This is a genomic window from Vibrio sp. D173a (assembly GCF_030248475.1).
The window spans coordinates 1-45,043 of record NZ_JAHGAH010000022.1 but is presented as its reverse complement, the minus strand read 5'-3'; the positions used below and the strand labels follow the sequence as shown (position 1 = coordinate 45,043).

The 45,043-nt window shown below is 44.3% G+C and carries 40 protein-coding genes, 1 pseudogene and 1 riboswitch; of the genes and pseudogenes, 18 read left to right on the top strand and 23 right to left on the bottom strand.

Annotation, left to right across the window (positions count from 1 at the left end):
• Positions 1-271 precede the first annotated feature (271 nt).
• The 3 genes from KIV40_RS03660 to KIV40_RS03650 all read right to left on the bottom strand — a co-directional run bounded on the left by KIV40_RS03660 (position 272) and on the right by KIV40_RS03650 (position 4,390).
• Positions 272-661: a hypothetical protein gene (locus tag KIV40_RS03660; protein WP_134977655.1), complete on the bottom strand. Its 390-nt coding sequence runs from the start codon at positions 659-661 to the stop codon at positions 272-274.
• A gap of 507 nt (positions 662-1,168) precedes the next feature.
• Entirely contained in the window at positions 1,169-2,617 is a 1,449-nt protein-coding gene (locus tag KIV40_RS03655) for a serine protease (RefSeq protein ID WP_012128092.1), read from the bottom strand.
• Between the two features lie 180 nt (positions 2,618-2,797).
• Complete coding sequence (locus KIV40_RS03650; RefSeq protein ID WP_285347972.1) at positions 2,798-4,390, bottom strand: S8 family peptidase; 1,593 nt, start codon at positions 4,388-4,390, stop codon at positions 2,798-2,800.
• Between the two features lie 634 nt (positions 4,391-5,024).
• Here KIV40_RS03650 and KIV40_RS03645 point away from each other — a divergent pair.
• The gene (locus KIV40_RS03645; protein ID WP_228173907.1) at positions 5,025-6,011 is read left to right on the top strand and encodes a cytochrome-c peroxidase; all 987 of its coding nucleotides are present in this window, start codon (positions 5,025-5,027) and stop codon (positions 6,009-6,011) included.
• 651 nt (positions 6,012-6,662) lie between these two features.
• Here KIV40_RS03645 and KIV40_RS03640 read toward each other — a convergent pair.
• The 7 genes from KIV40_RS03640 to KIV40_RS03610 all read right to left on the bottom strand — a co-directional run bounded on the left by KIV40_RS03640 (position 6,663) and on the right by KIV40_RS03610 (position 15,278).
• Entirely contained in the window at positions 6,663-8,087 is a 1,425-nt protein-coding gene (locus tag KIV40_RS03640) for an aspartate kinase (protein ID WP_285347971.1), read from the bottom strand.
• 87 nt (positions 8,088-8,174) lie between these two features.
• On the bottom strand, positions 8,175-8,561 hold the full coding sequence (locus KIV40_RS03635; protein ID WP_012128096.1) for an ectoine synthase: 387 nt from the start codon (positions 8,559-8,561) through the stop codon (positions 8,175-8,177).
• A 13-nt stretch (positions 8,562-8,574) separates the two neighbouring features.
• A complete protein-coding gene (gene ectB / locus KIV40_RS03630; RefSeq protein ID WP_285347970.1) occupies positions 8,575-9,840 on the bottom strand; it encodes a diaminobutyrate--2-oxoglutarate transaminase in 1,266 nt (421 codons plus the stop codon).
• 33 nt (positions 9,841-9,873) lie between these two features.
• Positions 9,874-10,407 carry a diaminobutyrate acetyltransferase gene (ectA, locus tag KIV40_RS03625; RefSeq protein ID WP_041853181.1) on the bottom strand — a complete coding sequence of 178 codons (534 nt, stop codon included), beginning with the start codon at positions 10,405-10,407 and terminating at the stop codon, positions 9,874-9,876.
• 343 nt (positions 10,408-10,750) lie between these two features.
• On the bottom strand, positions 10,751-12,415 hold the full coding sequence (locus KIV40_RS03620) for a BCCT family transporter (protein ID WP_005433884.1): 1,665 nt from the start codon (positions 12,413-12,415) through the stop codon (positions 10,751-10,753).
• Between the two features lie 236 nt (positions 12,416-12,651).
• Entirely contained in the window at positions 12,652-13,401 is a 750-nt protein-coding gene (locus KIV40_RS03615) for a 3'-5' exonuclease (RefSeq protein ID WP_285347969.1), read from the bottom strand.
• Positions 13,398-15,278, bottom strand: coding sequence for a DUF294 nucleotidyltransferase-like domain-containing protein (locus tag KIV40_RS03610; RefSeq protein ID WP_285347968.1), 1,881 nt, complete (start codon positions 15,276-15,278; stop codon positions 13,398-13,400). The genes KIV40_RS03615 and KIV40_RS03610 overlap by 4 nt, the downstream gene beginning before the upstream one ends.
• Before the next feature lie 372 nt (positions 15,279-15,650).
• On the opposite strand from KIV40_RS03610, the gene KIV40_RS03605 reads away from it, so the two are divergent.
• On the top strand, positions 15,651-17,060 hold the full coding sequence (locus KIV40_RS03605; RefSeq protein WP_228173902.1) for an MATE family efflux transporter: 1,410 nt from the start codon (positions 15,651-15,653) through the stop codon (positions 17,058-17,060).
• A gap of 70 nt (positions 17,061-17,130) precedes the next feature.
• Here KIV40_RS03605 and cysS read toward each other — a convergent pair whose 3' ends face one another.
• On the bottom strand, positions 17,131-18,504 hold the full coding sequence (gene cysS / locus KIV40_RS03600) for a cysteine--tRNA ligase (protein ID WP_285347967.1): 1,374 nt from the start codon (positions 18,502-18,504) through the stop codon (positions 17,131-17,133).
• A gap of 394 nt (positions 18,505-18,898) precedes the next feature.
• Between cysS and KIV40_RS03595 the strand changes: the two genes are divergently transcribed.
• From KIV40_RS03595 to KIV40_RS03585, 3 genes are all read left to right on the top strand, one after another.
• Positions 18,899-20,836, top strand: a complete 1,938-nt coding sequence (locus KIV40_RS03595) for an LTA synthase family protein (protein ID WP_285347966.1) — start codon at positions 18,899-18,901, stop codon at positions 20,834-20,836.
• A gap of 112 nt (positions 20,837-20,948) precedes the next feature.
• Entirely contained in the window at positions 20,949-21,311 is a 363-nt protein-coding gene (locus KIV40_RS03590; RefSeq protein WP_285347965.1) for a VOC family protein, read from the top strand.
• A gap of 125 nt (positions 21,312-21,436) precedes the next feature.
• Positions 21,437-21,820 (top strand): hypothetical protein, encoded by a 384-nt coding sequence (locus tag KIV40_RS03585; RefSeq protein ID WP_005433654.1) that lies wholly within the window; start codon positions 21,437-21,439, stop codon positions 21,818-21,820.
• A 111-nt stretch (positions 21,821-21,931) separates the two neighbouring features.
• On the opposite strand, the gene KIV40_RS03580 is transcribed toward KIV40_RS03585, so the two are convergent.
• A complete protein-coding gene (locus tag KIV40_RS03580) occupies positions 21,932-22,666 on the bottom strand; it encodes a chromosome partitioning protein ParA (RefSeq protein WP_285347964.1) in 735 nt (244 codons plus the stop codon).
• A gap of 31 nt (positions 22,667-22,697) precedes the next feature.
• Complete coding sequence (locus KIV40_RS03575) at positions 22,698-22,856, bottom strand: hypothetical protein (RefSeq protein WP_005434065.1); 159 nt, start codon at positions 22,854-22,856, stop codon at positions 22,698-22,700.
• Positions 22,857-23,385: 529 nt separating this feature from the next.
• A riboswitch (glycine riboswitch) is annotated at positions 23,386-23,487 on the top strand.
• A gap of 116 nt (positions 23,488-23,603) precedes the next feature.
• Here KIV40_RS03575 and KIV40_RS03570 point away from each other — a divergent pair.
• From KIV40_RS03570 to KIV40_RS03545, 6 genes are all read left to right on the top strand, one after another.
• A complete protein-coding gene (locus KIV40_RS03570) occupies positions 23,604-24,980 on the top strand; it encodes a sodium:alanine symporter family protein (protein WP_285347963.1) in 1,377 nt (458 codons plus the stop codon).
• Positions 24,981-25,422: 442 nt separating this feature from the next.
• Positions 25,423-26,175 (top strand): winged helix-turn-helix domain-containing protein, encoded by a 753-nt coding sequence (locus KIV40_RS03565; protein ID WP_228173899.1) that lies wholly within the window; start codon positions 25,423-25,425, stop codon positions 26,173-26,175.
• Positions 26,172-26,633 carry a hypothetical protein gene (locus tag KIV40_RS03560; RefSeq protein WP_285347962.1) on the top strand — a complete coding sequence of 154 codons (462 nt, stop codon included), beginning with the start codon at positions 26,172-26,174 and terminating at the stop codon, positions 26,631-26,633. Before KIV40_RS03565 ends, KIV40_RS03560 begins: the two co-directional genes overlap by 4 nt.
• Before the next feature lie 503 nt (positions 26,634-27,136).
• Positions 27,137-28,609 carry an aerolysin family beta-barrel pore-forming toxin gene (locus tag KIV40_RS03555; protein WP_285347961.1) on the top strand — a complete coding sequence of 491 codons (1,473 nt, stop codon included), beginning with the start codon at positions 27,137-27,139 and terminating at the stop codon, positions 28,607-28,609.
• A 183-nt stretch (positions 28,610-28,792) separates the two neighbouring features.
• Positions 28,793-29,461, top strand: a complete 669-nt coding sequence (locus KIV40_RS03550) for a ParA family protein (protein ID WP_285347960.1) — start codon at positions 28,793-28,795, stop codon at positions 29,459-29,461.
• A gap of 284 nt (positions 29,462-29,745) precedes the next feature.
• Complete coding sequence (locus KIV40_RS03545; RefSeq protein ID WP_285347959.1) at positions 29,746-31,215, top strand: aerolysin family beta-barrel pore-forming toxin; 1,470 nt, start codon at positions 29,746-29,748, stop codon at positions 31,213-31,215.
• 82 nt (positions 31,216-31,297) lie between these two features.
• Here KIV40_RS03545 and KIV40_RS03540 read toward each other — a convergent pair whose 3' ends face one another.
• Entirely contained in the window at positions 31,298-31,864 is a 567-nt protein-coding gene (locus KIV40_RS03540; protein ID WP_012128115.1) for a hypothetical protein, read from the bottom strand.
• On the bottom strand, positions 31,864-32,499 hold the full coding sequence (locus KIV40_RS03535; RefSeq protein ID WP_012128116.1) for a LysE family translocator: 636 nt from the start codon (positions 32,497-32,499) through the stop codon (positions 31,864-31,866). The genes KIV40_RS03540 and KIV40_RS03535 overlap by 1 nt, the downstream gene beginning before the upstream one ends.
• A gap of 416 nt (positions 32,500-32,915) precedes the next feature.
• On the opposite strand from KIV40_RS03535, the gene KIV40_RS03530 reads away from it, so the two are divergent.
• Complete coding sequence (locus tag KIV40_RS03530; RefSeq protein ID WP_285347958.1) at positions 32,916-34,388, top strand: carboxypeptidase M32; 1,473 nt, start codon at positions 32,916-32,918, stop codon at positions 34,386-34,388.
• 49 nt (positions 34,389-34,437) lie between these two features.
• Here KIV40_RS03530 and KIV40_RS03525 read toward each other — a convergent pair whose 3' ends face one another.
• The 4 genes from KIV40_RS03525 to KIV40_RS03510 form a co-directional block, all read right to left on the bottom strand.
• Positions 34,438-35,010 carry a hypothetical protein gene (locus KIV40_RS03525; RefSeq protein ID WP_285347957.1) on the bottom strand — a complete coding sequence of 191 codons (573 nt, stop codon included), beginning with the start codon at positions 35,008-35,010 and terminating at the stop codon, positions 34,438-34,440.
• Between the two features lie 57 nt (positions 35,011-35,067).
• Positions 35,068-35,589 carry an RNA 2',3'-cyclic phosphodiesterase gene (gene thpR / locus KIV40_RS03520; protein WP_258471426.1) on the bottom strand — a complete coding sequence of 174 codons (522 nt, stop codon included), beginning with the start codon at positions 35,587-35,589 and terminating at the stop codon, positions 35,068-35,070.
• A 10-nt stretch (positions 35,590-35,599) separates the two neighbouring features.
• Positions 35,600-35,998, bottom strand: coding sequence for a fosfomycin resistance glutathione transferase (gene fos / locus KIV40_RS03515; protein WP_285347956.1), 399 nt, complete (start codon positions 35,996-35,998; stop codon positions 35,600-35,602).
• Positions 35,999-36,099: 101 nt separating this feature from the next.
• The gene (locus KIV40_RS03510; protein WP_285347955.1) at positions 36,100-37,047 is read right to left on the bottom strand and encodes an LpxL/LpxP family Kdo(2)-lipid IV(A) lauroyl/palmitoleoyl acyltransferase; all 948 of its coding nucleotides are present in this window, start codon (positions 37,045-37,047) and stop codon (positions 36,100-36,102) included.
• Between the two features lie 430 nt (positions 37,048-37,477).
• Here KIV40_RS03510 and KIV40_RS03505 point away from each other — a divergent pair, with 430 nt between their 5' ends.
• Complete coding sequence (locus KIV40_RS03505) at positions 37,478-38,107, top strand: LysE family translocator (RefSeq protein WP_045401778.1); 630 nt, start codon at positions 37,478-37,480, stop codon at positions 38,105-38,107.
• A gap of 57 nt (positions 38,108-38,164) precedes the next feature.
• On the opposite strand, the gene KIV40_RS03500 is transcribed toward KIV40_RS03505, so the two are convergent.
• Positions 38,165-38,302, bottom strand: coding sequence for a hypothetical protein (locus KIV40_RS03500; protein WP_012128123.1), 138 nt, complete (start codon positions 38,300-38,302; stop codon positions 38,165-38,167).
• A gap of 329 nt (positions 38,303-38,631) precedes the next feature.
• On the opposite strand from KIV40_RS03500, the gene KIV40_RS03495 reads away from it, so the two are divergent.
• A complete protein-coding gene (locus KIV40_RS03495) occupies positions 38,632-40,059 on the top strand; it encodes an APC family permease (RefSeq protein WP_012128124.1) in 1,428 nt (475 codons plus the stop codon).
• Positions 40,060-40,129: 70 nt separating this feature from the next.
• Here the strand turns inward: KIV40_RS03495 and KIV40_RS03490 are convergent, their stop codons facing one another.
• On the bottom strand, positions 40,130-40,462 hold the full coding sequence (locus tag KIV40_RS03490; protein WP_005534982.1) for a multidrug efflux SMR transporter: 333 nt from the start codon (positions 40,460-40,462) through the stop codon (positions 40,130-40,132).
• Between the two features lie 206 nt (positions 40,463-40,668).
• On the opposite strand from KIV40_RS03490, the gene KIV40_RS35580 reads away from it, so the two are divergent.
• Positions 40,669-40,818 carry a hypothetical protein gene (locus tag KIV40_RS35580; protein ID WP_375164809.1) on the top strand — a complete coding sequence of 50 codons (150 nt, stop codon included), beginning with the start codon at positions 40,669-40,671 and terminating at the stop codon, positions 40,816-40,818.
• Positions 40,819-41,464: 646 nt separating this feature from the next.
• Here KIV40_RS35580 and KIV40_RS03480 read toward each other — a convergent pair.
• Positions 41,465-41,962 (bottom strand): GNAT family N-acetyltransferase, encoded by a 498-nt coding sequence (locus KIV40_RS03480; protein WP_228173887.1) that lies wholly within the window; start codon positions 41,960-41,962, stop codon positions 41,465-41,467.
• Positions 41,962-42,363, bottom strand: a complete 402-nt coding sequence (locus KIV40_RS03475) for a hypothetical protein (protein WP_021017700.1) — start codon at positions 42,361-42,363, stop codon at positions 41,962-41,964. Before KIV40_RS03475 ends, KIV40_RS03480 begins: the two co-directional genes overlap by 1 nt.
• A gap of 1,166 nt (positions 42,364-43,529) precedes the next feature.
• Here KIV40_RS03475 and metA point away from each other — a divergent pair.
• The 3 genes and pseudogenes from metA to KIV40_RS03460 form a co-directional block, all read left to right on the top strand.
• Entirely contained in the window at positions 43,530-44,471 is a 942-nt protein-coding gene (gene metA, locus KIV40_RS03470; RefSeq protein ID WP_005433939.1) for a homoserine O-succinyltransferase, read from the top strand.
• A gap of 149 nt (positions 44,472-44,620) precedes the next feature.
• A pseudogene (locus KIV40_RS03465) lies at positions 44,621-44,857 on the top strand (type IV pilus biogenesis/stability protein PilW); the annotation flags it as partial.
• A gap of 78 nt (positions 44,858-44,935) precedes the next feature.
• Positions 44,936-45,043 (top strand): transposase (locus tag KIV40_RS03460; protein ID WP_285347973.1); only part of this gene is annotated, 108 nt, incomplete at its 3' end.

Genomic DNA, 45,043 nt, shown 5'->3' with positions numbered 1-45,043 from the left:
GATCAAGAGACAGACCGCGTGGTGGGCTTTGATTTATTTACTTGAATAAATTTTCGAATTTTAATAATAGAAAATCTATCAATCCGTTGTATTTAAAATCTAACCCTTAATCTTACACATCTCATGCGAAGGCGTAACTTTGCATTTACTACTAAAATACCCTTCAGAAGACCTACTCATGGAACCAGCATACGAAATACAAGTAGCACATAGCGATAAAAATATAATTGTTTTCATTATATATCCTAGGACTTAATTTCATTTCTCATTTTTAATTGATGATACGAGTCACTTCATAATTTCCATCTCGGTAAATTACGGCAAAGTTACTGAAAGATGTCCCAGTGGAAGTGTAAGGTTTAGCGGTTACGTTTCCATCAGCCGTAGCAACCGTTGCCGTCACTTTAGTAACTAAACAAAGGCCTCTTTCATCATCGGTCCATTGTTGGCCAGCGTTTGCAACATAGGAGCTTTGTAAACAAACAGCAAACTCAACTCGTCCCGACACATGAAACTGAGTGGAATTAGCAACGGTTACAAATGGGTACCCCCAACTGTCCGTGTTCTCATCGTAAGATAGGTTCCCTTCTTCAGCAGACATGGCATTTGCAGACATAAGCAATGAAAACACTGATAATAGAGACAACATTTTTCTATTCATAATAAACTTCTTCACGTGTGTAAATTAAAATTAATTCATTAATAAATTTCGCCGACTTCCTCTGGCGTAATCTTATTTACATTATACTTCTATTAATTAAAACACTGGTAAAATTGAAACCGATATATCTTCAAACACCTCCAATGGAATAAATAAAAATACGGAAAATTTAACTTTTCCGTAGTTGCCAATCTTACGAAGTTTTTATCATGAACATAACTACTGACCTAATAGTCACTCGTTAATTAAAAAAATTTAAAAAGTAAATATAATGAAACTCATGATTTCTTGTGGTTTTAATGACAGATGTAATTTGATGAGTAACTGAGGGGAAAATCAACACAGATAAATTTAAAGGTAGCGGTTTCTATCCGCAATCTAGACTTATAGCTCTAAAATATGTAGTGCGTTTTGTCGTTATTTTTGAGTGATGCTTGGAACAAAGCTGCTGAGGTTTGAGGTCTAGGGGACTCAGGGAGCCCCCTACGTGATTGCTACAAGTAATAATCACTTCACATCCACGCTCAATGTGACGCCGGAAAACGCCGAATACGCGCTGATAAGAATGTAGAGGTCTTGCGATTCCATTCGCGCTTCACAACTCTCGTTGCTGTTGGCACGATAAGGTCGACAATCGTACGTTGATTTATCCGGTCGGCCCCCAGAAAGCGTATACAAATCCGCATCCCCCGCCCCACCAGACATTGACACAACGACGTCTTGTGTTCTTTCAGAAGCGGGTAAAACAAAGATCAATTGGCCATTTTTAGGCTGCTGTAAATCACCGATCACGTCACCAACGGAGATTGTTGGGTATTCCGATGTTGGAGGCTGCTTACCCATTTTACCTTGAGGCAATTGCCCTCCAAAAACTGGCGCAATTTCTGGCCAAATTCGTTCCATCTTAACCCCTTGGTTTTCACAACCTCCATAGTGGTGAAGTGCGACAACCTGATGGCTATCCGATAGAAGAACCGGGGAGCCAGAAGACCCACCAATCGTGTCACAAAAATAACCAGTATCCGTCCCGGTGCCACGGCCGTTTGCACTCGCGACATCTATCTGACAAAGCCCTGAACCATTCTTGTCACTCTCTATCGCAATCTCTTTTGGATTACCTGCACCATGTTGTGGGATGTAAATACCTGAACCGTAGACAGGAGGTGTATCCGTTAGTCCTAGATAACCAAACTGGGCAATGGTGTCGAAGTTGGTCACATTAAACAGAGAGTAATCAAGCGTGTAGTCAGTCTTAATCAACTCATTACCCATGACTTTCACCACGTCATCTAAACTGCCATTACACGTCATACGTTGGTAGTTGAACCACACTTCTGTATTACGCAACTTGCCTGACGTCGAAACGCAGTGGTTATTTGTCATCAGATGGTTTTCTGGCCCCACTCGCCAAGCTGTACAAAGACTTCGCCCGTCGATGAGCAATCGCGCGACGGCATGACTCCAACCAAACTCTGTCGGATGGCTTTCTTCCCAACAAGCAGCATCGCGTCGCTCATTAACACCGCAGGTAGAAAGCGTACCTACTTGTTGCAACTTGTCTTCACTGTAGCCTGCAGTGTAGTAATCAACGGTGAGACTGCCAGACTCAGAAGCACGACGCCATTCAATAGTGACAGCGTCACCAGAAATGGAACGTGCGAAAAAGGGCTCATTACTACCTTCGTGATAAGTCACCTTCTCTGCTGAGTTATCAGAGCTCAATGTAACGGAATCACCAACGCCAAGATTGAATTGGGAGAAATGGACTTTGATAAAGCTCGCACCTGAATGATGGAGCTGATATTTGACGGTGTCGTGGTTCTCTTCTGTATTGGTAAATGTATAGGCATGTTCAATTTTGTCCGCCACTTGAATCAATTTTTCCTGAGAAGTCGCCAGCGAAGAAAAGAGCAACGTCGCTAAGAACAAACCAACCTGTATCCTCGGTATTTTCATGATATTTGTCTCTTTAAGAAGTGCGAATCTGAGCCGCTCAAGTGACTTCAGTTGAAGGCATTCACTGAAAGTACAAGCATTCGTCTAGGGAAACGATGGAAGTTCGTCGGGAACCAGCAACTCAGAATTATTTGGGATTGAGAGATAAAGCCCACCCGAAAGTGGGCTTAGTGATGAGCGTTAGTAGTTCGCCTGAATCGTCATACCGCTGTAGCTAGAGTATGCATGAATCATGATGTGGTAACGTCCACTTTGAGGCGCCGTCACAGTACATGTTTCGTTGTTGCCGTATTTATATGGTCGGCAATCCCAGCTGCTGCGTGTTGGTTTCGAACCAAAGCGAACGTAGAGGTCAGCATCACCACTACCACCAATGGTTTGAACAGTTAGACGTTGGCCTGCCTCTAGGTCAGCATAGAAATAGTCCATCGCACCTGTTGCGCCGCTCAAGCCATTCACTGGAACACCAGAGGTTAGCTTGCCTTCTGGATCTGGCGTTGGATTTGGACCACCACAATCTTGACCACAGTCAGAATCCGCCAAGCTATAGAGCAACTTGTTTACGCTTCCGCGAGTGTCTGTGACTTTTCCATTGGATGCTCGTTCAGCAATCAGTGCCTCTAGCTGGCTTGGTGATAATGCACTGTTTTCTTGAAGATATAGCGCTGCGACACCGGCGACATGTGGCGTTGCCATTGAGGTGCCACTGATGGTTTTGTAGCCACCATCATACCAAGCAGATTTGATTTGCGAGCCCGGTGCAAACACATCGACACAGCTACCCCAGTTTGAAAAATTCGAACGTGAATCTGAGCTCGTTGTGGAGCCAACGGTCACGCCAGAAGGAACGCGAGCTGGTGAATAGTTACAAGCATCCGCATTAGAGTTGCCAGCTGCGAGCAGGAAGCTCACCCCTGATTGAATCGCACTTTGCACTGCGCTATCCAACGCTGTGGATTGTCCGCCTCCCAAACTCATGTTGGCAATAGAAGGTCCGGAAGCGTTAGCAGCCACCCAGTCCACCCCGGCAATAACACCGGATGTCGAACCAGAACCAGAACAGCTAAGTACTCTTACACCAACAATATTGACGTTCTTTGCCACACCATACTGGCTGCCGCCAATGGTGCCGGCAACGTGCGTACCGTGTCCGTTACAGTCACTTGAGTCTGAATCATTATCGACAAAGTCGTAACCAGAAACCGAACGCCCACCAAACTCGACGTGTGAATTGTTCACACCGGTATCGATGACATAAGCCGTTACCCCTGTACCATCAAAGTTGGCGTTGTAGTTACTATCAAGAGGTAGGCTGCGCTGATCAATTCGATCAAGACCCCAAATCGCATTGCTTTGATTTGCTTCTACCGAGACTATCGGTTCAAGCGTTAGCATTTTATCTTGTTCGATGTAGTCTACTCGGGGGTCAGAGCGTAACTCATCGAGTTGGTTTGCATTCAATGTTGCCACAAAGCCACTGATGGATCGGTCAAATATGGACTCCGCCTGTATCGAATATAAACCGGACATACTGTCCACCGATTGTTGCGTGGACTGTTGAAAATCTGGAGAGTCGCTCGGCATCATTTGCGGCTGTTTGAAGACCACGATATAACGATCAGCGATGGCGACATCGTCCGGAGCGAGCATCAACGCTGCAGGGGCTTGTTGTAAATCAGAAGCACCTGGCAGATCCGTTGATTGAGAGTAAACGGAAGCAGAATGAAAACAGATTGCCGAGGTTATACAACAAGTAAGTAGTTTCTTTGACATAAAATGTTCCTTGAAATCATAGTGTTGTTGATTTTTACCTAGTACCAAACTGTCAACACGAAAACACAGACAATCAGCGTAATACGCTCAATACGTGCTGCAGTGACGTTACACAATTCAACCTAGAACAATGCGCAACCGGATGCGTAGCTGATAATAATTCGTATACTCAGAAACATGACCAATTCCAAACCTTTCTTGAAATTGAAATGTAATGATTAACTCAGAGTTAGAGCAAACTCCCTAAAATAGAATAATTCTAAACATCGGACTTGTTGGCTGTTATATGTCCTCTACCAACGTCCTATTCGCAAGATAAAACCTCCACTTTTTCTCCAATCTAGAGACTCCATCTCTCAAATTCATTTGATTGCATAATTGACCTAAATCAACGAACCATTCGTTTATATTCTTTGCACAGTTGTAAACAAAAAGTGATCAGAACCGTGGGAGGCAAGCAAAATCAAATCGTGCAAAGTTTGTTCGCTTTTAACATCGTTTTTTGCCATAAAAACCATCGATTTTTTGCGTTTTATCGAAAAAAACGATTGCTATACCGTGGCTTCCAGAGCGTACCAACACGAAGTACGCCGCCCTAGTGAGAGTGAAAAAATCACTTAAAAAGGAAGTTATTATGAAAACTCTTATAGCAGTGAGCGTCTTGTCAGCGCTGTCTTTCGGTGCCTATGCAGAGCGCCAATCCTCAGAGCCCATTAAGGTGATTGAGCCTGTAGCAGGGCTTGATGCGAAAAAAGTACAACTAGGTAAAACGCTTTGGTTCGAGCCTCGTTTATCTGCCTCTAACACTATCTCTTGTAACTCTTGCCATAACATCGCAAAAGGCGGCGTCGATAACCTACCAAGCTCCATAGGTCATAAATGGGCGATTGGCCCTATCAACTCACCAACGGTGTTTAACTCGGATTTGAACTTTGTTCAGTTCTGGAATGGACGAGCCAAAGATTTGCAAGAACAGGCAGCAGGTCCAATCGAGAACCCACTCGAAATGGCCTTTAGCCACCAGCTTGCGATCGACACACTTAAGTCAATCCCCCAATACCGCGAGTGGTTTAAACAAGCCTATGGCAGTGAGACGATCACCATTGATAACGTGACTGACGCGATTGCAACATTTGAGCAGACTTTGCGCACGCCAAACGCACCATTCGATCTTTGGTTGAAAGGCGACAACAACGCGCTAACCACAGCGCAAGTCGAGGGTTATAACCTATTTAAAGCAAAAGGTTGTACTGCGTGTCACAGTGGCCCATTAGCTGGTGGTCAAATGTACCAAAAGATGGGCTTAGTAAAGCCGTTTGCAACAGACAACCCAGATGTGGGACGTAAGGCGATCACCGGTAATGATTTCGATAAATTTGTGTTTAAAGTACCAACACTGCGTAATGTCGAACTCACCTACCCGTACTTCCACGATGGCTCGGTTTGGGATTTAGAAGAAGCCGTAGCAATGATGGCTGACCTTCAACTTGGCCAGAAGCTAACGAAAGAGGAATCTGGAAAAATCACTGAGTTCTTACGTTCATTAACTGGTGACCAACCAGAGGTAACATTGCCTCATCTACCACCATCAACTAACGAGACGGCACGTCCAAATATCTAACTCGGTCGTTCATGAATAACAAAGGAGCCATGGTTGGCTCCTTTGCTGCTTATCAAGCCGCTTTAACACAGCTTCATCTATTGAATATATGACTTTTTCAGTCTCAGCCTCTTGCTGTTATTCCGAGCAATGGCATACCACTCCATATGCACTAACCCAGCTTTTATTAAGAAATACAATGTAATTGAATTTTTTGGACGAGCTTACAGTAAGATATTGATTAGTAGAGTTAAGTGAGAGATCTAAGGATAGATCAAGATGGGATTCAAAACCGTTCAAACACAATCAAATTATATCGATGGCATACTCGTAACAGCAGAATACCACCGCCTGTCGACAAGATTTACCTTGCGAATTGGAGAAGAGATCCTCTATTCAAAACGGCTTTTTATTATCGCGTTTAGAAACGCTCCAATTACCGTTAACAATCGGAGTTATCGAGTAAGGATCATTTGGTGCTTAATTTGGCGATCAAGGTTAACGAAAGACGATACAGTGGTGATAGAAGAACTGATTGATAAACTACGCTCAAAGTCATTATTTACTCTTGTATTCTCTACTATCATGCGAAGTTTAAAGTATGTATTCAGTTAAGCAGTTTCAAATAGCGATTAGCCGCATTTGAAACTGCATTGTGATCAGGCAAGTCGATTAAGCAACATTCACCGACTTATTTGCATTGTTGTCTTGTTCAAAGAACTCTTCATGTAGCGCACAAATCGCTTCTTTATACTCGTCGTCACTCACAACAAACTGTACGTTAACGTTTCTCATTGATGAATGGAGAGCAATGGGTGTCACATCGCGATTCATCAGTGCAAAAACGCCTTTGGCTAACGTTTTGTTGGTATCGATTTGGGAACCGATTGCAGAGATAAGAGCCACCATACGCCCTGTAATCGAGGCTTGCGGATAACGCTTTTCTACTTTGTAGCGCACTTTGTTTAGGCTATCGACACTGCCGCCTAGATAATACGTTATTGAATTCGCATTCATCTCTTTACCGATAAGATTGACGCGCGCATCGGCAATGATTTCCATCAGTTCGTAACTGACATTGTCCACTTTTCCAACCATGGTTTGATCAAACAAGTGAAGCGCAAACACCTTCTGTTTTCCTGCGATAATTTCAATCCGGTCACTCTCAGGACGGTAATCGGCCGAGATCAGCGTCCCTTTATGCTCAGGTTCAAAGGTATTTTTGATCTGCAATTCAATACCACTTTCTCGTAAACCCGCCGCAGCATTGGGGTGAATCGCTTCCATGCCAAGATTAGCCAATTGGTCGGCAACATCGTAATTGGTAAATCCGATCGGATTAACACTGTCGACTCCCACCACTCTTGGGTCGGCAGAGCTTAAGTGGTATTCCTTATGAATAATCGCTAAATCCGCTTTGGTTGTTGCGGCAATTCGGCTGAAAGTCATCTCACTGTAGCCACGATCATAGGTATGCATTAACCCTTCTTTGCAATACGCATAGCCAGTAACAATCGGTAACTCTTGGGTGACGTCAATATCTTCAAAGGCATCAGAGATGTATTCATCCAACGTTTTGGGCTGTTGGTTATCCCAACCAGAGAGGTCGACAAATTTAGCGTTGATTCCCATATTTTTGAGCTTCAACGCGGTGTTATAAGCGCTATGTGCTTCACCAATTGAAGAGAGAAACTCGCGGATCTGCGGCAAATAGTGACGCAGAGAAAACTGCCCATATTGACAAGTTTCTAGGATGTTGGTGACACATGTTTTTGCTTCCGCAATTCGGGAACGAATGAACTTATCCGCTCTCATTCTATTCATCGGATCTGCAAAAATGTGTTCATTAGTGAGTAGCATGCGGCTTTCTACGTAGGCTAAAGTGTCTTGCCACGCTTCATCTCGCTTAGCGATAAGCTGATAGACACCGGGTTTACTGGTCTTTTTGCATTCCAATAGAGCGTCTGTCATTCCGCCATAAGCAGAAACAACAAAAATACGGTTATATGGGTTTTGTGGACGAAGGAGAATGTTGTCGAGCACAGCATCAAACGCTGTCATCGAAGTACCGCCGATCTTTTCTACGGTAAATGTCATGAGGGGGCCTTAATGATTGGTCATTTGAAAGAAAGGAAAAAGAAAGGGGTGAAACTTCACCCCGTTTCAAATATTTGAAGAGATTGACTAGTCTACCAGGGGATAAACACCATTCTCATCATGCACTTCCGCACCGGTGATCGGCGGGTTGAACACGCACGCCATGACCATTTCTTTATTTTTGTAGGCGCGTAGATAGTGCTCGTCATTCTTGTCTAGGATGTACAGAGTACCCGGTTTGATTGGGTAAGTTTCACCGCCAACGACTTCAATTTCCCCTTCTCCACTCATGCAGAATACCGACTCTAGATGGTTCTGATAATGAATGTGTGTTTCGGTGCCTTCGTATATCGTCGTGATATGGAATGAGAAGCCCATGTTGTCGTCTTTCAATAACATACGGACACTTTCCCAGTTATCAGATACAACACGTCTTTCGCTATTGCGACACTCATCGAGTGTTCTAACGATCATAATTCTTTCCTTGCTATGATGCTTGTTTGAAATGTTTACTTGCGATGGCTTCGACCGAGCCCTCGAAGATATTAAGCCCTTGAGTGAGTTCAGCTTCAGAAATGGTCAATGGGCAAAAGAACTTCACCACTTCATCATTTGGTCCGGCTGTTTCAATCACCATGCCATTGTCGAAACAGGTTTTTGCAATAGCTCCTGAAATCTCGCCATTCTTACACTCAATACCGATCATCATGCCGCGACCTTTACTCTGAACAAACAGCCCAGGGAATCGTTGAACGGAGCGTTGAATGACTTCTTCAACCATATTTGAACAGCGCTTAATGTGCAGCTCAAAGCGGTCGTTTGACCAGTACGTTTCGAGTGCTTTAGCTGCTGTGACAAACGCGTGATTGTTACCGCGAAATGTGCCGTTATGCTCGCCTGGTTTCCATTTATCCAACTCAGGTTTTAGCAAAACAATCGCCATTGGTAGACCATAACCTCCGATGGATTTCGACAGCGTTACCATATCTGGCTTAATGCCCGAAGGTTCAAAGCTAAAGAATGTCCCTGTTCGACCACACCCAGCTTGGATGTCATCAACAATCAATAAAATATCGTGGGCCTTGCACAGCTTACTAAGTCGTTGCAGCCACTCGTTCGAAGCCACATTCAAACCACCCTCGCCCTGTACGGTTTCAAGTAGAACCGCCGCTGGCTTGTCCATGCCTGCCGAGTTGTCAGTCAGCATGGTTTCAAACAATTTCAAACCATCAATGCCTGCATAACCTTCAAATGGGATTCGCGTGACATTGTTTAAGCTAGATCCCGCGCCTTGGCGATGGTGTTGATTACCCGTTGCTGCAAGTGCGCCTGCAGTACAGCCATGAAAACCATTAGTGAAAGCAACAATACTGCTACGGCCCGTTACTTTTTTTGCGAGTTTGATGGCGGCTTCAACGGCGTTGGTCCCCGTTGGGCCTGTGAATTGCACTTTGTAGTCCAGCGCTCTTGGTTGGAGAATGTACTGATTTAACGCTTCAAGAAAGGCGGCTTTGGCTTGTGAATGCATGTCCAAGCCGTGTGTAATGCCATCCATTTCAATGTACTCAAGCAGTGCTTGCTTAAGTACTGGGTTGTTATGGCCGTAATTGAGAGATCCCGCTCCAGCAAGAAAGTCGAGGTAACGTTCACCTTGCTCTGTTTCTAACCAGCAACCTTTCGCGCTACGAAAAACGACCGGAAAACTGTTTGAGTATGAACGTACGTTGGATTCCTGCTTTTTAAAAATATCCATGATAAGACCGTTATTTGATTCCTATTGGTGGGTTTATTTGAGAGGGATACGATACAAATATTCCGTATCGTGCTTGCCTTTAAAGTGTTTGTCTTCGTCCAAGAAGGTACTCACTTCGCCAGCATTGCCATTTTGCGCATCGAGCTTTTTGAATAGCGCCCAAGACGCGTCGTTTGACTTGGTGATCGTGGTTTCAATAGCGTTGATACTCTCGAGGCCTTCTCGGTCGAGTAAGTTACTGAGCATTTTGAAAGCCAGCCCGTTACCTCTAAATCTTGGCGCTACGGCGACTTGCCAAATGAATAACACGTTAGTCTCACCAGGCTTCTGGTAACCAGAGATGAAACCGGCAATCTCGCCTTTGTGCTCAACTAAAACACAGGTTTTGCTGAAATGGCTAGATTGAAGGAAGTTACAATATGAAGAGTTCATATCGAGCGGAGGACAATCTGCGATCAAACCATAAATATCGTCGCCATCAGACACGACAGGTTCACGAAAAATCCATTTTTTGCTTGGGTCTTCTCCAATCTCTGGATACATCACCCAAGGGGCTGAGGTAATCATGTGTAGATACATATCCTTCGTACACTAATTAAATTTCCTTTTTATTATGCACACTGATAGTGCATGAAAATCAAACAAAGCCGCTCTAAATACCTACTTATTTGATCTATATCGCATTAAGGCCAAATGAGCATGACTTTAAAAATAGTTTGATCTCTAATGTATTTATAGGGTAAAAAATTAATCGAAGCCAAATGAGCAAAACATCGTCAGTTTCGCACTGAGGAATTGTTTCGAGCAGGAAGAGAATGGCAGGCGATTGATGACTAAAGATGAAGAATTCAGATAAGAAAACGGCACGCCGAAGCATGCCGTTTTTTCGTTGTTACGAAGAAAGCTTAAATTACGCTTTCGCTTTCTTCATTGATTTTGATGTTGGGCGAGGCTCATCCATCAAACCTTTCACTAGAGATACCGTTGCAACCAACAATACGATAGTGAATGGCAGACCAGTTGTTACCGCCATCGCTTGTGCAGCCGCGAGACCACCGCCAAGCATTAGCGCGATTGCAACTAAGCCTTCAAATGTACACCAGAATACACGTTGAGGTGTTGGTGCATCTACTTTACCGCCAGCTGCAATCGTATCGATCACAAGCGAGCCAGAGTCCGCAGAAGTGATGAAGAACACCACAACCAGAATAATACCTACGATAGAGGTGATTTGAGACAGTGGCATCACATCTAGCATCGCGAACAGTTTAAGTGGAAGCTCTGCATCAAATACCGCTTGGTAACCATCGTTCACGTATTGGCTGATCGCCGTACCACCGAATGCCGTCATCCATAATACACACACGGTTGATGGGATCAGGATTACACACACGATGAACTCACGAACTGAACGACCACGAGATACACGCGCGATAAACATACCGACGAATGGTGACCATGAAATCCACCACGCCCAGTAGAACGCAGTCCAACCTTGTGAGTAGTTCACGTCTTCACGACCAAATGGCATTGAAAGCGCAGGAACATTCGCAAGATAGGACATGATGTTCTCGAAGAAACCAGTCATGATAGCGACTGTCGGGCCCACGATGATCACGAACAAAAGCAATAGTGCCGCTAAGCCCATGTTGATTTCAGACAGACGTTTTACACCACTATCCAAACCAGCGACTACTGAGATCAAAGCAAGTGCTGTGATGATTACGATAAGCACAACTTGCGTTGTCTCTGTCATCGGAATACCGAACAGGAAGTTTAGACCTGTAGCTGCTTGTGATGCGCCGTAACCAAGAGAAGTCGCAAGACCAAATACCGTCGCAACTACCGCTAAGATATCAATAATGTGACCAACCCAACCCCAAACTCGCTCGCCAAAAAGAGGATAGAAAATAGAACGCATCGTTAGAGGTAAGCCCTTGTTGAACGAGAAGATCGCCAAGCCAAGTGCCAATAGTGCGTAGATTGACCATGGGTGAAGTGCCCAGTGGTAAATCGTTGCTGCCATACCCAGTGCAGATGCCGCTGATGTATCACCCTCTGCTGCGCCTAGTGGAGCCCAGTCAGTACGAACACCATTCTCAACGTTCACACCGCCAAGAGCAGCACTGAAGTGAGACATAGGTTCAGATACGCCGAAGAATACCAGACCGATACCCATACCAGCAGCGAATAGCATCGCTAACCAGCCTGCGTAAGTGTAGTCCGGTGTTGCTTCTGTACCGCCGATACGAACGCGACCAAGTGGCGTTACGATCAGGATCAAACACACCACGACAAACACGTTGCCTGCAGATAGGAAGAACCAATCAAGATTTGACACTAGCCAACCACGCAAACCCGCAAAGAACGGTTCTACTTGTTGTCTGAATGTCAGTGTTAACACTACGAACAGGATGATCGACATACCTGAAATAGCAAACACACGGTTGTGAATATCAAGTCCAAAAGGACCTACTTTTAACGCGACGTTGTCCTGACCAATCTGGTAATCAGTATCGATCGGGTTCACCTTACCGTCGGGGCGTTGTATACCGCCATTGTTGTCGGTGCTCACGATTTATCTCCTTAAAAACGTGACTATATTTAAGTTCAAATTAAGCTTGATGTAGGAAGCCGAGTAATGACTTTCTTGTGTCACTTGCTGCAAAGCTTATGTGCGATCGTTGTGTCGCTTTTAGAAGGGTTGCTCTACTTTATAATTTTACCTTCAACCGTCCTGATATCGCATTGCATTTTGTTATCAGGACGACCAATAAAATTTATCGCCAATGTATTAGCGAGGCGAATAACTCACTGCCAAATCACAGACAACGACATGTCACCGTCAAAGTGGTATTGCAACTGCGCCTGTAACAACTCAGCGGTAGCAAGAGCATCGGTCAGCGCATGGTGTGGCTGATAAGCAGGCAAATGGTAACGCTCACGCGCATGACCGAGACGTACCGAGCCAGGCTTTTTACCTTTGAGCTTGTTCAACCAACCTTCACACTCTCGACGCTGAATGGCGTATTCGATGTCCAACGTATCAACGACTGGAAATTGAATCCCCTCTCCCAGGCTTTTTAACAACGCGTTATTCAAGAATTGACGCTCGATGTTTTTGTAGTGCACCACCACAATCTTTCCGGCTAACTCATCAAGAATGGCTTCCAGAATTTGCTCAAGTTGCGGTGCATTCTTCACTTCAGAATCGGTAATACCGTGAATCACTACCGACTCTTCATTCAATTCTCGATTTGGATTCACCACCCAATGGCGAGATCCGCTGCACTGCACTCGCCCTAGCGTAAATGGCACTAAACCGATGGTGAGAATGGCGTCTTGCTCGGCGTTCAAACCCGTGGTCTCGAAATCGACGGAGACAAACGGCACCTCTTTTAATGGCGTATCACCATTCACAATAGGCGTAGAGTAATAGCGTTTTAATCGAGTATCGTTCGCTTGCTCGGCAAGTTGCTCAAAGAAGAGAGGCCAATCGGGTGTCTGGCTGGTATCAAGCAAATCGCGACTGTCTTGTTTTTGTTTCGAAAACCACATCATTTGCCACTTCTCTGATAACGGAACTTAATGTAGTTCTGCGCGTTGCTGAGGATTTGGAATGCGGCTTTTAAGTTACGGCGTTCAAACTCCGACATTTCTTCTGGCTCGATGTTGTTATCCGGCTCTTCGCCGTTTTCGATATCCAACGCTTGATGTCGGATTCGAACCATGTAGATCAACTCCATCGCGTCTTTTAAGTCCATGCCGCGACCTTTCGGTAAGATGCCCGCATTGTTGATGTCATCTAGACGTTCAAACGAGTTTTGCGAACGAGAGCCAATCGCCAAAGCGTGGACCCGAATTAGATCCGCCATAGGTGCGGTTCCGCGACGCTTCAAGTTAATGGAATTGCGATGACGACCGTCTTTCTCCATCACGAAGTCTTTAAAGAACCCAAGTGGCGGCGTGCGACGAATCGCGTTGTAAGCCATACAAGCTAAGAAGCGGCTATTCTTCTTGGCACGACGGACAATGAATCCACTCAATTGCTCTGCCCATTTCACACGTCCATGTACACCAAGTAAGTCGAAGAATATATTGCTGTGCAGAAGTCGCTCTGGCGTTGGATCATCAATCCAATTCGCAAAACACTCTTCCCATTCGGAGCGCGTTTTACGCCACTCTGGGTTAGTCGCCATGATGTCGCCAGTACAGTAGGTGTAACCGCACTCCGCCAATCCATCACAAATGAACCTCGCAAACTGAGCAAAGTACTCACCATGCAGTGCTGGGTCGTAACTGTTATCCAGAATCAGCGCGTTATCTTGGTCTGTGACGATCAGCTGCTCATCACGCGCCATGGAACCCAAAGCCAACAAACAATAAGGGATGGGCGCTGGACCTAATTCTTGTTCTGCTAACTCTGCCAATCTTTGCTTAAAACTGCTGCCTATCACCGACATTGCACGCCCTACCATATGGGCATTTGCGTCTTCACTTACCATTCGGACAAAGCAGTCTTTCACTTGTTTAGAAACCGCTTTGAGATCTTCGACTGAGTTTTGTTGGAAGATAGAGCTCACAAGCAACAAGCTGTTTTGCGATTCATAACGGACGATATCTGTCATGCTAATTACGCCGATTGGCTTTTTGTCTTTAAGAATAGGCAGATGATGGACGTTGTAACGCAGCATTGTCAGCATGGCTTCAAACACGTAAGCACTGTAGTCGAGCGATACGACGTCGTAGCTCATCACTTCACTTACAGGAATATCACTGTCTCTACCTTCAGCTAAAACACGAACACACAGATCTTTCTCGGTCAAAATACCAAGCAGTTGGTCATCGTCGTCTTCAGTAATGTCTTCTTGTGCGCGGACAATCAAAAGCGCAGTAACGCCCTCTTCCGCCATCAAGATTGCGGCCTCACGCACCGTTGCACTGGCTTCAAGTGTCACTGACTCACGGCTTAAGATCTTGCGCGCTTTCGCTGTAGTGAAGTCATTCCCATCTGACTGGTTTGATACCGCGGTACGCAGCCTGGCGCTGTCTTCCAATTCCATGAAATCGGCAAAGTTCTCAAACTCGTCACATAGCTCAGTGAAAATCTTCTCTGGAATGCAGTAAACCAAGGTGTCTTCGATCGCTTTGGCTGGCATACGGACACGGTTGTTCATCAACAACCCCATTTGTCCAAACAAGCCACCAGCGTCGATGCGGTTGTACAACTCGCCTTTACGGCGGAAGATTTCCACCACACCACTGCGGATCATGTACAAATCACGAATGTCATCGCCTTTCTTGAGAATGTCTGTCCCTGCGCGGTAATACGCGACTTCGGCATTCATTGCGATGTTTCTCAGGTGCTCTTCCGGTAAGTCATCAAAAGGTGGGTATTGGCTAATGAAATTGAGTACTTCTAATTGCTCGGCTTCCATTGTTTATTCCATGCATTGCCTAAACTAAGGCGATAAATATCACCAAGAAAATAATCACACAATAAATAAATCGAGTGGTCAGATAAAAAGATTTGTAACCATCGAAAAGCGGAATAATGACTGATTATTATTGAAACGAGAGCGTTCAAGTCAGCCAGTTTTCATCTAAAAGTCGACAGTAAACAAGGCAATACATTCACACAGAAAATGATAAATTCAGAAGCTAAAGCAATCGTTTTCTTGTGATCTAAATTACATATTGAACGCAAGAACAAAAATCCGTATATTGCGCCTGCCTACGCGGCACACCCTACAATGCACAACGCTATCCTGCTTCCACTGGTGCATTGATATTGGTGTTTAACTACATCCATGCAAAACACACCTTCCTCTTTTTCTCGCTTTTTTAAAGAATCGGGCGCTTTGTTACATCTATCGATCCCTATCATTCTGATGCAACTTGCCACTCAGTCGATGGGCTTTATCGATACCACAATGGCAGGCCAAGTGAGTGCTGCCGACCTCGCTGCGATCGCACTTGGCACCAGTTTATGGCTACCCGTTTCGCTATTGCTTCGCGGCATCATCATGGCATTAACACCTGTCGTGGCTTACCACCGCGGCGCACAAAGTTTGGATAACGTGCGTATCGCATTTATTCAAATGCTTTGGTTGTCGGCGTTCGTTAGCGCAATTTTGATTGTTTACTTGCTGCTTGGTGAAACCATTCTCGTTGGCCTAGGCGTTGCACCTGAGATCATTCCTATCGCCAGCGACTACGTTGTTGCATTGGCATTTGGTGTTCCGGGCATTGCGCTTTTCTATACCTTGAATGGCTTCTGCGAAGGGATGAACAATACCCGTGCACCCATGCTGATTTCAGTGATTGGTTTATTGGTAAACATCCCTGTTAACTACATTCTGATTTACGGAAAATTCGGCATGCCTGCATTGGGGGCGGTTGGTTGTGGCTGGGCTACGAGCTTAGTTTACTGGCTGATGTCTGCCCTACTGTTTAGCTACATCAAACGCCATCATCATTACAAAAACATTCTGCATTTCGCTGAGTTAAGACCGATATGGCAAGAGATCAAACAGCTATTCAAACTCGGTATGCCGATTGGTTTGAACATCGCGGTTTGTGGCAGCATCTTCGCAGTGATTGCTCTATTGATTGGCCGTATTGGTGCTGAGAACGTTGCGGCGGCGCAGATTGCACTGAACATCTCTAGCATGACGTACATGATCCCAATGAGCCTTTCCTTTGGTATCACGATCCGTGTTGGTCATGCCTTGGGTGAACAAAAACTTGAAACAGCTTCACACCGTAGTTTGGTTGGCATTATTACCGCAGCGCTACTGTCGCTGATTTCAGTCGGCTTCTTCCTGTTGTTCCCAGAATGGATCATTCGTTTGTACACCACAGATCCGGTAGTTTCCGCAACGGCGGCTACTCTGTTGATGTTTACTGCAATGTACCAGTTCAGCGACGCGCTACAGACCTCTGCAAACGGCGCTCTGCGTGGCTACAAAGATACTAAGATCCCGATGATTCTGGCGATTCTAGCCTACTGGGGCTTGGCGCTTCCACTGGGTATGTTGTTGGGTATCACGGATGAAATCGTTCCTGCAATGGGCGAAGAAGGCTTCTGGATTGGTATCGTAACCGGCTTAACTACAGCAGCAATTGCAATGCTGATTCGCTTGACGCTAGTGATTAAGAAATACAATCAAACCGCAGAAGTGAATACTGCTTCGCAACCTGAGTTAGCGATTCAATAGCGACGAGAGCGTTGATCGTTTCAATTAGAAAGGCTCACTATCGCAGTGAGCTTTTTTGTTTTCCAGCTTGCTAGCCTTGTTTACTTACCGTTGAGCCATCACCAGCATCGTTGATTCTGTAGCCAAGTTCGGCAACTTTCTGGCGGATTTCGTCAGCTTGTTGGTATTCCTTCTGCTTTTTCATTTGCAAACGCAACTCTACCAATTCCAAGATCTCGCGAGGGATTTCCTCTTCTTCTACTTTATCAAGCTCCAAACCAAACACACGGTCAAAATAGCGCGCCGTTGCCTTTTTATCTGCATCGTTTAATGCACTTCCAAGCAACTCCCACATCAATGCGATCGCTTGTGGCATGGCTAAATCGTTGTTGATGAATGACATAAAACGCTCACCATACGTTTGGTCGACTTTGCCACCTTCTGGTAGTGCCGACACTTTCGCTTTCAGGCGCTTTAAAGCGGTTTGCGCCGCGTCCAAGCTCTCCCACGTAAAGCTCAAATGACTGCGGTAATGACTGGTCAGCACCAAGTAACGGTAAGCGAGCGGGTCATAGCCTTTCTCGATGAATGCATCAAGACGAAGTGACGTACCAGACTTAGAGATCTTCTCTTTGTTCAATTGAAGGAAGAAGCCATGCAGCCAGTAATTCGCTTGAACGTGTCCATTCTTTGCTTGGCATTGGGCAATTTCGTTAGTGTGGTGAACTGGGATATGGTCTTCCCCACCGACATGAATATCAAACACTTCCCCAAGGTACTTCTCTGCCATCGCAGAACATTCAATGTGCCACCCCGGAAAGCCAACTCCCCAAGGGCTTTCCCATTCCATTTGTCTTGGTGTGTCGCCGCTAAACTTCCATAGTGCGAAGTCGGTTGGGCTCTTTTTCTCTGCCATTTCGACGCGAATGCCCGCTTCTAAGCCCTCGCGGTCCAGTTTGGCAAGTTTTCCGTAATCTGGAAGCTTGGCCGAATCAAAATAAACGCCATCGGAGGTTTGATAGGTAAAGCCCTTTTTTTCAAGCTCTTGGACGAATTCAATCTGCTCTTGAATGTGCTCGGTAGCGCGACAAATAATGGAAGGCTTAATGATGTTGAGGCTTTTAAGATCATCTAAAAACACGTCTTCAAAATACTTTGCGATCTCCCAAGCAGACTTGTTCTGTTTTCTCGCGCCCTTCTCCATTTTATCTTCACCGGTATCAGCATCAGACACCAAATGACCAACATCCGTGATGTTCATAACGTGGTTTACGTCGTAGCCGTTGAGCTCTAACGTACGTCTTAACACATCAACAAAAAGGTAGGTTCTCAAGTTCCCAGCATGCGCATAGTCGTAAACCGTTGGACCACAAGCGTACAGACCAACTTTACCTGATTCGATGGTATTGAACGGCTCAAGGGTGCGCCCCAGTGTATTGAATAGTTGTAATCTTGGCTGACTCATATTGTTATTCCTTTAAATGCAAAAAGGCCGCGAATGAAAACATCGGCGGCCTTTGGTGTGTCTGTATGATCTTTTGCTAACTAATAGCTACGCGAAAGCCGCCGCACGTCTTGGGAGGTGCGACAACAACAGTTAGTCGAGATAGAAATAGCTAAATAGTTCATACCCAACACCCTAAATAAGAAATCTTTAGAAATCAACCCTGCGATTATCACGCCTTTCGTGGCGATAAATTGAACTGCGTATGCCGTACGGCATTACTCCGCCTTACAAATCTGTACTAATCATTACAATTAAATTTATAAATAAACCTTATATTTCACGTTTGTTTCACGTTTTATTTGATAAAAAACGCTGCATAACGTCTTACACATCAATAAATTAGGGATTGTTTATGAAGAAGCCCGCATTTGGGCCTTTGCAGCCTATTGCTGTATTTGCGCTATTTTCGCTCGCTTTTCTCTCTGTTTCGCGAATTTTACTGGCCATTTGGCTCGCTGACCGAATCGAATCTTTTAACGACCTCATCTATATTCTTGGTCAGGGCCTACGCGTAGACTTCGCGACTATCTGTTGGCTGTTCATTCTTCCGGGCTTACTCTCTGCTCTATTGCCCGTACAAGGTAAAATAGGTGCATGTTGGAAAATAGTTCTCCGCTGCTGGATGGTCGCTGGTTTATGGATCTTGGTTTACATGGAGCTTGCTACTGCCCCATTTATTCAAGAGTATGACCTGCGCCCTAACCGCTTGTTTGTTGAGTACCTCATTTACCCGAAAGAAGTATTCAGTATGCTTTGGACCGGTTACAAGTTAGAGCTCTTCATTGGTACAGTAGGCACTGTTACCACCCTTTTCCTTGGTTGGAAGTGGAGTAAAAAACTCACCGACAATGCTCAGCAAGTAAACTGGAAATGGCGTCCGTTGATTGCAATATTGGTTGTATTGATCGGTGTCGGCGGCGCACGCTCTTCGTTAGGTCACCGTCCTCTTAACCCTGCGATGGTGGCATTTTGTAATGATCCTCTGCTTAATGACTTGGCACTTAACTCCTCTTATTCATTACTGTTTGCTGTGAATAATATGAAGTCCGAGAAAAGCGCTGAGCAGTTTTACGGCAAAATGGACAACCAGAAGATGCTTGAGCTTGTTCGCTCCTCTTCAACTAAGTCTGACTTCGACCCTTCATTGCTACCAACGATGAACACCAACAAAGCCACCTATCAAGGTAAACCAAAGAACTTGGTAATTTTGCTTCAGGAAAGTTTAGGTGCTCAGTTTGTTGGTTCACTCGGTGGTCTTCCACTAACACCAAACTTCGATAAGTTAATGGCTGAAGGTTGGCAGTTCACCCAAATGTACGCGACGGGCACACGCTCTGTTCGTGGTATTGAGGCAGTGACAACCGGTTTTCCACCGTCGCCTTCTCGCGCCGTGGTGAAACTGAGCAAGAGTAAGACGAACTTCTTTACGATTGCCGATCTTCTTAAAGCAAATGGCTACCACACCGAATTCATTTACGGTGGCGAAGCAAACTTTGACAATATGAAGTCGTTCTTCTTCGGCAATGGTTTCGACCAAATTATTGAAGAGAAAGACTATGAGAACCCAGAATTTGTTGGCTCTTGGGGGGCAAGTGATGAAGATCTTTACACCAAAGCAGCCCAAGAATTTGAACGTTTGTCTAAAACAGATAAGCCTTTCTTTAGTCTGGTATTCAGTTCGAGCAACCACAGCCCTTACGAATATCCAGAAGGCAAGATCGAACCTTATGATTCTGAATTTATGACACGCAACAACGCGGTTAAGTATTCGGACTATGCGATTGGTACATTCTTTGACAAAGCGAAGAAATCATCTTACTGGGATGACACGATTTTCATTGTCATTGCTGATCACGATGCTCGTGTTTCTGGCGCAAACCTAGTACCGGTGAAACACTTCCATATTCCAGCATTGATTATTGGTAAAGGTGTTGAGCCGCGTAAAGATGACCGCATTGCTAATAACTTAGATATGCCGCCGACCCTCCTTTCGTTGATTGGTGTGGATGCGACATCACCAATGATTGGTCGTGACCTTACCAAGCCGCTAGCCCGTGAAGATGAACGTGCCATGATGCAATACGACAAAAACTTTGGTTACCTAACCCGAGATAATCTTGTTGTATTCTCTCCGGGAGAAAAGGTATCGACGATGCAATACAACTTCGATAATCAAACTATGGAACCTACCGAAGTAGCTCCGGAAGTTATCGAGCGAGCGAAAGCCAACGCATTGTTTGCGTCTAAGGCTTATCAAAACAACTGGTATTCTTCCAAGGCAACGAAGTAGATAAAGATAAGGAGCGCACCATGCGCTCCTTTTTCATGGTCACTCCTGACATAACTTGTCATTTCTCTTAGGTAAGCTCGGTTTCAATCCCCCAAAAGTTATGGAAACCGCCATGTTTACTATCAATTCTTTCGTCCTTTACGTCACAGATATCAACACGAGTAAGGACTTTTATTCGCAAACTTTTCAGTGCGAGCCAAAAGTGCTTTCTCCCAGTTTTGTCGGGTTAGATTTCGCAAATAATGTCACTATCACACTTAAACAAAGTAATGCATTAGTACCTAGTAGTGATGTCACTGGAGGCGGTACAGAACTCTCAATACCAGTGGCAGACAAATCTAGGCTGGATACATTGTTTGAAGAGTGGCGAGCTCAGGGCATGCACTTTGCACAACAGCCAGAAGATTCTGTTTTTGGCTGGAACTTCGTTGCACTTGACCCTGACGGGCACCGAATTCGCGTATTTACTCACTAAAAAAGCGTAAAAAATCAGAAAAATCGTTTAATAATGTGGTTTTTAGGCATTCCCATTCAGTCGGCAATAAATTAGACTCAGTCAAACGCCCAAGAAGTTTGAATTATTGATAAAAAGGAATGCCAATGAGCTCAAGTATGATCCTTAATGAATCGCTGATTGTAAGTGGCCGAGATATCCCACTAAAAGAATTGTTGTATGCAAAGCGTGTACTTGATAATTACATGGCTGTGGCAAAAGAAAGTAGCCCGCTCGAACTGCTGACGGAAATGAAATCGGCGGCAAAACAAGTGGAATATTTCACTACCAATGATAACCCTTGCGAAGCGCGTAACGTCATCAGTAGCATGATTGATGAGATCGACAGCGCTGAGTCGTTTGACTCGTTCAAAGCACTTGCAGGTAAGCCTTCTCAAGCATTGAACGAGCTGATTGAAGATCGCGCTCAGCTGATTAAACACGAGCGCGAATTACTGTTGGCTTCAGGCTACGACGCCTCTCGTATCTGATCCCGCTTTCAGAGAAATATGACACATAAAAAAGGAGCTCATTGAGCTCCTTTGTTGTTTCCAAATCTGTGGAAATATAGCCTCCGAAAATCGTTGTGCTATATGTTGGCGCTACAGGCCCATGTCTTCAGTGATCTCTTTAATCTGTTTCAAGTCCATTTTGTTGACTTCAGTGAGCTGGTCAACTTGGCTAAGTCGGGAATTGGCCTCATCGTGTTTATCACACGCGTCAGATTTCACATCCCAAGATTTGCCTTCCAAGAAAACGTCACACTCTTTCTTGAGCTTCTCGATCTTCGGCATTAACGCTTGACGCTCTTTCTCGAGTGACTCAAGTTCCTGTGAGATTTGCAGTTCTTTACGGAACACTTCACGTGAGCGCTCAAACATGGTCGCTTGCATGTCTGCTTGGCGATTTAGCTTGTCGTTCTCGCTTTTGGTCGTGTTTAACGTTGCTTTCTGCTCTTTCACTTGAGATTCAAGTGACAAATTCACTTTCTCCACTTCGGTCAGTTGCTCTTGAAGTGCTTTGAGTTCCGCTTTGTGCGCTTCTTCTTTCTCTGTCAGCAGCTTCGCAACCTTTACGTCGATCTCTTTATCTATGCCCGCTTCGCGTGTTTTCACTTGAGAGACCAAGTTAGTTTTATCTTGTGCCAGTGCTTGGTACTTTTCTTCCAGTACTTGATAAGTGGATTCCCACTTGCTTGCTGTCATTGCTGAGCCAGCCAAGCCACCGAATGCCAAACCTAACACGGCCGCAATCGCGATATAAATGTGGGTACGCTTATCGCGTTCCTCAATAACAACTACTTCGTCTTGGTCTTCAATATTATTTTGAGAAGTCACCGTATCTTACTCCAAGGACTCTACTTGTTGGCTAGCGAGTGAGTTCCGCAATCATGATTGACGCGGTATAAATTAAGAATGCGCCGATCAAAGTAATCACGGTCGCCTTTTGGACTTTTTCATTGGTACGATAACGAAATAGCACAAACGCTACTCCAATCAATACCGCTATGGCTAACAATCTGGTCATACCGCCTCCTTGTCCAATAATAAGAACTTATCCGATCCCATAGACAGCTGTGCAAGGAATCATTGTAACCTATTTCTACGTTGCTTACGGTCAACTTAGCGTAGATTTTGAAGCGATTGCTCCCGTTTTGATCAATTATCTGTTCTAAACTGAACAACTTATCGCCAAGCCATGCGATTCCCATCGACAAGTAGGATTCATCTCTTCCCTTCTATACAAGCCAACAATAGCCAGCCCGAGAAAGCATTTGGTTAGTTAATCAGCAAACCTATGAAACTAAGACAACAAAGGTGCCATAATATGCTGAAAATAAATCTTCATTTGGTGTTGAAATGGTAACAAAACATGATAGAGTTCACACGTTAATGGTGACCAGCATCATTAACTAACCTTTACTCATTTAATTGAGTAAATGTTCCGATGAAGACTGCAGGAGAGTGGTTATTAACTAAATTTTAACATTTAGTTAGGGTAACTCGCCGAAGAATTAACTATTTCAGGTGCTACCTTGGTAGCGGGGACTGTAGTTGGAGGAACCTCTGGAGAGAACCGTTAAATCGGTCGCCGAAGGAGCAAGTCCTGCACATTTGTGTAGGGTGAAACTCTCAGGCAAAAGGACAGAGGAGTGGAAAGTAACAACCTAACTATTTGGCGTTCCCGCCTTATTTTGAATAGCGTGGCTATTAGAGATCATTGATCTCGTCCTTTCCCTCTTCTCCTTATTAGTTGTTTTATTAAGGGGAAATCATGAACGACCTACAATCTTTACTTCAAACCATTGATAACTTTGTCTGGGGTCCACCACTGCTGCTTTTGCTCGTGGGTACCGGTGTTTACTTCACTTTTAGCCTAGGCTTGATCCAATTTAAACACCTGCCAACTGCGTTAGCGATGGTATTCAGTACAGATAAGTCATCTGATAAACAGGGTGACGTTTCTAGTTTTGCAGCGCTATGTACTGCGCTGTCTGCAACCATTGGTACAGGTAACATCGTTGGTGTTGCTACCGCAATCAAACTTGGTGGCCCTGGTGCCCTATTCTGGATGTGGCTCGCTGCCCTATTCGGTATGGCAACCAAATACGCTGAGTGTCTTCTTGCGGTGAAATACCGTCGTGTTGACGACAAAGGCCAAATGATTGGTGGTCCTATGTACTACCTGCAATATGGTGTTGGCTCGAAAGCGCTGGCTATCATGTTCGCGGTATTTGCATTGGGCGTTGCCTGTTTTGGTATCGGTACCTTCCCTCAAGTGAATGCGATTCTTGATGCAAGCGAGATTTCTCTTGGTGTAAACCGTGAATTGTCTGCTTTTGTCCTGACGCTACTAGTGGCATTCGTAACCTTAGGTGGTATCAAGTCGATTGCGAGCGTAGCGGGTAAAGTGGTTCCAGCAATGGCGCTATTTTACGTGCTGGCGTGTTTAAGTGTGATCATCATGAACGCGGACCAATTACTGAGCGCAGTTGAGTTGGTGTTGGTGTCTGCATTCACCTCAACCGCAGCAACCGGTGGTTTCTTGGGTGCAAGCATTATGCTGGCAATCCAATCTGGTATCGCGCGTGGTGTATTCTCAAACGAATCTGGTTTGGGTAGTGCACCAATGGCAGCCGCAGCAGCGAAAACGGATTCTTGTGTTAAGCAAGGTCTGATTTCTATGACGGGTACCTTCTTCGATACCATCATCATTTGTACTATGACTGGTCTAGCTTTGATCCTGACAGGCGCTTGGCAAAGTGACTTCTCTGGTGCAGCGATGACAACGCATGCGTTTGCAGTAGGCCTAAACGCAGAAACATTCGGCCCAATGCTGGTGTCTATCGGTCTTATGTTCTTCGCGTTTACCACCATTCTTGGTTGGAACTACTATGGCGAGCGTTGCGTTGTGTTCCTATTCGGTACCAAAGCGGTGCTTCCATACAAGCTGATTTTCGTTGGTTTGGTGGCATCTGGCGCGTTCCTTCACCTCGATATGATTTGGCTACTGGCTGATATCGTAAACGGCCTGATGGCAATCCCTAACCTGATTGGTTTGATTGCTCTGCGCCATGTGGTGTTGGAAGAAACAAAACTGTTCTTCAAACCGTCATCTCAATCGGATGATTTTGATGCAGTGAAAGCATAAGCCAAGCTAGAAACTTTAAGCCCGCTGAATTCAGCGGGCTTTTTCTTGGCTTGAATTCCATCTTTTTCTAACCTCCAATTCCCTTTCGCCATTTAATTTTCCATTCGCTTAATAACCCTGAAGATATTACAAATTAACAAGTCTTATGACGATATATGAAAACAATTATTTCACCATAAGCCGTTCGATAAATGAGTAGATACTAAACCATTATGTCATTACCGAAATAGGTGAGATTCATCTGAAAGTTTTTCAATTCGTTTAAGTTTGGTACTACACGAGATTGATGTTTAGCGACTATTGTGCTTTATTTTATAAAATGAAAATTAGGTATTAACTAATTCATATTTAAATGTGACTTTTGTGACGCCTATTCACATAAAGTAAAGTGTAATGTTCTTTTTCGTTTCCCCTTGCTTATTATAAAAACAAAAACTGTCGTATGAACTTATATAACCCTATTAAAAACACGCTTTCTAATGGTGAAAAAACAATAAAGATTGGGTACCGAGAATCGCAGATTCTTACCCTTTTACTGGAACGCTCCCCAGAGGTTGTGAAAAAACAAGACATTGTTCAATTCGCTTGGGGAAATGAGTACATCGGTGAAACTTCGCTAGCCAAAAGTATCAGCGTACTCAGACAAAGCTTTATCAAAATCGGTATCAAAGACTCCCCTATTCTCACAGTTCCAAAGGTCGGATATCGCTTGGTGGAGGACGTCTTGTTGAATGAGAGTCTCGTTACCATCAACGCTCCAAGAGAGGAAATAGTTCCAGCTAAACCAGAAGAAACCTCTCAGCCCGCGTATGCCGCTAAGCAAAAGCCGGGCTATCGAAACCTAGTTTGTTATGTTGTCTCACTGGGTTTCTTGTTTGCCGCCGTTCTAATGGTAGCAAGTAAATATCACAGCTCTTATAGCCACCCTCAGTTCGGTAAGTTGCTCAATGAACATACCGTGGGCTCGCTTGAGGTTTATATGTCTCCTAGCACCTCATTGTCACTCCGAGTTCAAGAGTTACTCGCAGAGAACCAATGCCAATGTGTTGTTTATATTGAAGAAAATAACGGATTTTCTGGGCTCTCCTGGCTTAATAAAAAAACGCGAAAGTCAATCAATGTGTTTTACACACCAGACCAGTTTGAGCAAGCCTCGAAGACCATTGCTCAGTTTGTTGCGGAGGAGAGACGATGAAACCCTATATCGCTGTTGCCCTGTCTTGCCTATTGTTCCTTGGAGCCTGGAATCTACCTTGTCGTCATAACGCCGAGGATAATCGTTATCACCACAGTATTGTTGATATTCTGCCTGATGATCACATCCTACGCATTGATGGATTAACTCGAGTCAACCACCGTACGATTACACACATTGCCTCATTGCAAGATGAGTCCATGTCTAACCCAATCATCCTGAGCTTCAAAGGCACGTCTCGACCGTACTCTGACGTAAACCTATCGATATCGGGCAAAATGAATTTGTTATCCGTACAAGAGATACGTCCTGCCATTAACGACTCGTTCCTCTCGCCCTATCTCGTTTTAAATGATGACCCCATCTATTTCGACTTCGAGAAAATTCACCAGAACGAGGTTTTCTCACTCATTAGAGATAAACAAACAGGCCGGACAAAACTTCTTGCTAAAAGATAAATGGCTATCTGAACTTTTCGTTACGACTGCAAATTCCTTATGGATGAGGTATGTTTAATTATCATTATTCTCTGCTTTTTATCTAATTTATCATTATAAAAAATAGCACTTACTAATATTCATTATCCTTACTCATAACGTGTCTATATTTTATTGCGCCGATACAGATTAGGAATTACTGATATAAACATCAAATCTTACTCCGTTAAAAACGTATAAACTTTCTCCTTATCATTATTTTAGTAAAACCATTCAGCTTAAAAGCATAAATTAATAACGTTCTAAACCAACTTGGTTAGGAAGCAATTTCCTTATTAATGAAAAGCAATCGATTTCAATAGCCATCTAATGACAATAAAAACAATATAAGCAACTGAATAAATGGGTAATAAGATTTCAATTATTTTCAGTATTATCAAACCTATCAACATGAAAAGGTAGTTATGACCGCAACAAGAGCGGCTTATAAAACAATATAAAAATGCAATCATGAGGGAACGTTCATGCGAAACATCAACATCAGCCTTTTGTCAGCAGCTATCCTATCTACATTCGCAACTGGCGCACAGGCGAAAATTTACCCCGACCAAATCGTTCTTGATCAGCTCGGCGAAGATGTCTGCCGTTCAGGCTATCGCCCACTTGATCGATATGAAGCGGAAGAACAAAAAAGTGCACTGCTCGCCCGCATGGGACAGTGGCAAATTACTGGCCTAAAAGGTGATTGGGTGATCATGGGACCGGGTTACAATGGTTTGATTAAGCGTGACTTACCGAACGGTAAGACCTTTTGTTACCCTGATGAAACGCAGTCTGAAATCCCAAATTATTCTGCCATTGCCGTTCCTGAAGGTGGCGAGATCGATGTCCAATACGAATTGGTGACCGACCGTTCTTACTTCGTTCGTCCACTAAGTTACCTAGCCCACTATCTTGGCTACGCATGGGTTGGTGGTAACAACAGCCAATACGTGGGTGAAGACATGAAGATCGACCGCGTCGGTGACGGTTGGGTCATTCAAGGCAATAACAGCGGCTCTTGTAGTGGCTACCGTTGTGGCGAAAAAACAAAAATCACTGTGAATAACTTCGCCTATACCCTAAACGATAAGAATTTCTGGCATGGCGAAGTAATTGAGTCTGAGCGCGAACTGGTCGATACCGTTTGGGCTACAGCGAGAAACTACAGTAATACCCCGCAACAAATTGTTGTCGACTTAAAACTCACAGAATCGACAAACTGGTCAAAAACCAATAGCTATGGCTTTGCTCAACAGGTCAAAACCGAGAACGAATTTAAGTGGCCTTTGGTTGGTAAAACCAAGTTAAGCATCACCTTCGATGCTAACCAGAGCTTTTCTAACTCTAACGGTGCATCCACCAGCAAAGACGTGACCTTACAAGCTCGACCTATGGTGCCTGCGAACTCTGAACTGCCAGTGCGCATTGAGCTGTATCGTTCAACCATTTCCTACCCTTACCGATTCAACGCAGACATTAGTTACGACGTAAACTTTAATGGTTTCTTGCGCTGGAGTGGTAATGCTTGGCATACCCACCCTGAAAATCGCCCATACAGAAGGCACACGTTCACCATGGGCAGAGGCAGCGAGCAATCTGCGGATATCCGCTATCAGTGGGATCACCGCTACATTCCAGGCGAAGTAAAATGGTGGGATTGGAGCTGGGCAATCCGTGAAGCAGGATTAGGCAGTATGCAATATGCGACGGGCGCAAGCTTACGTCCATTCCACTCTTATGTATCTGGTGATTTCTACGCGGAATCACAATACGCAGGTACGATAGAAATTGGTCAGCCAAGCCCACTTGGTTTACGTGCTCGCTCTACGGATATCCTGTCTGGAGGTACAACACAACGCGTTGGCGATGTCGAAGTCACCACAAACTTCGATGCTAGCAAGCTAAGCGCTCTTGGTTTTGAAGGTGCTCAGATGAGCATACAAGCAGCAGACTAAGTTAAATAACGATAATAATAAATCCCCCAATCCTTGCCCGTGACTCCCCCTTCACGGGCTTTTTTTGTGCGCTTAAGCCATTACTGAGATAAGCATCATTAATAAATCATTTTATGGAATGCTAACCAATTAAGTTAACAATTTGGACATAATGCTTCGATTTATCATTGTTGGGGAAAAAGTTTGCTTTCATTTGCCAAACCACGTCAGACTAGTATTGCTTATTCAAAAGCAAAAAAGATCATCGTATTGAACCTAAAAGGTGGCGTGGGCAAGTCGACATTCTCCGCCAGTTTAGCAAGCAAACTCATCAATAATGGTCATACTGTAGAGCTGGTAGATTTCGATAAGCAACAATCTACCAATCGCTGGGCTGAAGGTATTGATACATTACCTAATCAAAGCTACAACCCTTCCCTTCGCAGCCTCTCAAACATTGCAGTCACGTTGAAGGTAAGCACCTCCACGGATTATGTGGTGATCGACTCTCCCGCAAATTTTTCGGAGAGCGACTTAGTGCGTTATCTGCGATACGTTGATTACATTGTGATTCCCATGCAGCCTTCACCCATCGATCTTCATGCCTCTTTGCCGTTTATCAATACGCTGATCGAAAAACATATCTTTAAGTCACGTCAAATTAAGATTGGATTTGTGATTAATCGTTGTGTTCTTCAAGATGAGCGCCTCGACCGAGTCATGCGCCTTTTACGTTTTTTCCGTCAGTTTAAGACGTTGGGGATAATGAGCGAATCTGAGGTGTACCAACAACCTTTCATGGACAAGCAACTTGTAGACGCAAGCGATGTCGACCCAAAGCTGTGGGATAACGTCATTAAATGGTTAGATTAGTCTTTAGGTCCCGACGAATCAGTGTCAGCATAGTATTGAAAACTCTGCCTTGAGAATTTAATGCTATGCTTTTGATTGCCCCTCCTCTGCTTGTTCTTCAGAAACATCAATCTTTCCAGCTAAAGTGACACTCTCATCAGGCTAACCCTCTGACACTAAGAGGAATTATTTTTCAATTTTTTTCAGTGTTTTTCGACTTGTTTTATATGAAAGAGTACGCCCGCTTTTAGGTCAAAAAACCATAAAGCACCCACTCAATCATTAAAATAAAGGACATTGTATATATGCCTAACGTCAGTACGCAGCTCAGTATGACGCTTGCACTTTCTTTCTTATCGACGATTGCACACGGTAAAATCTATTCTGATCAAATTGTTATCGACAAGTTGGAAAATCACCAATGTCGCGCAGGCTATCGCTTGATCACGCATTATGAGGCGCTCGAGCACAGAGATTCCATTTTGTCTCGGATGCAAACATGGGACATCGTCGGGCTACAAAATGGCTGGGCTATCATGGGCGAAGGCTATCATGGGGAGATCAAGTCTGAACAAGCGAGTGATAAAACATGGTGCCACCCTATCCATCCAAATGCCGGACTCCCTCGTAACGTCTCAATGCCCATCACCGAAGGTAGTACCACTGAAATTGAACATAACCTCGTGACAAATGATGAGAACTTTGTTCGTCCTATCAGTTATCTCGCCCATACCCTTGGTTACGCATGGCTTAGCGGGAACCAAGGAAAGTTTGTGGGTGATGACATGGTCGTCAACCGCGTGAATGGTCGCTGGGAAATACAAGGGAATAGTGACGGCTCATGCAATGGTGACCGATGCGATGAAAAAACCAAAATTACCATTCAAGACTTCGCTTACCATCTCAACCCAAAACATTTTTCACATAGTGATGTCACTGAGTCAACCAAGGAAAAACGGACAACGATCACCGCGTACGCAATCAATACGCAGGACAGGCCTAAACACATTAACGTTCAGTTTGATGTCGACCAATCAACAAGTTGGTATAAGACTGACCATTCCGTATTTGCCCAAAGTGTTTACATTAGTGATGCATTCCAATGGCCAAAAATTGGGAATACTCACCCTAATGTATCGGTCGATGCCAATCAGTTATTCTCGGACTTCAACAATGGCACAAGCACCAGTTCAGCAAATCGAGAAGCGAACCTTACGATTCCCGCTCACTCAATTTTGCCAATTCAAATCGAGTTGTATCGCTCTCACATTTCGTACCCATTTCGTATTCGCACAGATATCAGTTATCGCGTGAGGTTCGATGGTTTTTTACGTCATAGTGGCAATGCTTGGCACACTCATCCAGAAAATAGACCGACCACTTCTCATACTTTCACCATGGGAAGAGCAAGCGAACTCAGCGAAAACATCCGTTATCAATGGGACCATCGATACATTCCTGGGGAGACCAAATGGTGGGATTGGAGTTGGGCAATTCATACCCATGGCTTAGCCTTGATGCAATATGCGGCTGGAGAGAGCTTACGCCCATACCATTCTCACGTCTCCGGAAATTTCGAGGCTGAATCACAATATGCCGGGATGATAGACGTTGGCCAAGAATTAACCGTCGATGCTCCTCTGCAGTGGGCTGAAGGTTCAACCCCGCAGCAAATTCAAGTAGGCAATGTTACTGTTTTAACAGACTTCGACGCTAGATCTTTAGAGCAACTTGGTTTCCATTCCGCTCGCCTACTCATTCAACCTCTAGATTAAAGCACATGAAAAAAGAGACAGGCCAAGTAGCGTGTCTCTTTTCTTTGTATTCAGCGTCAGATAGAAGCTCAGCATCTAGAGTTTAATCTCTTAGCCATTGATGCTCTTCGCCCTCACCTTGCTTATTAAAGAATGCAGAGTGTTGTTGCTTAAACTGATCGGCCTTGATTTCCGAAATCGGCCATTGGCTGAAGTCCTCTCTAATGAAGTGGTCATCAATGCCAAATTCTAAACTTCTTAGCTTGTTACCTACGAAGCGATAAATGTAGCTCTCTCCCGAACCTTCACACACCATAGGGACATGAGACATAGGCTGACCGTTGACAGAGACCGAAACCCATTTACTGCTTTCTGGTTCACACAGCTCCTGGTTAACGACATCAATCTCAAACTTATTGTCTAGCGTGGTACCGACAAACACCGCCGTTGACTCTTGCAAATAAACGCGTCGTAGCAACAGCTGTTTTGTGTCCTGCGTTCGCGTGGCTTGAATGCCATTTGAAAACGGCTCAAAATAAGACCAATGCCAATCCCATCTCATTCCTTTTTCAGCGAAGTTCAGTTGAGGTACCGTCTTCCAAGCAACAACGCCAAGCATAAGAGCAATAAAGATAAATAAGGCAATGACAATTCGGATAAGAACACGCATTAGGCTGGTTTTTCTACAAGTAGTTTAATACCAAGCGCCACGAGTACAGCCCCCGTAGCCCCCTCCATCCACTTCATGAAACTTGCGTTTTTCAGCAGTGTTTTTGCTGAGTTCAATGCGCCAGCTAAGCCACATTGCCACACCATCGCAATGATGAAATGAATCGATGCCATCAGCATAGATTGCAGCAGTGGAGAGCCTTCAGGATTTACAAACTGGGGCAAAAATGCGAGATAAAATACCGCCGTTTTCGGATTTAAAACGTTAGAAAGGAAGCCTTCACGGAATGCACGTTTACCACTGTATGCTTGGTGCGCTTGCTCAGAGACAGCAATACCACTGCTTGACTTCATCAATGCGCGCAAGCTGCTTAGCCCCAGCCAAATCAAGTAAGCTGCGCCTACCATTTTGACCATCTGAAACAACTCAGCAGATTGCGCCAGAACGGCAGAAATCCCGATCGCTGAAAACAGTGCATGAACAAATAGACCAAAGCAAATTCCCAGACTAGTTGTACAGCCGTCCTTAAGGCCTGAACGGCTTGTATTACGAATTACCAATGCGGTGTCCAATCCCGGCGTGAGCGTCAAAATCGTAATGGCAATCAAAAATGCCTCAAAATTCAAAATATCCATATTTTTGTAATAAGTGATTAAGCATTCCACATCAATACCGTCAAAACATTTAATGCGCAAGCAACTTTTGTGATCTAAGTCGTTGAAAGTCACACTGTGTCGAGATGAGAGCTCGCTCAAACCGTAGAGAGTTTGGACAAAAGGTCTGTCATGTTAAAGCGATGAACTCAAGCACATTGAGTATCTTTGCCAACCCATCACACCGCTAAGCTCCTCTCGCTTATCTATACAAGTGCCTGAATTTGTGCACAATAGACCTGCATTATTTGTTAATAAATAGTAAATTAGACACACTTCTCTATCGACATTGCCTTGATGCTGCCTTTTTCTCTGCATCGGTGTCGAGAGATACGAACATCAAGTTCAAGGACCCCGTTTGGGGCGTTTAAGGAAAGAACATAACAAAGAGTAGTCACATGAGCGCATTTCAAAAACTCGTCGAACATTCAAAAAAAGTCTCTAACTTTGGCCATCTATCTGCAATCGTAGGTTGGGATCAAGCTGCCGTCATGCCAGCAGGCGGTGCAGAAGCCCGCTCTAACGCGATGGCTGAACTAGAGGTGCATATGCATTCTCTTATGACTCAACCTCATTTAGGTGACCTGTTTGCACAAGCAGAAGAAGAGTCATTATCAACACAAGATCAAGCCGTATTACGTGAAATGAAGCGCGATTGGCAGCAAGCGAACCTGCTTCCTGAATCTTTGGTGCAAGCGCAATCGCTCGCAGGTTCTAAATGTGAACACGCATGGCGCACCCAACGTGGTAACGACGATTGGGCGGGCTTCGAAAAAAACTGGGCTGAAGTGGTAAAACTGTCTCAGGAAGAAGCGCAAATTCGTGCGGAAGCGGCTGGTACATCGCCATATGATGCAATGCTAGAACTGTACGAACCGGGCACAACATCGGCATCTCTAGATGCGCTATTCGCAGATGTAAAAACGTGGCTCCCATCCATGATTGATGACGCCATTGAAAAGCAAAAAGGCAATAACATTCTGCTGCCAAACGGCCATTACCCTACTGAGAAGCAAAAAGCGTTGGGCCTGGAAGTCATGAAGCTGCTTCAATTCGACTTTGAACACGGTCGCCTCGATGAAAGTGTCCATCCATTCTGTGGTGGCGTACCAACGGATGTCCGTATTACCACTCGCTACGATGAAAAAGAGTTCGTGCAATCTTTGATGGGCATCGTGCATGAAACGGGGCACGCTCGTTACGAGCAGGGTTTGCCAAAATCGCTGGCTGGTACAATGGCTGGTCAAGCTCGTTCAATGGGCATTCATGAATCTCAATCTCTATTCTTCGAAATGCAAGTTGGTCGTAGCCAAGCGTTTGTAGAGCACTTAGCACGTCTGGCATCTAACCACTTTGAAGGTCCAGAGTTTGCACAAGACAATTTGTCGAAGATTTATACTCACGTGGAGAAAGGCTTCATCCGTGTAGACGCTGACGAACTGACTTACCCTGCTCACGTTATCCTACGTTACGAGATTGAACGCGACCTAATGAACGGCGTGATCAATCACACTGACGTTCCAGAGTTGTGGAACGAAAAGATGAAAGCGTACTTGGGTCTTTCAACTGAAGGTAACTTCAAAAATGGTTGTATGCAGGATATCCACTGGACAGATGGTGCCTTCGGTTACTTCCCGTCATACACCTTAGGTGCGATGTATGCAGCGCAGTTTATGGCAGCGATGAAGCAAACGGTTGACGTAGACGGCGCAATTCGCTCCGGTGACCTATCACCAATCTTCACTTGGCTATCAGACAACATCTGGAGTAAAGGTAGCTTGTTCTCGACCGATGATTTGGTAACACAAGCAACGGGTGAAGTGCTAAACGCAAAACACTTTAAAACGCACTTAGAAAACAGTTACCTATAATAGTAGCGAAAGCAAAAGTAGAATGAGCAGCCCAGTGCTGCTCATTTTATTAGCTTGTTATCCTGATTCGAGCTTCTAACGTTTCCTCGTAAATATCTTCAACATGATATGGCTCTATCGGTTCATTAGAAATAAGCCATTCACCTAAGATAGAATCGTCTTCCGTTTTGATCGAGATACAATCACCATCAACAAATACAATGTTGAAGCCAAAGTCATAAATGACAACCTCTGAAGAAGGGACAAAGACTTTATCAGTAAAGTTTTCTTTTACTGCTTTACGACTGCGTAACCTAAAGACCTCTATAAGTTCTATTGCCTTAGATGCTTCGAAAAGCTTTACGCCCTCCAGTAGCCATGCCTTAACGTCTTTTGGATTCAATTCATGAATAAATCTTGCAATGGGCAAATGAAAGTCATGCCCTTGAGGGCTGGTATACCAATCGTTGCTTAACTCAATAAAACCGGCAGGTATCTGGAAAAATAGAGGAGACAGGCTCGTCACTGTATTCGATTCAAAGCCAGAGCCCTCACTGCTCATCATCACTTTACATTCTAGTCCTATGATGGATCGCAGCGCCTGCACTGATTCACCATCCATCTGATAATTCAGAGTTTCCATTCTCTACCTCCCTAGCTCTGGCTAACACGATCAATAACGTAAATTTTATCCTGACGACTAACAAGCAACTTCTGCAATTGCTCGATAAATCAATTTACCCTCTACCGTTTTACTTTCCATTAGTGCGATAGCGTCAATCGGTAACGGCAGTGGTGAGATCTTTACATCATCTAATGGCGCTTGCTTATCGATATGACGAGCTAATGTAATGTGCGGAACGTAGTGTCGTGACTCCGTCGCGAAGCCATCCTGTTCCAATGCTTCTATCAGTTCATTTTGCAGATTGGTAACAGCACGATTGTCTTCAATACCCAACCACGCTAGTTGTCTGCCATTTTGGTAAAACGAACCTAGATGGTCCACAGTAATCCGTTTGCAAGAAGACTTCAGATTGTGAAGAATCTTCGTTAGTTGCTCAAACTCCTCCTGTGTCGATTCACCAATAAAAGCCAAAGTAATATGGAAGTTTTCTTTGCGAGTATATCGCCCTACTATCCCATGCTGTTTTAGCTTTTCTTGAATTTGCTTGAGCTTTGACTTGCTTGTTTTATCAAAGGTAAGCGCGAAAAATAATCTCATCTGCACACTCCTAAAGCCACTCTAACCCTTCATAAGGTTGATGCTTTATGCTCTCTAATCGCGAGTATAAATCGCCAGTGTGGATTTCTAACTTGTGGCCATCAGGATCAAGGATGTATAACGAATCCCCTTCACTTTTATTCTCTTTCCATTGGCGAATACCCAACTCGATAAGTGTGTTGGTAAAGTCAGTAAAATATTGTTGTGAAACAGTAAAAGCAATGTGGGTGTAATCATGTTTTTCGTCGGGCTTGTCGACCGATAAACAAAGCCAAAGGTCACCCAATGAGAGATACGCACCGCGCTTCCACTTTAGATGCCCTTTAAAACCGAGCGCTTTAGTATAGAACGCTAGCGACCGTTCTAAATCACTCTCCGCTATCGTAATGTGGTTCAATCCTGTCAGCATGACTCGTCCTTGGTAATTCATCATCGCTATTGTGGCAAACAACTATGCAGAATTGAATCGACAGATAAAAGAAAGCCCAGAACAATGTCTGGGCTTGGTATTTACATTGCCGGAGCAAGTCTAGGTTTATACAAACAGCATTCGCCATCCGGTCGTGTTTTAAAACGGCGATGTAGCCACATGTATTGACTCGGACTCGCCATAATGGACTGCTCGACAATCTTATTCACGAACACGGCCGCTTGATCTGGGTCGTTTTTCGGGAACCCCTCCACTGGAGCACTGATGGTTAACTTGTATTGGCCATTGCTCTCGCGAACCATGGTAAACGGCACAATCGCACAATCCGTCGCATCCACCAGCAAGCTGGTTCCCGTCGTGGTACAAGCGCGCTTTACTGCAAACAAAGGCGCAAACGTAGAACGACGAGTACCGTAATCATGGTCTGGTGCGTACCATACACGATGCCCCGCTTTGAGCGCTTCAAGCATCCCTTTAACGTTTTTACGATCGATTAAAGTTCGATTCGAACGAGAACGTCCTTTGTATTGAAAGTAATCAAAACATGGGTTGTTGTTTGGTCGGTAAACCCCGGAGCCCGATTTTTTGATACCAAACGCACGAGCGCCTAGCTCTAGGTTCATTGAGTGAACCGCTAACATTAAAACGCCGTTACCTTGTTTTTCTAGCGCTTCAATATGTTCCATTCCTTCAATCGTTACGTGCTTACCCACACGTCTGTCTGACCAAAACCACGCCATGGCGGTCTCAAACAAGGCGATGCCCGCGTTATCGATATTGTCTTTTAAAATCGCCTCACGCTCTTGTTGGCTCATGTCTGGAAAACACAGCTCTAAATTACGTTTGATCGTGACTTTTCGTTTTTTCATTAATCGCATTGCAATACGACCAATTCTGCTTCCTAGCGCGAGTTGTACACGAAATGGGAGGAGGCTAAGAAGGTACATGATGCTAATAATGATCAATGTGCCCCAGTAGCGAGGTGCCAAAAATTCTACCTTGAATTTTGGTGCTGTGTGCTTATTCATGAATGTGTCATCAGACGAAATCGTCTTATTAATCCTTAAAAACAACGCTAAATGCGAATAGCAGTTACCATTGGCTGTACTTATTACAAAAACTAAAGCGCGCGGATTATATGGCGCTTTAATACGTTACACAATAAGAACTTTCTGAGATTGCGGTGGACACTATCAAGTTGAACAAAAAGGGCGTGATATTCGTCGAATTGAAACAAATTGCTAACTATTTTGCTAAAAGAAGAGAATAGGAAGAATCAAATCATAGGGAGAAAAGTGCGCTTGGCTTCTTTTGGGTGCAGGTTTGCACCCTCGATGATATGGCCCTCCCTTTTCTAATAACACTACTCGATGTAAACGTTTGTTTTTCTCCATTCAGAAGTGTACAGTCTCGCTAACTAATCATTGATGCCAATCCTTTGCTGTAATTGGAACCTCCATGAACTTCGACACCTTGCTGGCTTTTGGCGGAATCGTCTTCTTTTTGGCCATTATTCCCGGCCCTAACGCATTGCTCATTTTATTTACCGCACTTACGCAGAGTCGTCGCTTTGCTATTGCCAATATTTTCGGTGTGGCACTTGGCTTTCTGATCCACGCTTTTGTCTCCGCAAAAGGGTTGAGCTTGTTGCTTTCACAATCAGCGCTGGCGTTCAACATATTAAAGTGGATGGGTGTTGCATACTTAATTTGGTTGGGCATCAATAACCTAAGAAGTGGGCTTAAACTGGCAGATCAAAAGTTAAAACTCGACCGTAAAATCGAGGAACAGACTCTCAAGCAAGCCTTTGTTAAGGGACTATTGACTAACCTGCTTAATCCAAAAATCGTGTTGTTCTACCTCTCTATCTTCCCTCAGTTTGTGCAACCTGAACATATTCTCGAGCAAAGCATCATGTTGGGTGCTCTTCAGGCAAGCATCGTTGCTAGTTGGTTTTTGTTTGTGATTTTCTTTGCCACTAAGGTTAAGGCCATGCTCACTTCTTCGAAAACAAGCAAGTGGCTGAACTACGTAAGTGGGGGGTTGTTTATTTTCTTCGGCATCGGTTTAGCTAATACCCGTTTTTAAAGCCAGACTAAAGATACGAAAAACACGCCCACGAGCGTGTTTTTTATTGTCTCTGGCTTAGCCAAAAGCAGCGGCTAACAACAAGATCCCAACAAACAACACAGCGACTAACCCCAACAAATACGAGAGCTTGCCAGTGCCACCCTTTGGCGCTTGATTACAACATCCCATGGTTTTCTCCACTTTCTGAATCACGCTAACTGCTCTTAATCTAGACCTTCCCCCAAGGTCAGAGTCAAACTTTGGCTAGCTTCCCATCAATTTCTAGATTTCCGATAATAAATAATTCGCTATAAACACGTTTTTAATATGCATTTTTTAAATCGATTTTGCGTTTTTTAACCAGAGCAAACGTTTAAATTGATTACGAATAAACCATTGGCATTTCGCTTCATTTTTGGGTAAATACATACCGTTTTTGGCTATATACCCACAGATTCTCGCAGCCCTACAATACGCCCGTCTTACTTGTAGCACGCGGGCTCTCCATCCGAGGCTCGTGGCTCGATCATTAAAGGTATCGAATGAGCAATATCGCCAAATCCGCCGTCAAACTCAGTGTCTTTTCTGTCATCATGATTACGGTTACTTCCGTCGACAGCATAAGGAACATTCCGGGTGCCGCCTTATTTGGTAGTCACGCCATCTCTTTCTTCTTATTGGCAGGCCTTTGCTTCTTCGTTCCAACCGCATTAGTTTGTGCAGAGTTGAGCACCACTTACCCGCAACAGGGCGGTGTGTACTTATGGGGTAAAGAGACCCTTGGGCCAAACTTTGGTTTTGCGACTGTGTGGTATCAGTACGCAGAGAACATCGTCTACTATCCACCGCTCATTTCCTTTATTGTTGCGACGGGCGCGTATCCTTTCTTTCCTGAACTGGCACAGAACAATATCTTCATGTTGATAATGATTAATGTGATTTTCTGGGCACTGACCTTAGTCAACATATTTGGTTTGCGTTTGTCCTCCCTCATTACCAACGTCTTTGGCACTTTGGGGCTTATCTTCCCTATCCTGCTGATCATCGGTTTAGGTGGTTACTGGGCTTATACCAACCCAAGCGAATCACATATTTCACTTCGTCATGCATCTGACTGGTTGCCTGATTTCTCACAAGACGGTATTGGTGCGGGCTTTACTGCGGTTGTGCTTTCCCTAACTGGGCTTGAGATCACCACCTCTTACGCGAGTGAGGTCGATAATCCGCAAAAGACTTACCCAAAAGCACTGATCGCTTCCACCGTGTTGATTCTGGTATCTCTGACCGCGTGTTCGCTTTCCATCTCTTCCGTAGTATCCAGCGATCATTCAAGCTTGAGTGAAGGCGTGATACTGGCGTTCAAAGCCTTCTTTGATGATTTGAACATGTCATTCATGCTGCCAGTTATCGCTCTAGCAATTGTATTTGGTAGCTTAGCGAGCCTAAACAACTGGATTATTGCTCCGACCAAGAGCTTGCATGTTGCAGCAAAAGACCACTTCATGCCTTTGACGCTATCGAAAGAGAACAAGAACCAAGCGCCGGTTCCATTGCTACTCCTGCAAGGTGCCATCGTCAGCGTGCTCTCTTTGGTATTTATCTTGGTACCAAACGTAAACCAAGGCATGTGGCTATTGAACATTCTCATGACTCAGCTCTACATGGTGATGTACATCTGTATCTTCGTCAGCTTCTTGGTTTCACGTCGTAAACATGCGGATATTGAACGTCCATTCCGCGTGCCTGGCGGCAAGTTTGGCATGATGTTGGTGGCTGCTTTAGGTTTGATGAGCTGTCTGGTAACCATCTTCGTTTCATTCGATGTACCGGCAGGTATAAGCGCTCAGACAGGTGCTTATGCATTGATTCTTGGTTTCATTGCCTTTAGTTTGCCAGCGATTGGGGCCGTGATGTACCGAAACCGCAAACGTCGCCGACAAGGTCAGTTGATTGAGGTAATGGTGAATTAGTTCATCCCTCTCATCAGGTAGCAAAAAGCCGCGAACGAATCGCGGCTTTTTTGTGTTTGGAATTTATAGGTTAGTGACCAACCGTCTTAGACAGCAAGTTCACAATCATCACACCAGTGAGGATGAAGCCAATACCAACAAGCGCAGCAAGGTCGAGCTTTTGTCCGTACAGGAAGTAACCGACAGCTGCTACAAGTACAATCCCCGCCCCGCTCCAAATCGCATAAACAATACCAACAGGCATGCTTTTTACTGTTACAGACAGTAGGAAGAAAGCGATACCATAGCCAATGATAACCACTGTACTTGGCATCATTTTGGTAAACTGTTCTGTCTTAGGAATAGAAGAAGTCGCAATCACCTCACACACGATAGCTATAGATAAAGCAACCAGTGGAGGCATAGAAACAAGCATTTTGAACATAAGGCAATCAACGCTCAATTAACCTGAACTCGATGACATATCGAATCTCTGAGGGCCGCATTATAATCAAAATCCGCTAGTGCGCTATAAAAAGTGATGCAACTCACATTTACGCCAGCGTAATAATCGTGATTAAAGGTCAGTCTCTTCCAAGTTAATCACACAGGCAGACGTATCCGTTCGAGCTGCTAACAAAGATTCTGGATCCGCATAAACGATATTATTCAGCCCCAACTTTTGCATGTCATCAATGTGGTACATCCAAGCCGCTTTGCTCGTATCGCATCCAGCCTTTTGCAACTTCTCGCGCTTATTTAGGTGCCCAAACATGGTGATCTTTGGATTCACAGCGACCAAGGCAAAAAACGCATCTTCATGTTGTCGCCATAAGGTCAGTGACTGCTGCCATTGTTCAAGTTCTTCTTGGTCGAAGCCATCAGTGTCCCATTCATCTTTCAGCGCACCGCCGAACCACAACACTTCTGAACCTTTCATCACCAAAGTACTTGGCGCAGCAGTAAGCACATAATTAGCACAAGCAGACGCACACGTGCCATTAACAATGAGATGAACTTGATTATTGTAAAGCCATCGACCAAGCTCCATGGCTGGTCGGTATTCGCCAGAATCACTGTCTATCATCAGTGCAACAACACCGTCCGGCTGAACATTAGCAAGCTCTATGGCTTCTCTAACCTTTTCTGTACTTATCTCTCCATTGAAGTAAAGTGTTCTACCTTCCATGTAAATATCATCTGACAGGCTGCACGCGACTAACCCTAAAAGCGTGATCGCGCTGAGACACTTTCTCATATCGCTCTCCATGATCTTGATTCCAAAACTCGACACTGAACTTCAAATGAGTATTGAACAAGTTGAATAAAAGCGAGACAAAAAGTGGCACATTTTTGATCAACGCCAAGATATGCACTCAGGCGCTCATAGGGTATTTAAATTGCGCTAAAAGAGAGAAACGATGATTTAAAAATCTAACTGTGATGACTGCCAAACCATAATGGTAGTTTGAATGCCGTTATGTAGAGCGTGATGTAAAGGGCGAAAGCCATATTTCCAATATAAAGCTTCATTATGTTGTTCGCATTGTAGGAACAGTTTGGGAATACCAAGCTGAGCAACATGGTTTTGAGCACGGGCCACTAGCGCCGCAGCATAGCCTTTACCCCGAGCTGAATCCTCTACATATACACCACCTAACCAATGTTCGTATTCTGGGAAGTCGATGTTCTCTCTGATCTTAAGTTCTGCGGTCGCGACAAGCTTATTGTTTTCATCATGAACAACAAATGCGAGTGGAAATTCGTGTCGGCTGTTGGCCTTAAGCAAGACTTTTTCATGAACTTGAGCGGGCGTAACACCAGGGACGGTATAAGCCCACTCTTCAAAGTACCAACGTGCAATGACGTAAGACTCATCTGGAAAATCTGCAAGAAAGTGAATTTGGAAGGTTTGCTCTGTCACTAGTAGCCCCCATCCACGCTATCAACAACACTGGCCTCACCTGCTACATCAGAACTGGGCTGGCTAAAACGATGCTGCTGCGCAAGCTCGAAGTAGATGTGCATATCGATCGGCTCTGGAGTGTTAAGCAGCATTTTACCTACCTCTCTCTGGAAATAGCCGTAATTGCCTAACTCTTCGGTTAAACCTAACTGCTCATAACTCGCCAAGCTCGTAAACATGCCGTAAGCGTATTGATAACGCGCCTTGTCTTTCAGTTTATCGTGACCAAGTTCAGTCAACGCTTTGTCTACTTCATCCGGTAGGTAAACGTCTTTATCACCAAACTCTCTAAGTAACACGATAGGCACCTGATGTGCGATGCTCTGAATGGTCTCTTTTCTTTTAAACATGCCAAACATAATGTCCTCCACTGACGGTAATGAGCCAAACAACGCACTAACAGACGTGCTGGCGAGCCGATGAGTCTCTTTATTAGTATTTGGGCTCAAAATTTATACTAACTCGATCTCATAATCGTCTTCAAACGCTACCATATCCGTTACACAAAAATGTACTCAGAAATCTTGCCGTAATCACATCCTGCTGATTGGGTTTTCCATGCAACCAGAAAAGTATCGGCTCACGCTGCCGTGTTGTTAACTGGACCATTCACTTCGGTAAATGCTCGCTCGGGTAATTACACACATAAAAAAAGCCCAGCATAATGCTGGGCTTTTTTAGGTCCACGTCAACAAGATGATTTTTAACTGCATCAACAAGGATAGTTGGTTATATTATTTTTAATATCCTTGCCACCATCTTTAATAAACCTTACCACTAACAACTGACGAGTTAATGAATGATGCATACGGTACTTAATATAACTTTATTCTAATATTAATTATTCAATCGGTTCGGCAATATACATGACTTATGAAACTCTCATAAATCTTAATTTTAATAAGGTTAATAGAGTTCACTGATATGATTTAAAGATTACAGGCCCAATAAAACAACATGCTGTAATACTCTAAAGACAACATCATACAAATCCATACAAACCAAAATTAAAACAATACCTTAACCACAAACGAAGAAACGATTACCTAGGACTTCCACTTGAAAGCACAACGAAATCACCACCCTCGTTTAATGGTGCATGAACTCTAATTTATAAAACTTATTATTTCAATAGAACTCAGTTAATTAACTCAATTAAATATGTTTTAAAAAACACGGCACTCCATAAAAGTGAAATAAAACTGTAACAAATCTTTACAATGAAAAATATCAGATTAACTCTTGGAATATAAGTACAATTACGAAGATAAAAAATATATTTATAATTATTAAAAATCAGCGCTCTTTTCATGATTTCCTAATAAAAGAGATGAGGACAATAAAATATCTATAAGTGTTATATTTTGTTGACTGGCTATATGTTCAAAATATTAAAACTTTAGATGTGCTAGCCATTTGGAAAGAAATCGAGTTCAAAGTCACATTTCGTATCGACATCCGTAGGCAATTGGGGTAGCTTTAGATGTATAGACGTCTAAAAAGTAAAGCTTAGGGAGAGAAAGCCGTGCCAATTAGAATTCCAGATCAGTTACCCGCTAGCGATGTATTAAGGACAGAGAACATCTTTGTGATGAGCGAAAGTCGAGCGGCAAGTCAGGAAATCCGTCCATTGCGAGTGCTTATTCTCAATTTGATGCCAAAGAAGATTGAGACAGAAACTCAGTTTCTGCGCCTACTTTCTAACAGCCCTCTTCAAGTGAATGTGGAGCTGCTACGAATCGATAACCGACCAAGTAAGAATACGCCAACAGAGCACCTAGATACGTTTTATCGTCAGTTTGAGATGGTGAAAGGTAAAAACTTCGATGGACTCATTATTACAGGTGCGCCATTGGGTTTGGTTCAGTTTGAAGATGTGATTTATTGGGATCACTTAAAAACCATTATGGAGTGGGCAAAACATCACGTCACTTCAACACTGTACGTGTGCTGGGCGGCACAAGCGGGGTTGAAGCTGCTGTATAACTTGCCAAAGAAAACACGTAAAGAGAAGCTATCGGGGGTCTACCATCACAAGATCCATCATCAATACCACCCTCTTTTGCGTGGCTTTGATGATACCTTCCTAGCACCACACTCACGTTACGCTGATTTTTCGCCTGAGTTTTTAGAAGAACACACTGACCTTGATATCCTCGCGACTTCTGATGTTGCTGGTACCTACCTGGCAACAACAAAAGACAAAAGGAATGTGTTTGTTACTGGTCACCCGGAATACGACTCACACACATTACACAACGAGTATATTCGTGACCTAGGTGAAGGTATGGAGCCAGCAATTCCAATCAACTATTACCCAAATAACAATCCGGATAACCCACCATGCGCAAGTTGGCGAAGTCATGGACACCTGCTGTTTTCTAACTGGCTTAACTACTGTGTTTACCAACAAACGCCGTATGACCTGGATCATTTCAGCGAGGATGCGTTCACAAAAGACGACTAACTCCCTGATTTTAGAGTGTGAACTAAGCCGCCAACTGGCGGCTTTTTTACGTCAGTTTGCCAACCTGATCGCATAGTGTTTTATCCTCGTTAGGCTTTTGCATCGGAATTCATATCATGCTTTGTGAATCAGGGATGTGGTGCATGGATATGAAGTTTGGAAAACTCAGTACGTTGGTATTAGCAAGTCAATTAGGCTTGGTGGGGTGTGTAACCGTTAATGAAGAAGGCAACAGCCCTGTCGTCAAAGCAGATCCTGTCTCAATGGCAGAGTCTCGAATCGCTCTAGGCTTAGGTTACTTGGAAAGCGGTAGCATGATCAGAGCGCACGACAATCTCCAGCAAGCCCTCACCCACGCGCCAAGCTATTACCGAGCTCAGCTCTCAGAAGTGGCCCCCAATTTTCGGACATGACTTTAAGTGATTGATCTGTTTGTATAGTACCTAAAAATACTGGAACAGATTATGACTAGAAAACGTAGAAACCACTCACCCGAATTTAAAGCTAAGGTGGCGCTTGATGCTGCTAGAGGTGATAAAACTGTCGCTGAGTTAGCTCAGAAATACAATCTT

Bases quoted from the DNA above. Each gene is read 5' to 3' on its own strand.
- KIV40_RS03660 (WP_134977655.1), bottom strand. From the start codon at position 661: ATGAATAGAAAAATGTTGTCTCTATTATCAGTGTTTTCATTGCTTATG.
- KIV40_RS03655 (WP_012128092.1), bottom strand. From the start codon at position 2,617: ATGAAAATACCGAGGATACAGGTTGGTTTGTTCTTAGCGACGTTGCTC.
- KIV40_RS03650 (WP_285347972.1), bottom strand. From the start codon at position 4,390: ATGTCAAAGAAACTACTTACTTGTTGTATAACCTCGGCAATCTGTTTT.
- KIV40_RS03645 (WP_228173907.1), top strand. From the start codon at position 5,025: ATGAAAACTCTTATAGCAGTGAGCGTCTTGTCAGCGCTGTCTTTCGGT.
- KIV40_RS03640 (WP_285347971.1), bottom strand. From the start codon at position 8,087: ATGACATTTACCGTAGAAAAGATCGGCGGTACTTCGATGACAGCGTTT.
- KIV40_RS03635 (WP_012128096.1), bottom strand. From the start codon at position 8,561: ATGATCGTTAGAACACTCGATGAGTGTCGCAATAGCGAAAGACGTGTT.
- ectB (WP_285347970.1), bottom strand. From the start codon at position 9,840: ATGGATATTTTTAAAAAGCAGGAATCCAACGTACGTTCATACTCAAAC.
- ectA (WP_041853181.1), bottom strand. From the start codon at position 10,407: ATGATTACCTCAGCCCCTTGGGTGATGTATCCAGAGATTGGAGAAGAC.
- KIV40_RS03615 (WP_285347969.1), bottom strand. From the start codon at position 13,401: ATGATGTGGTTTTCGAAACAAAAACAAGACAGTCGCGATTTGCTTGAT.
- KIV40_RS03610 (WP_285347968.1), bottom strand. From the start codon at position 15,278: ATGGAAGCCGAGCAATTAGAAGTACTCAATTTCATTAGCCAATACCCA.
- KIV40_RS03605 (WP_228173902.1), top strand. From the start codon at position 15,651: ATGCAAAACACACCTTCCTCTTTTTCTCGCTTTTTTAAAGAATCGGGC.
- cysS (WP_285347967.1), bottom strand. From the start codon at position 18,504: ATGAGTCAGCCAAGATTACAACTATTCAATACACTGGGGCGCACCCTT.
- KIV40_RS03595 (WP_285347966.1), top strand. From the start codon at position 18,899: ATGAAGAAGCCCGCATTTGGGCCTTTGCAGCCTATTGCTGTATTTGCG.
- KIV40_RS03590 (WP_285347965.1), top strand. From the start codon at position 20,949: ATGTTTACTATCAATTCTTTCGTCCTTTACGTCACAGATATCAACACG.
- KIV40_RS03585 (WP_005433654.1), top strand. From the start codon at position 21,437: ATGAGCTCAAGTATGATCCTTAATGAATCGCTGATTGTAAGTGGCCGA.
- KIV40_RS03575 (WP_005434065.1), bottom strand. From the start codon at position 22,856: ATGACCAGATTGTTAGCCATAGCGGTATTGATTGGAGTAGCGTTTGTG.
- KIV40_RS03570 (WP_285347963.1), top strand. From the start codon at position 23,604: ATGAACGACCTACAATCTTTACTTCAAACCATTGATAACTTTGTCTGG.
- KIV40_RS03565 (WP_228173899.1), top strand. From the start codon at position 25,423: ATGAACTTATATAACCCTATTAAAAACACGCTTTCTAATGGTGAAAAA.
- KIV40_RS03560 (WP_285347962.1), top strand. From the start codon at position 26,172: ATGAAACCCTATATCGCTGTTGCCCTGTCTTGCCTATTGTTCCTTGGA.
- KIV40_RS03555 (WP_285347961.1), top strand. From the start codon at position 27,137: ATGCGAAACATCAACATCAGCCTTTTGTCAGCAGCTATCCTATCTACA.
- KIV40_RS03545 (WP_285347959.1), top strand. From the start codon at position 29,746: ATGCCTAACGTCAGTACGCAGCTCAGTATGACGCTTGCACTTTCTTTC.
- KIV40_RS03540 (WP_012128115.1), bottom strand. From the start codon at position 31,864: ATGCGTGTTCTTATCCGAATTGTCATTGCCTTATTTATCTTTATTGCT.
- KIV40_RS03535 (WP_012128116.1), bottom strand. From the start codon at position 32,499: ATGGATATTTTGAATTTTGAGGCATTTTTGATTGCCATTACGATTTTG.
- KIV40_RS03530 (WP_285347958.1), top strand. From the start codon at position 32,916: ATGAGCGCATTTCAAAAACTCGTCGAACATTCAAAAAAAGTCTCTAAC.
- KIV40_RS03525 (WP_285347957.1), bottom strand. From the start codon at position 35,010: ATGGAAACTCTGAATTATCAGATGGATGGTGAATCAGTGCAGGCGCTG.
- thpR (WP_258471426.1), bottom strand. From the start codon at position 35,589: ATGAGATTATTTTTCGCGCTTACCTTTGATAAAACAAGCAAGTCAAAG.
- fos (WP_285347956.1), bottom strand. From the start codon at position 35,998: ATGCTGACAGGATTGAACCACATTACGATAGCGGAGAGTGATTTAGAA.
- KIV40_RS03510 (WP_285347955.1), bottom strand. From the start codon at position 37,047: ATGAATAAGCACACAGCACCAAAATTCAAGGTAGAATTTTTGGCACCT.
- KIV40_RS03505 (WP_045401778.1), top strand. From the start codon at position 37,478: ATGAACTTCGACACCTTGCTGGCTTTTGGCGGAATCGTCTTCTTTTTG.
- KIV40_RS03495 (WP_012128124.1), top strand. From the start codon at position 38,632: ATGAGCAATATCGCCAAATCCGCCGTCAAACTCAGTGTCTTTTCTGTC.
- KIV40_RS03490 (WP_005534982.1), bottom strand. From the start codon at position 40,462: ATGCCTCCACTGGTTGCTTTATCTATAGCTATCGTGTGTGAGGTGATT.
- KIV40_RS03475 (WP_021017700.1), bottom strand. From the start codon at position 42,363: ATGTTTGGCATGTTTAAAAGAAAAGAGACCATTCAGAGCATCGCACAT.